Genomic DNA, 55,058 nt, shown 5'->3' with positions numbered 1-55,058 from the left:
GTGACGCCGCGATGGCCAGGCGAACCGTCCCGGATCCTCACCGATCACATCGTCGGCGGCCTGCTCACCCTGGAAGACGACATCCGCTCGCTCCGGCACCTCAACGACCGCCGCACCGGAGTCACGGAAGGCGCTGCGGCCACCGCTGCCGTCCGCTTCATCGGCACTCACCTGGACTGGGCCCTGACCGAGCACCCTGCCGCCAGCGAGGCCCACGACCGTCTATCGGCCAACCCCGCGGCACAGATCCAGGCGTGGCACCGGGCAGCCGTACGCTTCACGGCACGGGATGCCCTGACTGAGCGGTACGCGGCACCGTGCCCTCGGTGCGATCTACTCGGCCTGTACCGCGCAGACGGCGACAACTACATCGAATGCCGCAACATCACCTGCGGCATGCTGCTGACCCGCGCCGAGTACGACGCGCACGCCGCGCAACTCGTCGCGGGCCAAGCTGCTTGACCGTTCAATTGCGTCACGCGTAACGTGAGCCGCAGGCACACGTGTGCCCACTCGACCACCAGCCCCAGACCGCGTCTGGGCTTTCGCGTTCGGGAGGATCCCCGTGGCGGAGCTGACCGGCGACCTGCAGACCACGCTGTGGACAACCGCCCAAGCCGCGGAAGCCGCCGGCGTGAAACCGAACGTGATCCGCACCTGGGTCTACCGAGGACACCTCACCCGGGCAAACTCCCCCCGCTGCCGCACCCCGAAGTACAAGGCCATCGACGTCGTCCTTGCCGAAAAGGCCACTCGCGAGCGGGCACGGCGCACCTACTCGGCAGCCTGATCACCCGCCGCCCTCACGTCCAGCGGCAAAGGGGGTGTCGAATGCCCTTTCCGAGCGGCGCCTCCACCATCATCCTCACCATCAACCGGCCTGTACCTGCCGGCGGCGCCGCTGCCCAGGGCCGGATCATCCTCAGCCCGTCGGCCGTCCTCGTGGACGCCGCACGCAAGGCGGTCTACTCCGGCGCCTCCACCATCACCATCAGCTCCTCCGGCACGGCCGCCGTCGTCCTCCTGACAACCGACAGCCCCGGTGTCCTGCCGACCGGGTGGCGATGGCGGGTCGACGAGCAGCTCGCCGGGGCGCGCCGCACCTACTGGATCGAGCTCCCCTCCACGCTGGGCTCTACCGTCGACCTCGCGGAAGTCTCCCCGGTCTCCCAGCCGGATGGCACCGGGCAGAGCCTGCCACCCACCGGACCTGCCGGAGGCGCCCTGGCAGGCTCGTACCCGAACCCGGAACTCGCCGCGAACACGGTGGCACAGTTCGATGCGTCCGGCGCTGCCTCCAGCGCCGTCGCCGTGCACGTAGCCGCGACGGATCCGCACGGCGACCGCGCATACTCCCTCGCGAAGGCCGCGAACCTCGCGGACCTCGCCTCCCCGGGGACAGCCCGGTCGAACCTCGGCCTCGGCGTGGCAGCCACGCTCAACGTCGGCACGACACCGGGCACGGTCGCGGCCGGCGATGACACCCGGCTCAGCGACCCCCGTACACCCACGAGCCATGCCTCCAGCCACGCCAACGGAGGCACGGACCCGCTGACCGCTGCCGCAATCGGAGCCGTCGCGATTACCGGCGACCAGGTGATCAACGGGGAGAAGACGTTCAACACGGCCATCCCCGTACTGCCCGGCTTCGATCCCGCCTTCGGCAACCAGGCCGTCCGTAAAGCATGGGTGGACAGCACCTTTCTCCCACTGGCCGGCGGCACGATCACCGGCGCGCTCTGCCTCGCCAACAGCGCCGCCCCCTCCACGCCCGCCTCGGGAGGGGTTCTGTGGGTCGAAGGCGGCGCGCTGAAGTACAAGGGCTCCAGCGGCACGGTCACCACCCTCGCCCCGGCCTGACGCCGCGGCCTTCGACCACAGGAGCGCCTTGTGACCACCTCCTCGCACGCCGTCCCGGCCTCCGAGCCGCCGCCCCTCAGCGGTCCAGCCTGCCAGCTGTGCGGAGCCCCCGCGGTCGTGCACTGGCAGCGGCGCCTGACGAAGGAGGAGTTCACCGCTCACCTGACCTGGGAGCAAGAACGCCGGGACCGCGCCCGCGAGCTCGCCGACCCGCAGTACCCCGCTCCGGACTTCGGCCCTTTGCCGACTCCTCAGGAATGCACCACCAGCGTCTTCGCGTGCGCTGCCCACGCCATCACCCTGGACGCGGCAGCGCTGGTCCACCGGGACACCTGCACTGCGCCCTCACCGTCCGGCCTGACCGGCTGCGACTGCACCCCCGAGTCGCCCCCGGCACGTGAACCCGAGCCGGGCGCCTCCGGCGGACTGCCGCCTGCCTGGTCCTCCGGGAGGTGAGCTCATGGCCCGGACCATTCCGCCCGAAGGCAAGCGCTGCACCGTCATGTGCCCGCCGCGAGGGGAGAAGCCCGAACGACAGTGCGGCCACTACGCCCGGCCCGGTGAGACCCAGTGCGCCCTGCACGCCGGCCAGCAGCCCATCACCGCCGTCCCCGGTCGGCGCTGCACCGCGCACCGCAGCACCGATGGACAGCCCTGCGCGAACTGGGCCGTGAAGGGCTTGACGGTCTGCCGCTATCACGGTGGCAACAGCAGGCAATCGCAGGCGGCGGCAGAGCGACGACGGGCGGAGGCAGCAGTGGAAGCCCAGGCCCGACGGACCCTGGCCCAGCTCGGGGCCGCCCCCGTCGAGAACCCCCTGACCGCTCTTGCCGAACTCGCCGGGGAGATCCTGGCGTTCAAAACGGCACTGGCAGAGCGTGTCAACGACCTCTCCAGCATCCGTTTCTCTACCGAATACGGTGAACAGGTTCGCGCCGAGGTCAGCCTCTACGAACGGGCGATGGACCGCGCCGTCAACGTCCTGGGAACGATCGCCCGCCTCAACATCGATGAGCGCCTGGCCGCCATCAGCGAGCGGCAGGCACAAGCCGTGATCACGGCCATCGATGCCGCCCTTGCCCAGGCAGGGGTGACCGGCCCCGCGGCCGCCGAGGCCAAGCGGGTCGCCGCCCGTCGGCTGCGCGCCGTCTCCTGATCACAGGGGGGTGCTGTGGACGCCCTCCTCCTCGCCGCAGACTTGCTGGAGGCTCCGCCTCCCGATGTGTTCGCGGAGCTCGGGTACGTGCCGACGCCCAAGCAGCGCGAGTTCCACGACGCCACCGAGTTCGACGTCCTCTACGGCGGGGCGGCCGGCGGCGGCAAGACCAAGTCCCTCTTGCTGGAAGCCATCCTCCAATGCGTGCGCTATCCGGGCCTGCGGGTCGGGGCGTTCCGGCGTACCTACGGGGAGCTGAAGGAATCCCTGATCGCCGAACTGGCCCAGGTGGACTTCGCGCGCCCTGTCGGGGCCCGCTGGAACGGCACCGACTTCGAGCTGCGTTTTACCAACGGTTCGCTGATCATGTTCCGATACGCCGAGTCCATCCAGGACGCCACCCGCCGCCAGGGCGGCCAGTACCAGATGCTCGTCTTCGACGAGCGAACCCTGACACCGCCCGACGTCGTCGCCTTCCTGGAATCGCGTCTTCGTTCCGGACGGCGGGAGATCCCCGTACTGGGCATCCGATCCGGCACCAACCCCGGCGGGCCCGGCCACGGCGCCGTCAAGACCAGGTACATCCAGCCCACCAACTACGGTGCGAACATCGTCACCGACGAGCGCGGCCGCACCGTCCGGTTCATCCCCTCGAAGCTCTCCGACAACCCCCACGTCAACCCGGAGTACTCCGCCGACTTGAAGGCACTGCCCGAGAAACTGCGCGCCGCCTTCCTCGACGGCGACTGGGACGTCTTCGCCGGCCAGATGTTCCCCGAGCTCAAGCGGGAGCGGCACGTCCTCGACCCGGTTGCCCTGCCCGCGACGTGGAAGCGCTTCAGCGGCCTCGACTGGGGGTTCTCCGCCCCTTGGGCCGTGCTGTGGGCGGCGGTCGACGAGGACGAACGCGTGTGGGTCTACCGGGAGATCTACCGTCGCGGTGTCGGCGAGAGGGAGCAGGCTCAGCAGATCCTCGCCGCCGAGAACGAGGGCGAGGAGGTTGCCGTTCGGTACGCCGACGACGCCATGTGGGCAGCCCGGGGCGACGCCAAAGCGATCGCCGCCGTGTACGGCGAGGAGGGCGTGCACCTCACCCCGGCCGGGAAGCGTCCTGGCTCGCGGGTCACCGGCTGGCAGCGCGTGCACTCCTACCTGTCGGAGGCACCGGCTTGCCCGCATCACCGGGCGCTCGGATGGCAGACGTGCCCACGGCTCCATCTGTTCAGCACGGTCACCGACCTGTACCGGGAGCTGACGAGCCTGCCGCACGCCACCAAGGGAGACCCGGAGGACGCCGACACCACAGCCGACGACCACGCCGCCGATGCCCTGCGCTACCTACTCTCCAACCTCGGAGGCGGCCCACAGTTCGTGACCAGCCCTGCCCCCGCCCTAGCGGCGGTGGCCGGGAACGAAGTGCTGGAGCCGCTCGGCCCCGCAATGGCCTACCGCCCATCCGGGCCTGCAGCTGACGAGTGGTGGCTCCATGACGATGACGAGGCGCCGCGCGCGGGGAGGACGGTAGAAGCCCCGTGAGCCTGAAGACGTGGTGGCAGAGCATCACCGGCAGCGCCCCCCAGGTGCTGGAATCAACGCTGGCGAAGCTTCCGGAGAGGGCCGGCTTCGAGTACGGCATCGGCCCCGGCGGCCTGACCGAAACGAACCAGGGCATCGGCCCGGCCACGCAGACCGACCGGCGCTCGACCCTCACCCAGCTCTACGACGCTTACCTCGCCTGCCCGTGGGCCTGGGCCTCGGTCAACGCGATCGCCCGCACGATCACCGCCGGCGGCCTCGTCACCGACTGGGACAACGACGCCCAGGACGGCCGAGAGCAGCCGGACAAGCCGGATCAAGTGCTGCTCCTGGAGCGGATGCTGGCGTACTGCAACCCGCGGGAGAACATTCGTCAGATCCTCCGGGGCGCGGTGACGGACCTGCTGGTCTTCGGTGACGCCTTCATCGAGGTGGTGTGGCTGGGGAGCCAGCCGGTGGCTCTGTACTCGCTGGACTGCCCGAGCATGCTGCCGATCGCCGACGAGCACGGCACGGTGACCGGCTACGTGCAGGTGACCGAGATGGGGCAGCGGGCGGTGTTCGAGCCGCGTGAGGTCATCCACATCAGTCTCGACTCCCCGCGATCGGGGATTTTCGGAGTCTCGCCCACGCAGGCCGCCTTGCTGCCGATCACCGCGTGGCTCTTCTCCGCCGCCACCTCGAAGGAGATCTTCCGCAAGGGCGCGCCTCCCACCATCCACGTGGACCACCCGGCCGGCGCATCACCAGCGGAGATCAACCGGTGGACGGCGCAGTACATGCAGCGCAACGTCGGTCCCCGCAACATCGGCACCCCGATCACGACCAAGGGCGGCGCCGGGGTTCACGAGCTCGCCCAGTCCCGCACGCTGGACTACCTCCAGTTCCTGGACCAGAAGCGCGACGAGATCATCGCCTCCTACGGGGTGCCACCGGCGAAGGTCGGTATCATCGAGTCCGGGAACCTCGGCGGCGGAACCGGAGAGGCCCAGGACCGCACGTTCACAGTCAACACCTGCCAGCCGATCGGTGAACTGGTCCTGGAAGCTCTGAACTTCCGCCTCGTGCGCCTGGGCTTCGGTATCGAGGGCTGGCGGCTGAAGTTCCCGGACGTCGACATGCGCGACTCCAAGACGGTCGAGGAGATCCGTGACCTCCGGCTGCGCAACGGCTCCTGGACCCTAGACCGCTACCGGGCCGACATCGGCGAGCCCCCGGCTGACGGCGGCGGGAAGCCCGTCCTGGTGGACCGGACCAACCTGGTGCGCTGGTCCGACATGGACGCGGCATCCACCGCGTGGGTGGCCAGCAAGCTCCGCGGCACCGCGCTGGAACCGCGCCCAACCCAGGACGGCGGTCCCGTCACGCCCAGGAAGCCCGGCACCGGTACGGACACGCCGGACAGCAGGTCACAGGCCGTGCCCGGACAGGCAGACGCCGAAGTCCGGGGACTGCCCGGACAGGCGGACAAGGTGTCCGGACAGGAGTCGGCCCGGTCGGTGTACCGGGCCCGGCTGCGTGAGGCCCTGGCGTGCCTCCCGGGAGGCACGGATGAGTACGCCGCCTGACCCGCCCGGCACCGTCGTCCTGCCACCGGCCCCACCGAACCACCCCCTGCGGGCCCAAGATCGGCTGAGCCGTCCCGGAGGTGAGCGCATGCCCCCCGACTTCTCCGACGGCTGCATGATCGCCCTCTACCCTCCGCCCGCCGTCGCTAAGGCCCTAGCCGTCGACGGCGGCCTGCCTCCTCAAGATCTCCACGTCACCGTCGCCTACTGCGGAGACGCTTCGGACACCGACGCCGAGGCACTCCGGGAGATCACCGGGGAACTGGCGGCCCGGGGCCCCTTCACGGGCCGCCTCGGCGGACTGGCCCGGTTCACCGGCAACGAGCACGATGTCCTGGTCGCCCTCGTCGACTCCCCGGACCTGGAAGACCTCCGCCGCGACACCCTCGACGCCCTGACCGCCCGCGGCATCAGCGTCCCGCGCAACCACGGCTACACCGCCCACTGCACCCTGATCTACCTAAAGCCCGACGACGCCCACCCGGTCAGCCGTCTCACCCCCATGCCGGTGGAGTTCACGGCGCTGTCCCTGGTCCACGGCACCGACCGCACCGATGCGCCGTTCGAGCACCCCCTCACCACCGTGGCCCGGGAGGCATTCGCCGCCGGGTGGGCAGCCTCCGGCGGCCCCCTCACCCCGCGCGTCCACGCGGCGTGTACCGCAGCCGTCCGGACAGCTATCGAACACGCCGACGACCCCCGCATCCTCGAAGTTACCGTCGACCTCGGACGGCTCGAAGGCATGTGGGCCCGCCTGTTCGCCCGCCGCGAGGAGCAGCAGACCCGCTGCACACGGACGGTCCTCGACGCCTGGCGGACACTGATCGACCGCCAGGCGCTCGCCGCCGCCGTCAACGCCTTCCGTCAGCGCGCCAGCCTGGCAGAGGCACGGCGCCCTCTCGGCGACCTCGCCGCCGAAGCTCTGGCCGCTGCCAAAGCCCTGCTGCGCGCGCTCGCCGACCTGAGCGGGTGGACCGCCCTGCGGGCCGCGCTGCGCGCCGCCCTCGCCGCCGGCCGGGCCGAGGGCTTGGTCAACGCCGTCGCGATCGCTGCTGAACGCCTGGGCACGGCCGGGGTGCGCCTGGACTGGGACATCGCATTCCAGCAGGCCTACCGGTCCCTGGAGCGGCTGGATGAGCTATGGGCTGAGGCGGATACGTGGCTGGCTCGCATGCTCGACGGTGCGGCGAGCGACCTGGGCCGGGTGCTCGCCAGTGCGGCCGAGGAGGGCGCGTCGCGCGAGGAGATGGTCGACGCGGCCATGGACGTCCTTGCCTCCGACGATGTCACCGCCGTTGCCTTCACGGTGGACTGGGCGATGACCACGGCGGCCGACGACGGCGCCCTGGCCCTGTACCGGTCCGAGGGCGTACAGCGGGTGGACGTCATCACGGCCGGCGACGGTCGGGTATGTGAGACCTGCATAGGCTACGAGTCGGCCAGCCCTTGGTCGTCGCTGGACGTGCCACGCCTGCCGACGCACCCGGTGTGCCGTTGCTGCTACGCGGCCGACGTCTCCTTGTCGCATTTCGCCGACTGGTTCGCCCTTACCTGAACCCAGCAACTATCGTGCGGGCGGCAGCTCGCTATGGCAGATCATGCCTGCATGGCATGCCTTGCGGTATGAGTCCTCGTAGGTACGCTCTCCGGCTGGTACCGCAGTGCTCACGATGCTGTAGAGAACGACGGCCATGACAGCCTGTCCGATCGCCACCAGCCATACGCGCCGGATACTGGCGATCACTGCTGCGATCACAGCAGCTACCGGTACTGCCCAAGCTGCTTTCGCGTAAGGCCCCGGCGGTTCGCCGTAGTGCTGCGGGTCCCACGACCAATAGGTCGAAGCCCAGCACACGCCGATGCACACCAGGGCCGCCAGCTCAATGACGGTTAAGAGCACCGCCGCACACCCACCGGTTCGCTTCTCTGTCCTCACCATCCGGGGACTATCGCCCAAGCAGTGCGAGAAGTCGTGAGTACCGGTACTCAATTCCGCGAGCTTCCCCTGAACCACCGACGTAAAGGGAGGAGAGTCGTGGCCACTCGCATCGGCTCGATCACCGGTACCGCGCTCGTCCCGGGCATCTCCCGCAACCGCCGCCTCTACACCGCAGCAGCCATCGGCCGGGCAGTCGCGCGGGCGCAGGCGCGGATCGACGATGGCGAGCAGCCGCTGGCGATGCTGACTCACCACGAGGCGGGGGACGACTCCACGCAGATCGTCGGCCGGATCACGAGCATCTCCCAGGCCGACGACGGCTCGGCGCGCTACACCGCCGACCTCGCCGACACCGCGCCCGCGCGCGCCATCGCCTCGCTCGTCGACGGCGACGGCGGGCCGCCGTTCCTGTCCGGGGTCAGTATCCGCGGCGCCTGGATCGGCCCCGTCCGCCGGCACTCCGGTCCGGACGGCGCTCCGGTGGAGACTGCGGATGACCTGGAGATCGACGGCCTGGACTTCACCCGCAAGCCCGGCGTCCCTGGAGCCCGCGTCGACATCTACACCCCCGCCGCGCCGCTCGGGCCGGCGGAGAGCGCACCCGGCCGGGTGCTCATCACCGAGTCAGTGCTGGAGGCGCTGGTGGACACGACCGTCACGGAAGCCGACACCGCGCCGGCTCGGGCCCCCGTCCCCGGCGGGGGCCCGTTTGCCGATCCGGGCTATCAGGCGGACAAGGAAAAGCGGTACCCCATCGACACCAAGGCTCGCGCCAAGGCCGCGTGGTCGTACATCAACCAGGCCGACAATGCCCGCGCCTACTCGGCCGCGCAGCTCAAGCGCATCAAGCAGCGCATCACCAAGGCGCTGCGTAGCTTCGGGGTCACGGTGGCCGCGCAGGAGGGATGGCTGATCGACCCGATCGGCCAGGTAGGCGAGGCCGTCGCCGAGGGACTTGGGTACGACGTCGATCCCGCGCACGCGGGGTCGATGTGCATCAGCCTCACCAACGGTCCGACCACGGTCACCGTGCTGTCGCACTGCGTCGACCCGCACGACCTCGATGCCGTCGGCCGCGCCGCCATGGCCGGCGCCTGCCAGGCCCTGGCCGCGCTCGACCCGGATGTGGACGCCGACATCGACCTCCCGGGCGCCCCGGCCGAGGACACCGATGGCGACCTTGAGGACGTCGACGACGACGCCATGGAGACCGCCGGCGAAGCCCTCACCCCGCAGACCTCGGCACCGGAGACGCCGGCCGCCGATTCCACCCTGGAGAAGGAGACCGCCATGGCGGAGTCCACCACCCCGGCGGCCGCGACCCCGGGCAGCACCGAGAGCATCGAGGCCCTCGGCGCGAAGATCGACAAGCTGTCTGACGCTCTGGCGGGGTTCGTCACCGCCATGACGCCGCCGGCCGCCGCGCAGGAGTCCGCAGCTGCCGCCCCGGTCGCCGAGGCCGCCCCCGCACCGGAGGTCATCGAGACCGACGATGAGCGCATCGCCCGCCTGGTGGCTGAGGGCATCGCCAAGGCCCTTCCGCATGCCGTCCAGGAACACGTCGAGTCCACCGGCGGCCCGGCACGCAAGGGCCTGGTGGCCCCGATCAGCGAGTCCGCAGCCGTCGCGGCGCCGGGGCTGCCGGAGGGCGCACCGGCCAAGCCGCTGCACGAGTACACCGACGAGGAGTGGCGGCAGTACATGGCCCCCGTCACGGTTGCCGCCGTCCTCGGCGGCCGTGGCACGGTCCAGCCCGAGTAGCTCCTCTCGGCCGCACCGCGGCCACCTATGTCTTCTCTGACCGCCAGCGTTGATCGCTGGTGCCGCTCGGCAGTGATGGTCACCCGCCCCGCCCGGCCTCGCCGGTACGGGGCTTCGTCATGTCTACCTGCCGAGAGAGGCACCCTCATGAGCACCCGCGATCTGCGTGAGGCGCTGGACGCCGCTGGAGCGTCCGCACTCGTCCCCAAGATCATCGACCCGATGCTGCTGGAGTACCAGCGGCGCTACTCCCCGCTCGTCCGTGCGATCCCGTCGCGCAAGTGGGACTCGACGGTCTACTACTTCAACCAGAGGACGGCGAGGGCGCAAGGCGGGTTCGTCACCGACGGCGGCGCCCGGCCCGTCTCCAACAGCACCTACGTGCAGAACAGCTTCCCGATCCGCAACCTCCAGTCCGTCGGCGCGGTCACCGGCTACTCCCAGGCCGTCACCCGGCAGCTCATCGGCGACCTGAAGGCGCAGGAGATCGAAGGCTCCATCCAGGGCCTCTACTGGGACATCGAGAACGCGATCCTGTGGGGCAACTCCGGCTCCACTGCCCTCGGCGGCTACCCGCAGTTCGACGGCCTCGACACCCAGGTCAACACGTTCTCCGGCAGCAACCAGAACGCGATCGACTTCAACGCGGCCCTCTCCCTCGGCGCCCTCGACAAGGTCATCGACATGGTGGAGCAGCAGGCCGCCATGGCCGTGCAGGACGCGGGTTGGATGTTCGTGATGTCGCCGACGGCGGCCTCCAAGGTCGCGCAGCTGCTCACCGCGCAGCAGCGGTTCGTCGACCGCGTCGAGGTCGCCAGCGGCCTCAACGTGCTGACCTACCGCGACGTGCCGATCGTGAAGTCGAGCTTCCTGTCGGCGCGCAGCTTCGGCATGGGCACCGTCACCACCGCGACCGCCACCACGGGCGGCACCCTGGCCGCCGCCACGTACTACTACCAGGTCGTGCCCGTCATCGCCCGTCAGGGCGAGGTCCTGCCTTCGGCCGAGGTCTCGCAGACGACCACCGGCTCCACCTCGACCGTCACCCTCTCCTTCTCCACCCCCACCGGGCTCGACGGCTCCCAGCCCAACCTTTTCAAGGTCTTCCGCTCCACCGCGACGGGGACCGAAACGCTCCTCGGCTACGTGGACGCCACAGTCGGCATCGCCGCGGACGGCGTCACCCCGGTACTCACGACGAGCATCGTGGACGACGGCACCAAGCTCACCCCCAAGAACGGCTCCACCTTCCCGGCATCGGGCCCGGCCACCTACGTGGGTACGAACAGCTCGATGAAGCCACAGGCCACCGGACAGGAGAACATCTACCTGATGTCCCGCAACCAGGACTTCGTCGTGCGGCCGTACGTACGCGAGCTGACCCCGCTGGACGTCTACCCGACCACGGCCGGGCCGGACCAGCTTCCGTACGCGATCGTCTCCGACACCACCCTCGCGGTACGGGCGCCGAAGTACCTCGGCCGGCTGGCCCGGGTCACCACCACCCTCTCCAGCTGACCCGACTCCGGGTGCTGCGGCACACCCCCTCTCCTCGTGCCGCAGCACCCGCTTTTCCCGAAAGGAGCACGCTCGTGCCGCTCATCCGCAAGGAACTCGCCGGCAGCGATTCGCACGGCCATACCTGGGCCGAGGACGGTGCCGTGGTCGAGATCGAGGACCCCGAGCAGGTGGCCGCGCTGGTCGCCATCCCCGACGGAGGGTTCAGCGAGGTCACACCCCACAGCACCGACACGGACACCGCGGGGGCGCTGCCGGACGACAGCGGCACGGGCCCGGAGTTCTCCGAGGTCGACCCGACGGATGAGACCGTGGAGGCGCCCAAGACGCCCGGCCGCCGGGGCCGCAGGCTCGCAGCGCAGGAGTAGGCCGTGGCCGCGGACTCCCCGGTACCCCTCGCGAGCGCGGCGGACCTGGCCGCCGGGCAGTTCGCCGACCTGGTCCGCGACTACGCCCCCGACGCCCTCGACCAGCTGATGATCGAGGCAACACGTCAGTGCGAGGGCATCTGCGGCCGCCGCCTCGCTCCGTTCACCAACGTGCCCGAATCACACCGGGCGCAAGGTATCGACCCGGACGAGTACAGCGACGCCGGCGGGCTGCCCATGGACATCCAGGGCACCCTGGGCCGCTCCTACGCCGACGCACTCGGCTCCGGCGACCAGGTCAGGCACGTCTGGCTGAACGAATTCGCCCCGCGCTACCCGGAGATGTGGTCCTACACCGCCCTGGCCGTTACCCTGCTGCGCTCCTACGGCGGCTCCCAGAACGTGACCGCGGCGTCGCTGATCGGGGCCGAAGCCGACAGCGGGCACATCTGGTTCAGCTTGGGAACTTTCCTCCCGGTCGGCTCCTTGATCCGTGTCACGTACGGCGGCGGGTACGCCACCGTGCCCGCGGACTTGGGCCGCGCCTGCAAGCTCCTCGCCGCCAGCCTCGTCCTCGGCGAGATCGACCCGGCCGGCACCCAGTTCGGGCACGACCGCGGCGTCCTGACCACTCAGGCCGAGGCGATCCTCAGCACCTACCAGCGCACCTAGGAGGGCTGATGAGCAGTGCTGATGCAGTCGCCCGGGAGGCTGCGTGGCTGGCTGACTTCAACCCCGCCGACGGTCTGCCCGCTCTGTCCGCCACGCTCGGCGGCCCCTTCGACACCATCCAGGCGTACCTGCCGCGTACCCCCGCCCAGCGCCGGACTCAGCTCTATGTGCTGCGCCGACAGCTGCGCGAAGAGCGCACCGCGCACGTCCGCCGCATGGCCCGGCATCTCTTCGAGCTGCGGATCTTCTGGCCAGCCTCGTCCCCCTCCGGGAGTAGCGAGGACCCGCAGCAAACCTTGGACGCCGCGGTCGAGCTCGTGCTCCAGCGCATCGGCGGGCTCATGCTCGACAAGACACACGGCGGCCGCTTCTTCAGTGTCGCCGAGAACCCCGGCGAGGTCACCGTTGACTTCGCCGACCCCGAACCCGGCTTGCGCGATCGCGCGGATCTGCGCTGTACGGTCACCTACTGGGCGGATGACACCGAGGTCAACGGATAACCTATTCAATCCAGTTGCGCTGCCTGTATTTCTTTCTATCTCTCTTACTCGCCAAGATGGGGGCCACCAAGGAGGACACGGTGAGAGATATTGCAGCGAACGCAACAGCACCCAATTGCCCGGCATAGCACTCGACCGCTCCACAGGCTATCCCGGAGGCGATTACCGCGGTAAACAAAGAGAGATATACACGCCTCACCAGTACGTCGCTCACGAAGTGCGAGTGCTTGACTGAGGCGCCGTATAGCCCCATCGTGAAGGCCACCCAAGGGATCACGGCCCACCCACTGGGCTGGAATCCGACTACTACTGCCAGCGCCACCGAGGTGTAAGCACACTGCTGAATACTTTTGTCATCCCTCTTTGCCACTACCGACCGGCGGTTATAGCGAATGGGCTGCGTAAGCCGGACCCAAAAATAGCACCCTGCTAGGGTGCCAACAACCGTGCTGTAGGGCCAGCTTATATGAACATGGATCACCTGATCGACTGGAGTATTCACTCCGGAGTAGGCGGCCTCGGTAACAAAAACAACGCTTGCGGCAAAACAAAGAAGCGTGAAAGTCAGTACAGATACAGCTTCACTGATGCAGGTGTGCTTAAAGGCCGTACGCGAGGCCAATCTACGTGTCTCCTTCACGAGATCCTTTTCACATTCCCTTTGGAGTGTCCTCGGGTCAGCGCCCCATTGCCGCTCCCACTCCCCTGGGCTCAACTTAGCTATCTCGGCGAAGTAAAATTGCGTGACTCGCCATCGCCGACCGGTACTAAATATTGGCGAGTCCGGCTCCTGGCTCGCGCTTCCAGGAATGCCTAGCGGAAGAGTCACGGCCGCCAATAGAAGCATCACTGAAACGAATGTACTAAGAAGGAAGGCCGTCACGGCCACGTTGCCCAGCCTCAACGAACAAGGTGTCACTGCGAATTCGGCACTGAGATACTGCCCATTATGCAAGCCTGCTAGGGCGAGGGAAGCCGCCGTCAAGAACGCTGTGCTCGTGAGCAAGCGCCCCACTTTGTCGTCCAAGTGTTTCGTGGCGTCCAAGACTTCCCGATAGCTTTCCCGAAGTAGGTCCAGCCTCTTAGCCGCCATGCCCTCTCCCGCTTAAGCGTGCTTGGTTGATCTCCGTCGAATGGCCTCTTAGATCAGGTTGCGCCCGTTCCTGGTACTCCGCATCTGCGGTCCCGCAGCTACGCGCTCGGCCCGGCACTTCCGCAACCCCATACCCACGACCCCTGATGCCTACTGGCCAGGGGTGTACCTGATGTCCCCGATCCCAGGAGAGCACAGTGCGCCAGCGCAATGACACCACCGCGGCGTGGCACTTCGCCGCGTCCGACAACGCCGAGGTACGCACTGTGGCGCCTGGTGAAACCATCGAACATCCGGTCCTCCTCGACGGCTGGAGTCCCGCGGGCGACCCGAAGCCAGCGGCGGGCCAGGCCGAGGAGCAACCCAGGGCCCGGGCGAAGAAGAGCATCGCGGACGACGACATCAAGGGGGGTGAGCCGCGGTGACGCTTCTTTCCCGGCTCGGATGGGTCGGCATCGCCAAGGAATCAACGCAGGGAACGTTCCTCGCGCCGACCTTCTATTTGCCCGTGACGAAATCCGACTTCAACATCGAGTACACCCAGCTCAAGGACGAGTCATACCGGGCCAACGACACCAACCTCCAAGGTCTTTACCAGGGCGTTGGGCAGGCCAGCGGCTCCCTGGAGCTGTCCGCCTACCCCGATACGCTCGGCTACTTCCTCCGGATCATCGGCCCCGACACCGTCACCGCCGGCGTCTCGACGACCCTGTCCTCGTCGACCATCATCGGGGCGACCTCCATCTCGACTGCCGCCTCGATCGCCGCCGGTTCCACCATCGCGATCGACACCTCCACCAACTTGGAGTACGCGATCACCGGCACCCCCAGCGGCTCGGGCCCCTACACCATCCCGATCGCCACCCCGGTCGGCGGCCTGACGAAAGCGCACTCCTCGGCCGTGACGGTGCTCAGCCAGACGACGCACACGTTCAAGCAGTCCACGAGCGGGGCCAAGCCGACGTACTCGCTGGTGGATCACAACGTTTTCGAGGCCTGGGGTTACCCGGGCTGCATGCTCTCCGAGGTCGGCTTCAAGATCGACCCGAAGGGCATGGCCACCCTCGACGCCAAGATGACCGGCTGGATCGGCGCGGTTCAGACGGGGCTGTCCGCGCCGGCCTTCACGGCTGTGCAGCCGATGCTCGGCTGGCAGTGGGCCATGACCAACGCCGGCGGTTCTTCCACGCGCGGCCTGTCCTACGACCTGACGCTCAAGCGTGACGTGGACGCGATCCACGCCAGCAACGGCACTCAGCAGCCGCGTGAGGTCTTCTCCGGGGTCTTGGACGCGGACATCAAGTACAAGGCGATCTACGAGTCGGATACCGACTACAACCAGTACCTCCAAGCGCTCCAGACCAGCCCCGCCTCCGCCGTGCTCACCCAGCCCGTGACCGCCGGCGGGGCCTCGCTCACGCTGACCACGACCCAGCCCGGCTGGTCGAAGGGCGGCTACGACAAGGGCGGCGACTACGTCACCGCGGACTTCGAAATCTCCGGCATCTACAACTCCACGGACGCCGGCGCGGTCCAGGCCGTGCTGAAGAACTGGGTCACCGCCGCCTACTGATCTCCTCGGCCGTGCCACGCATGAGGGCGTCGCGGCACGGCCGAGGGCTCACGCCCTCAAACGCCCTCACCCGCGAAGGAGACGCCCGTGTCCGGGTACACCCACCCCTACGTCCTGCTGCAATTCCCCGAACTCGGCGACGACGTATCGGTTCTCATGCGCAATCCCCAGCTGCTGCCGCCCCGGGAGATCACCCCTGAGGACGTCGCCATGGATGCCTCGGGACAACCGGTCGACCCGCAGGCCGCCAACGAGGCGATGTACAAGGTCTTCGCGCGCGTCATCGTGGCGTGGAAGGTCTACGACTCCGCCGGCACCGCCCCGCCGGAGATCGGCCCGGACAGCGACCCGGTGGCGCTCTACGAGCAGCTGCGCGAGGGAGGCGGTCAGCCGCGGATCGGCGACATCACGGCCGAGAACGTCGCCCGCCTGCCCATGAAGATCATCAATCGGGTCATGGAGGAGATCAGCCGCGTCGCGGACCCTCAGTAGGCCCCGGCTCCCCGTACTACGAAGGCGTCCTGATTCCCGTCGAGTCCATCATCGAAGGGACCTGGGCGTCGGAGGAGACGCCGGCCGAGTGGGCCGATTTCATCCTGATGCGCCGCATGCACTGGTCATGGGATCAGCTCCAGGCCACCCCGGCCTACGTGCGCCGCTACTGCCTCGACTTCCTCGGCATGCTCGCCGAGCACGAGCAGCGCGAAACCGACCGGGAGCGGCGCCGCGCGGACCGCGACGCGAGAGCGGGGTGATGAGCAGGTGGAGCTGCGAACAGGTCTCTTCACCCGCCTGTGCGCCGAGATCACCCGTGAAGGCCAGCTCAAGACGAGACTGGTCCTGACCCGGCTCGCTCTGACGATCGAACGGCAAGCCAAGATCAACGCCTCCGTGGGGGGTCACCCACGCGGCACTCCCACACCGGCCCGTCCCGGCACCGGGCCGGCGGTCATCTCCGGCACCCTGCGCCGGTCGATCACCCACACTCCCGTCATGCCGTCCGGGACGGGCTGGGAGACGCGCGTCGGCACCGGAGCGGGCTTCACCCCGCCCTACGGCCGGACGCCTTCCAGCCGTTACGGGCTCTATCTGGAGACCGGCCTGAGAAACGGCGCCACATACCCGTTCCTGCGCCCGGCCTACCGGTTCGGGATCACCACCGTCGCGCCGCAGCTGTTCGCCACCGTCTTCCGCACGGGATGGCCCCGGGCCTGACCCAGCAACTCCGCGCCGCCCCGCGCTCCGCCCCAGCAGGAAAGGCGGTGCGCCGTGGCCGAAGTCGCCGACCTCTTCGTCCGCCTGCGCGCAGAGACCGGCGCCTTCGTCTCGGGGATGACCCGAGCCGGGCAGACCGGCGAGAGCTTCGCCGCCCGTATGGGCGGCCTCAACGGAATGCTCAGCAAGGTCGGCAAAGCCACCACCCTCCTCGGAGTCGGCTTCGTCGCCTACGGCGTCAAGGCGGCCGGCGACTTCCAGCAGCAGATGAACCTGCTGGTCACCGCCTGCGGCGAATCCCAGCGCAACCTCAAGCTCGTCTCCGACGGCGTCATGTCGCTGGCCCGGTCGACAGGCACTTCCACGAGCCAGCTCGCGGAGGGCATGTACCAGGTCGAGAAGGCTGGCTACCGCGGAGCAGACGGCCTGAAGGTACTCAAGGCCGCGGCGCAGGGCGCGCGCGAGGAGGGCGCGGACCTCAAGGACGTCACCAACGCCATGACGTCCGTGATGGCGTCGTACCACCTCAAGGCCACCGACTCGGTGCGCGTGATGAACGCCATCAAGACCGCGGCGGGCGAAGGCAAGATGACGATGCAGGAGTTCTCTGCATCTCTCGCCACGGTTATTCCAATTGCCTCCGCCAACAAGGTTTCCTTCGCGGAGGTCGGCGGCGCTATCGCCACGCTGACCCAGCACGGTACGAGTGCACGCGAGGCAACGCAGGAGCTGGCGTCCACGATCCGGAACCTGGCGGCGCCGAACAACGTGGCGATCCAGGAGATGCAGCGCCTGGGCCTGTCATCGACGGACGTATCAACCAAGCTCGGCAAACGGGGTCTGACGGGCACCCTTGACCTGCTGTCGCAGACGGTTCTGTCAAAGATGGGCCCGTCCGGCACCGTGCTGCTGTCGGCGTTCAACAAGACCAAGCAAGCCGCGGCAGACGCGGACGAGATGGTCAAGAACATGCCGCCGAGCCTGCAGAAGCTCGCGCAGGCGTACTCCAAGGGCACGATCTCGCTTGGCGACTGGCGGAAGGAACTGAAAGGCCTGCCGCCGGAGCAGGCGAACCTGCTGGCGCAGTACGCGACTCTTCAGAACAAGACCAATGGCTTCGCGGCGGAACTGAAGAAGGGCGGGCCGGCGGCCCAGACCTACACCGACGCGATCAAGAAGATGACCGGCGGTGCCATTGGTCTCAACACAACTCTGCAGCTCACGGGTGAGAACACCGAGGGCTTCAAAGAGCGTGTGAAGAAGGTCGGCCACAGCTTCGCCGACGCATCGAAGGACGTCGAGGGGTGGGATCTCACTCAAAGGTCCTTCAACGTCCAGATGGGGCGTCTGAAGGAAACCGTCACTACTGCCGCAATCGTGATCGGCACCAAGCTGATCCCGGTCATTCTGAAGGTGATCGGCTTCTTCGAGCGGCACAAGACCGTCACGACGGCCCTGGCAGCGGTCATCGGCACCGTGTTGACCGCTGCTGTTGTCTCGTTTGCCACCGGCGCGGTCGTCGGTGCCGTCCGGGGCGTGACGGACATCGCCCGCGGCGCAAAAAAAGCGGGCACCGCGATCAAGAAGCTCGCTACCTCTCAGCGGCTCGCCGCGGCAGCAGCCCGCGCCTGGGCCATTGCCCAGGCGGCCTTGAACATCGTCATGGACGCCAACCCCGTCGTGTTGATCGTCCTTGCGGTGATCGCACTGGTCGCGGCGATCGTGTGGGTGGCGACGAAGACGACGTGGTTCCAGACAGCATGGAAGGTCACGTGGTCCGCCGTCAAGGCCTCGGCGCTGGCCGTGTGGGGCTGGCTGAAAAGCGCCTATCACGCCACGGTCAACTTCTTGGTCGGCGCCTGGCGCTCGGCCTCGGCCGCGTTGTCGTCGGCGTGGCACTCGTTCTGGAGTGACGTAGCCTCGTATGCCCGTTCGATATGGCAGAACGGGATCGTCGGCCCCATCCGCTCGGCGATCACCGCCGTGCGCTCGGTGATCACCTCGACGCTTTCGTCGATCAGCTCGTACTGGCGTTCGGTGCTTTCGAGCCTGCGGAGCGCTGCATCGTCCGCCTGGTCGTCGATCACGTCCACCATCTCGTCGGCGATCAGCCGGGCGCGCAGCGCCGTGAGCTCTGCCGTCTCGGCCATCGGCGGAGCACTGGCCTCGATCAAAGCGCGGGCGATGAGCGCCCTCTCGGGTGCTGGATCATGGCTCTACGGTGCCGGCCGCGCCCTGATTCAGGGCCTGCTCGGCGGGATCTCCTCCATGGCTGGCGCCGTGGTGGACCGCGTGCGCGGCCTGGCTTCCAGTGCCGTCTCCGGGTTCAAGTCGATGCTCGGGATCAGCTCTCCGTCCAGGGTCTTCAAGCAGCTCGGCGCCTGGGTGATGCATGGTCTGCTCGACGGGCTGACCGGGTCCACGGCCCGGGTCCGTACCGCCACGCAGCGTCTGGCCCGCGACCTGTACGTGGACTTCGGCTCGTCCCACAAGGCGCTGCAGCGTACGGTCGCTCACGACAACGCGCTGCTGATGTCGCTGGCCCGTCACCGTGACAGCGTCACGTCGCGGCTGAAGGATGCGCAGAAGCGAGTCTCCGACCTGTGGAAGGACTGGACGAAGGCGCGGGACGAGGCCGCCAAGTCGATCATGCAGAACGCGACGATCGTCGCCTCAGCCCCGACCGACGGCACTGCGCTCAGCTCCTTCGACGTCGTCCAGCGCATGCGCGACCAGGTCCAGCGGACCCTGGAGTTCGCCGGGAACTTGCAGCAACTGCGGGCCAAGGGGCTCCGGTCTGATCTCGTGCAGCAGATCGCCAACGCCGGCGTGGAGCAGGGCAGTGCCACCGCGCAGGCCCTGGCCGCGGCCAGCCGGGGTCAGATTGCCGAGATGAACCGGCTGCAGGACGGCATGAGGAACGCGGCCGATGCCACCGGTGCGGCCGTTGCGGACAGCATGTACGGGGCGGGCATCAAGAGCGCCGAGGGGCTGGTCAAGGGCCTGCAGTCGCAGCAGAAGAAGATCGAGGACCAGATGCTCAAGATCGCAAAGTCCATGCAGTCGGCGATCAAGAAGGCGCTCGGCATCCGCTCGCCGAGCCGGGTCTTCGCCGCCCTCGGCGAGTACGTTCCCCAGGGGCTGGCGCACGGCATCACTACGGCTGCCCACCACGCCACGACGGCCGCACGAGGTCTCGCCGACGCGGTAGCCGACCACGGAGCGCCGCGGGCGGCCCTGGCGGGGGCGGGTGGTTTCGGTGGCGGAGGGGTGCACTACCACTTCACCTTCCAGGTCGCCGGAAACGTCGCGACGGTTGAGACGCTCGCCCAGGACGTGGAGAAGGCGTTCTTACGGCGTGGCATGCGCAACCCGCTGACCTACCCGCCCTACCAGCGCTGAGAAACTGCGTCACGTCTTCTCTGCGCGAGTCAGGGTGACGGGGCTGGACAGGGGCACAGACAGCACCGTTCGGGAGAGCATCGCGACGACGTCTGCGGGAACACGATGCCCGATCCGGATTGACGGCTGCCTAGAACGGTGCTGAATGCGCCCCTGAACTCCCTGCTGCTTCGGGCGCCGAGAGTCGTCCAGCCAGTACATCTCACCATTCCGCGAGGTTGCGGATGGTGGTGGTACCGGAGCGGACGACCCAGGTTCCGCTGCCGGGCGGGGTTTCGTCCGAGCGGGCCTTGAGGTCTTCGATGTCGTTCGTCGACGGCCACTGTGTGGTGTGTTCGGACCAGCGGATACCACTGAGGTCGATGCCGGTCAGGTTGGCGTTACTCAGGTCGGCGGTGGTGAAGTCGTCCAGGAGTGCGTCTAGCGAGTCCTTATCGAGCGCGGGAGGCTCCTGGTGGAGTGCCATACCGATGGCCCGGCCGACCTCGGCGGTTCGGATGTCGAAGATGAGTCCAAAATCGAGGTCGCCGTCGCGTGCTAGTTCCAGGGCGAGGGCGAGGGCGAGGTCAAGGTCGCGGGCGCGGGCGAGGGCAAGGGCGAGGAACCGGGCGCGGGCGCGGGAGCGAGCACGGTCGATTTCAAGGTAGCGGGCGTGGTCACGGACGAAGTTGCGGGCGCGGGCGATCTCGCGGGCGAGGGCGCTCTCGAGCTCGCAGGCGCGGTCACGGGCGAGAGCGCGGGCGCAGGCGCGGGCGCGGGTGAGGGCGCGGTCGAGGTCGTGGTCGAGGGCACGGCTGGGGTCGAGGGCACGGGCAAGGTCGTGAGCTAGATCGAGGGCGAGGCCGACGGCGCGACCATAGAGGGAGGCGAGGTCGAGGACCTGATCAAGGTCACGTGCACTGGTGAGGGCGCGGACAAGGGCTTGGCCTGCTGCTTTGACGTTGGGATGGTTGCGCAGGGCGAGGCGCTCTGCGGGGGTAAGTGTGCGGAGGAGCTCCGCCGTGTCGATGTGGTGGTGCGGTGGGCCGTGTGTGGGTGCCAGTGGGGTTTGTGGGGTGGCGGGGAGGATGGCGGCGAGTCCTGCTTCGGTATCGAGGACGGTGTCGAGGTTGGCTGTGGCGGTGTCGTGGTGGGAGTGGAGGAGGACTTCGCGCAAGCCTGCTTCGACGTCGAGGAGGTCGTCGAGGGCGTGCGTCAGGGTGTGCTGGTGCTGGGTAAGCCAGTGGTGCATGGCCTGGTCGTGGGGGTTGGGTTCGGGGTGGCGAGTCACTGTTCCTCCTCCCGTGCTTTGAGGTAGGCGGTTGCGGTGCGGCGAGCCTTTTTCAGGTTGGCGCGTACGTTCTCGGCCGGCATGCCCAGGTGGTTGGCGACGTCGGTGGGGGTAAAACCCGCCAGCGTCCAGGCCATGACCTGGCGCTGTTTCATTGGCAGGCTACGGAGCAGGTGTAGCGCGTCGTGCTGGGCCTCCCATTCCGCGATGGCGTCGGGACGGGGCACCAGGGAAGTGGGTTCGGGTACGTCGTCGACGAGGTCTTCGACGGAGGCAACCTTGCGCACTAGCGCGCGGGAGGCGGCTTTATACACCCAGGCCTTCGAGTGGGTGATGCGGCCCCAGTTCCGGTAGGCGTCGATCATGGTCTCCTGAGCGACGTCCGCCGCCACGTGAACGCCAGCTCCGTGGTTGATCAGGAAACCGGTCAGGGAGCGGATGTTCTCGCGGTAGAAGGCGGAGAACTCCTCGTCCGCCCGCGGCCGGGCACGGTAGCTGTGGCCTGGAGGTCCGGAGGGTGTGGGTGCGGTCGTCGACCAGTCGGTGCCATCCGCCGGGTCGTGGTTGCTCACGCGGCCCGGCCCTCCTCTGGAACCGGAGTATGGGTGATCTTCACCTGCAAGCGCTGGCCGTCACTGTCCCGGTCGTCGAGTTCCACTTGGCCGTCCAAGGCCACCGTCTTGGTGACCTGGAGGAGGTAACGCTGCCGTTGCTGTTCATGACATGCCCGCCAGCGCAGGCGCAGCCAGAGTGCCAGCAGCGTGAAGGCCTTGGCGATGATGGTTGAGATGATGACGGCCGTGGCCAGGTCCATCAGGAATCCCCCTTTACTCGTGCTGCGGGCCGGCCTTGAGGCCTGGCATTAGTTAAGGGGGCTAGGGGACCGTGATCGTGAACTCGGGGCGGGCAAATTTTTGCGGCAGGTCTCCGGACGCTTCCTGAGGGGGCGGTTCCCCGTGCGCGACTCAGAAGAGTTCTGGGCGTAGCCCGCCATATCGGACACCGTCCCGTGGCCGGAGATGACGTCACGACGCTTTCCCGGACGGTGCTGTCTGTGCCCCTGCCCAGCCCCTCTCTAGCACGTGCGTAAAGAAGATGTGACACGGCTTCTGACCCACACCCCGCTGTGCGTCGCCTGGCGCCCGCTCCTGCGAGGAGGTGCCCGGTGGCCAAGCTCTCCACCCTCATCGAGGCCTTCACCGGCCCCGCGATCGACACCAGCATCTGGTCGAACATCACAGGCGGCGGCGTGGCCGCCCTCGACACCGCCAACGACCTCATCACCCTGGCCCAGCCGACCGTATCCGGCACAACGAACACCTTCGGCTCCAGCACCCTCTACGACGCGACCTCCAGCAGCATCTCCGCGCAGATCGGCATCGTGCCGAACGGCTCCGGCAACACCAAGACCATCTTCAAGCTGACCGTCGACTCCAGCAACAGCGTGGCCCTGAGGGTGGAGTCCGGCGTTTTCAAGTTCACCCTCCAGAGCGCCGGGACAACGGCGACCACGACCCTGCCCGCCTACGACGGGCACGCCCACCGCTGGTGGCGCCTTCGGGAAGCGGCCGGGACCTGGTACGCCGAGGCGTCCGCCGACGGCATCACCTGGACGACCCTGACCTCCAGCCCCTACTCCTGGTCTTCTTCGGCCACCGCGATGACCTTCGCGCTGCAGACCTCGGCCGGCGCCACCGAGACCGCAGGGCTCCTTGCCACCCTCGGGCACGTCAACACGCGCCTGGGCGGAACGCTCAACCCGAACTGGCCGCTGACGGAACACGGGTGGGGCGCACGGTGGAACTGCAACGGAGGCGACAGCCCCCTCGACCGGTACACGGACGTGGCCCCCCGTACCCGCGGACGGGTCTCGGTACAGCGCGGCCGCCAGTACGAGCTCGACCAGGTCCGCGCCGCAGAAGCGGCGGTGACGCTCGCCAACACCGACGGCAACCTCGACCCCACCAACACCACAGGCCCCTACTACGGGCACATCAAGCCCTACCAGCCCTACCGGATCCGCGCCCAGTGGCCGCCCACCCGCAACCTCCTCACCCAGTTCCAGGCGACCGGCGGAGACCTCGGCGGCTGGCCCCTAGGTGCCATCAACCAGGGCAACAACGGCCCCAGCACCTTCTCCACCACCGACCCCGCTGCCAGCACGGTCACCTCAGCGACCGCCTGGCAGGGCAGCACCGTCATCCAGTGCTCCGTCCCCTCCGGCACCCCCGCGGCCACCGGGACCACCACCCCGGGCCTGATCTGCTGGACCCCTCAGCCCAACGCCGAGGCCGGCGCCACCTACACCATGCAGATCCAGGTACGGAACATCACCGCCAGCACGTCACTGCAGGTGGCACCCTTCATCTACAGCATCACAGCCGGCCTGGTCGGCACCGCGAACGCCGGCTCCCCCGTCACCCTCACCGGGTCGGCGACCGCCGCCTGGACCACGCTGACCATTACCGCCACCCTCGGCTCGGACGCCGCCTACTCGGTCTACGGCGTCCGGGTCGCGGCCACCGCCGCCGCCACCTGCACCCTCCAGTTCGACGGCTGGCAGGCCGAACGCGGAGCCACGGCTTCCCCGTTGACCGTGCCGGGCACCTGGCACCCGATGTACGGCGGGTTCGTCGAACGCTGGTCGCCTCAGTGGGACATGTCCGGTACCTACGGCACCGTCAGCCCGACCTGCGTGGACGCCTTCTCCCTGCTCTCACAGGTCCAGCTCGACGATCCGCTCACCATGGAGATCAACAGCCACGCGCCGCGGTTCCTGTTCAAGCTCGACGACCCTCAGGGCTCGACCAGCTTCGCCGACGCCACCGGCACCCACCAACCTGCCCCTGTCGGCGCCTCGAAGTACGGCGTCGGATCGCTGATCGCCGGAGTCGCCATCACGGCCGCCTCCAGCTCCGGCACCTACACCGGCAGCAGCGGCACGGTAGTGGCCATCAGCAATCCCAATCCCGGCACCAACATCATCTCGGCCGCATCCTTCATCAACCTCGCCGGCGTCGGCATCAAAGGACCGGCCAACCCCAGCGGCCCGTGGAGCCGCATGCTGGCCTTCCGCTACACCGGCCCCACGCCCACGCAGTACGCGACGATCTGGGCCAGCTTCGACCAGACCGCCGGCGGCGGCTCGGTGCTCTACTGGAAGATCAACTCCAGCGGGATCCTGCAGCTGGTCATGGGCGGCCCCGGGAGCGTCTTCGCTTACCAGCCCAGCGCCACCCCGGTCGCCGACTCCAACTGGCACCTCGCCGTAGCCTCCTACAACCCGGCCACATCCCAGATCATGGTCAGCCTCGACGGCGGCGCCACCTTCTTCGGCACCAGCCCCTCGGACGTGCCGACCGGTCTCGTCAGCGACAGCGTCGGCGGCTGGATCGACCCCACCACCGGCGGCGGCAGCGCCTGGCAGTACAAGGGCGATCTCTCCTTCATCGCAGAGTTCCCCGCCACGCTGAGCGGCACCGACTGCGCCAACCTCTACACGGCCTGGAAGGCGGCCTGCTCGGGGGAATCCACCAACGCCCGCTATGCGCGGATCCTGCGCTACTCGGGCTACATCGGCCCCTTCTCCATCGAGGCCGGCATGACCACCAGCATGGGCTCCGCCTCATCTATCGCAGGCCAGGATGCCGTCACCGCCCTGCAGAGCGTGGTCGAAACCGAAGGCGGCGCGCACTTCGTCAGCCGCGACGGCACCGTCAGCTTCAAAGCCCGCAGCACCCGCTACAACGCCACCTCCCCCCTCTACGTCTTCGGAGAACGCGCCGACCTCGGCGAGTGGCCGTACGAGGACTGCACCCTCGACTACGACTCGACCCACCTCTCCAACCAGGTGACAGTCACCCAATCCGCCACAGGCCAGCAGCTTTACGCCCAAGATGCGCAGTCGATCACCGAATACTTTCCCCGGGCCCTCAGCCGGTCCATCAACTCCTCCTCAACCCTGGAATGCCAGGACGCGGCCAGCTACCTACTCTCCCGCTACAAGCAACCCACCACCCGCGTCGGCGCGCTGAAGCTCCACCCCTCAGCAAATCCCGCCCTGTGGCCAGTGTGCCTATCCCTGGAGCTCGGCATGCGAGTCCGCGTCATGCGCCGGCCGCCCACACCCGCTCCTGCCATCACGGTGGACTGCTTCATCGAGCACATCCAGTGGGAGATGGACGACAAGGGCGACGCCTGGGTCACCCTCCAGTGCAGCCCCGCCGACACCACCCCCTACGCAGCCTTCGCGAGCTGGCACACCACCATCAAAACCACCGTGGGCTCCGGCGTCACCTCGATCACGGTCAACGCATCCGCGGACACCACCAACCCCCTCAGCGCCCAGCTCGCTCCTGGACAGCAGATCGTCCTCGGGCAGAACAGCGCCAACCAGGAAACCGTGACCGTCTCCTCCGTCGGCACCACCAGCCCCGGATGGACACAGGCCACCATCACCCTCACAACTGCCACCACCAAGGCGCACACCGCCGGTGATGTGATCTGCGAACCGCTACCCGCCGGAACCACCGACCCGGCCACCTGGGATCCGATCGCCCAGTTCGACGCGTGCGCCTTCGCCTACTGAGCACCTCGCTGCCCTCGAACCTCCTAGAGGTGACCCATGCCCCGCACACCTCCGACCGCCGCCACCGTCGTCCCGGGCCAGTTCATCACCGGCGCCCTGTGGAACGCCCAGGTCAAAGGCCTCAACGACTACCTGACCGCCCCTCCGGTCTTCTCGGCCTACCAGACCACCGCCCAGTCGATCAGCAACGCCACCTTCACCTCGTTCACCCTCGACACCGAGGTCGTCGACTCCGACGGCGGGCACTCCACCGTCACCAACACCAGCCGGTACACCGCGACCGTGGCCGGCACGTACCTGGTGGTCGGCACGGCCGGCTGGAGCGGCAACGCGACCGGATACCGGCGCTGCCGTATCACCCTCAACGGCTCCGCGGTCCCCGGGGCTGCGGTCGGCGCGGACGCCACCAACTCCGTCCTGTGCGGTCAGTGCGTCTCGACGATCGTCGTGATGAACGGCACCACCGACTACGTCGAGGTCCAGGGCCAGCAGAGCAGCGGCGGCGCCCTGGCCGCCTACAACGCCGACTTCGCCCCCAGCCTGCGCGTCTACTGGCTCAGCCGCTGACACCAACCAGCCCCCGGGGTCCCGCCTGAACGGGGCCCCTCTTCCATGTCCCGGAGCCCCCGATGAAGCTCGTCACGCGCGCCCAACTGGGCTGGCCAGCCTCCGCTGCACCGGACCAGGCCACCACGCTCGGCGTCAAGATCCACTACGAAGGCTCTCCCGTTTCCACACAACTCCTCACCGATCACGACGAGTGCGTCCAGGAATGGAAGGACATCCGCGCCTCCCACCTGGCCAACCGCGAGGAGAACTACAGCGACATCGCCTACACCTACGGCGCCTGCCCCCACGGCTATCTCCTCGAAGGCCGCGGCCTGGGCAAGCGCACCGGCGCCAACGGCAACCAGGCCCTCAACCGCGCGCACTACGCGATCTGCGGCCTCGTCGGCAGCGAGGGGCTCACCCAGCCCACCGACGCCATGCTCCACGCCATCCGCGATGGCATCGAGCTCCTGCGCAAGCACGGCGCCGGCAGCGAGATCCGTGGCCACCGCGACGGCTACCCCACCGAATGCCCCGGCGGGCCCCTCTACGCCTGGGTGCAGAAAGGCGCTCCCCGCCCCGGCGGAACCCCGCCGCCCTCCTACGAACCGTTCCCCGGCGCCGGATTCTTCCGCGTCGGCCAGCGCAGCCGGATCATCACGGAGATGGGCAAGCGCCTCGTCGCCGAGGGCTGCAGCCGCTACCGCATCGGCCCCGGCCCCGAATGGTCGGAGGCCGACCGGCAGTCGTACGCCGCCTGGCAGCACAGGCTGGGGTACTCCGGCGACGACGCCGACGGCATCCCTGGCCCCACCTCCTGGGCCAAGCTCCGCGTTCCCCACGTCTGAGAGAGGAAACCCGATCATGACAACCGCAGCCTTCTGGAAGGCCACCTTCGAACGCATGGTGCGCACCTTCGCCCAAGCGCTCCTCGGCATCCTGGGTGCAGATGCAACCGGCGTCCTCGACGCTGACTGGCCCGGGGCCTTCTCGGCCGCGGGCCTCGCCACCCTCCTGGCTCTCCTGACCGCCATAGCTTCCTCCGGCGGCAGTCCCGGGCCGGGCATCTCAGAGACGGTGGCCCGCCGGTGACCCTGCCCGACCAAACTGGTGTCGTCGTCGAGCTGGAGCGTCTCCGTGGGGCCGTCGATACCGGCTTCGCTACCCTCAACGGACGCTTGGACGTGGCGCTCGAACGGACCAGGACGGCCGAGTCCGACATCGAGGAACTCCATCGCCGCATCGCCACTCTCGAACGAGGACGCTGGCCACTGCCGTCCCTAGCCGCCCTCGTCGGCCTGGCCGCTCTGCTCGTCAGCCTGTACGAGGTGCTGACCCGCTGATTTCCTGCGCTCCCGGTACTTGCCCCCGTGGCAGGTACCGGGAGCCTTTCGCTTTGCGGGCCTTCATTCAAGAGCCGCCGAAGCCGCGCCCCTCCGGTTGGCGTGATCACGCCCACGGGGGGCAGTGCAAGGTGTCAGCATCTGCGGATGCATCGCAAACCTGCTGTCGTGCTCTCGGCTGTCGCCGCCGCGTACGGCCTGTCCTCCCTAGGCGACCAACTGGCTATCGTTGCCCTGACTTTGCGCCTCCACGACCAAGGCCAGTCCGGGATGGCCATCTCAGCTCTCGTGATCGCGAGTGTGCTGCCTGTCGTGGTCGTCGGCCCTCTGGTCGGCCCCCTGGTGGACCGGGTCGAGTCCGGGCGGCTCATCGTGGCCGTTACCTCTTGCCAAGCAGTGGTCACTCTCGGCCTGGCCTTCGTCAGCGACGTCGCAGCCACCATCGCTCTGCTGGTCGTACTGGGTGCCGGACTGGCGCTCGTGACACCAGCCCTGCAACTCGTGGTGCCGTCAATCATTGGCGAGGATGCGGCTGCGCGCGGGTATGCACAGCTGGAGACCTTCCGTTCGGCGGGTAACGTCGCTGGCCCTGCGCTCGCCGGGCTTCTCGTCGCCGCATTCGGGGACCGCACGGCCTTGGTCTGTGACGCGGCTTCCTTCGCCGTCATGGCCGCAGTGCTCCTGGCCTTGAAGGTGCGGCGTGAACCGGTGCACGGGACCCCAGGGGCCAGCTGGCTGGCGCAGGTGCGCGAAGGGGTGGGGGTCCTCGGTTCAGACCGCCTGCTGCGTACGGCGATCCTGGCTCTTGCCTCGGCAATCGTCTTCACTGCCGTGCTTAGCGTGGCTCGCGTGTTCTTCATTCGTGACGACCTCGCTGCCTCGGACACCGGGTACGGGGTGCTGGTGACAGCCCACACCGTCGGAATGCTGCTCTCTTCAGCCTTCCTCGCCCCCAGAGTGCCGCTGGCCTGGCAGCCTCGCGTACTGGCCGGCTCTGGGATCCTCATGGGGGCGGCGTTGATCGCCAGTGCCAGTGTCCGGCTATTCGCGGTGACGTTCGTCGCGTTTGTGGTGACGGGTGTGGCTAATTCGTTGCAGGGACTGGCGATTCGAAACCTTATCCACGCGCGTGTTCCCGCGGCGGTGCGTGGGCGAGCCTTCGCTTCCTCCGGGGCGGCCCTCAACGGGGCGAACGTGGTGGGTACGGCGCTGGGCGGCCCGACGGCAACGGCGCTGGGAGGGGCTGCAGCACTCCAGGTCGCTGGGGCGGGGACCCTGCTTGCCACCGTTGCAGCATGCCCGGCGCTCTTTCGCCGTTCGGGCGCGCCGAGGGAGGCGCTGGAGGCGCCGCGAGATCCAGTGGGCGAAGGGCTGGATTAAGTCAACTTCCGTGCACCCGCCACTCATTGACGCGGTTGCGTAGTGAACTTAGATTGATACACCCAGTGCGAACGCACGTTCTATTACGTCTGTAGCGCACGTGCGATCGGCAGTCATCGAGCAGAGGGGAACCTGCATGTCGAGCACGATCCTTCCCGACCAGCCCGTGACCAGGGAACTGGTGCTTCTCGGCGAAGAGACCCCCGGCCGACGGGGCGACAAGTCCATCGTGGCGGAATCCCGCTGCGAGATCACCCTCACCACCAACGAGGCCCTGGAACGATGCGTCGAAGCGCTCCGCGCTTCCGACGAACGCCTCGCCCAGCAGCCCACCAGCCGCTACGACTGGCGCCGAACCTGGGTCGAGCGCTCCAGTGCCGGCGGCGGCAAGGTTCTCTTCAACGTCGCCTGGTACGACACCGAGTTCTTCGACGAGAAGAAGGACACCTTCCTCAAGCCTGACCACCTGGCTATGTACGCCCACATCGGCGCCGACGAGGGCTCCGTGTCCGTGAGCCACTGGCGTCTCGTCAGCTAGCCAACCGACACCCCGCCCGGGGTGTGCAGGTGAGTGCACCCCGGGCGTGGCCCGTCCAGATCACAACCACTCACGCATTCTCGGTCGGCACACGCATGGCCCGTAGGTCCCACCAGTAGAGCTCGTTCACCGGTCCGTTGGCCGGGCAGCTTGATGTCGTCCTGGTACACCGTACGGCCGTCGGCGTAGTCGTTGCGGGCGAGGACCCAGCAGTGCCACCAGCGTCAGTCGACGCGGATGTACAGGCAGGGGAGCTCGGCAGGCGGCCAGGTGTGCATGCGCGGCCGCGGGCCCGTCTCTGGGTTCCAAGGCGGGGCTTCCCAGGCGTCGATGGGCTCGTCCCCAGTCACCGAGGTTCCCAGTCGTCCGGTCCGCCGCCTCGCCAGTCGATCATTCGTGCGTCGTCGATCGCGAAGAGGTGTTCGTCCCAGCCTGCGCGGCGGAGGAATTCGATCACGTCGGCTGGCCTGTAGGCCATTCCGAGGATCTCGCCGTCGGCCCGCACTCGCCGGCCGCCGGAGGAGTCCGGCGGGTAGACGACGACGCGCGGGCTGGCCATGGCACCACCTCACCGGGAACGGGGTCCTGTAGCACCTCGGGATACGCCAAGTGAGTGGTTCCCCAGGGCGGGCAGGGAGCCCTACGATGCCAGCATGATCAAAGCTGTCGTGTTCGACGTCGGGGAATGTCTGGTCGACGAGACCCGAGAGTACGGCACCTGGGCCGACTGGCTGGGGGTGCCGCGGCACACCTTCGCCGCGATGTTCGGCGCCGTGATCGCCCAAGGCCGGGACTATCGCGAGACGTTCCAGGAGTTCCGCCCCGGCTTCGACCTCTACGAGCAGCGTGAGGCCCGTGCCGCTGCTGGCAAGCCCGAGCACTTCGATGAAGGGGACCTGTACCCCGACGTCCGTCCGGCCTTTGCTCAGCTCCGGGCCGACGGGCTGTGGCTCGGCATCGCCGGGAACCAGACTGTTCGCGCAGGTGGCATCCTGCGCGAGCTCTTCACGGAGGATGTCGACCTCATCGGGACTTCAGATGACTGGGGCGCTTCGAAGCCCGACCCGGCGTTCTTCCACCGCGTCGCCGAGGCCGTGCCCTTCGACAACGCGGAAATCCTCTACGTCGGCGACCGTGTCGACAACGACCTGCGTCCTGCCACCGCGGCTGGCATGGCTACCGCCCTCGTGCACCGCGGGCCGTGGGCCACGATCCAGTGGAACAGCGAAGAGGCCCGGGAGCTCCCGACGTTCCGCATCAAGTCGCTGTCCGAGCTGCCGGAGATGATCGCGAAGTTCAACGCTGGAGAGCGCTGACGGTCGTCTCCCACCCGTACAAGCGATCATCCAGCTCGCGGACGCACCGCTCGTGCTGCCACGGCGACAGGGTGCGCCGTGCCTCGCGGATGCGATCCATCCCGGTGGCGTACCAGGTGCCGCCGAGCTGATCGAGGGCCTGGAGGGCGTAGCGGCACGCGTCCTCCGGGCGTCCGGCTGCTGCCTCTACGGCGGCCAGGTCTCCGAGGACCACGGTTCGCTGCTTGGCTGACTCGGGGGGCAGGTCGGCCAGCACCAGTTTCAGGGTCTCCCGGGCCTGGGGCAGGTGGCCGGCCTTCAGCTGGGTGTTGCCCTTGAACGCGGCCAGGCGGGTCTCACTGAACCAGTCCATCCAGGCCGGCGTTTGGTGGGGCGAGCCGGCGCGGAGGGTGTCCTCCGCGTGCCCGATGAGGTGCAGGGCTGTGCGGGGGTTGCCGCACAGCGTCTCGCATTCGGCCTCCACGGCATCGAGCCAGGCGAGGAATTCCGCCGAGGCCGGGCTGCGCCGGGCGTAGGCGCGGGCGGCCGTCATGCGTTCCACGGCGTCGTCTCGTCGGCGTTCCCACCCCGGGATGAAGGCAGCGTGCCCCAGTACGGCGCTGCCCATGAGCGGATCGTTGGCCTCGCCGGCTGCTTGGAGAGCGCGGAGGAGAGTCTCCCGTGCCCGTTCCGGCTGGCGCAGGTCGAAGAACTCGATGCGTCCGGCGAGCAGGAAGGACTCGGCGAGGGCAGAGGCTAAGGTCTTGCGGCTGCCCCCGTCCGTCTCGGGCAGCAGCGCGCAGCCCAGGCGGGCGTGGGCGAGGACCGCGGGGTGCAAGGTGGCTGGAGCCACGCTCCAGTACAGGCGGCGGTGGGCCTGCGTGACCGCCCTGTAATCGGCGCCGGCAGTGACGGGTTGTCGCGCGGCAGAGCCTTCGGCGGGGACCTCCGCTAGGCCGAAGACGGGAGTTCCTCCAGCGAGGAGGCTCTGACGCTGAGCTCCGCGCGAAGGACTACCGCTGCCCCAGGGCGGCTCAAAACCGAGCTCCTCAAGGCGCTGCCCGAGGAGTGACACAAGGACCCGCCCGGCCTCCGGCTGCGGCCAGGGAGGAGATGCGGACTCCCAACGCCGTACTTGGCGCGTGCTCACTGCCAGGCCGTGCAAACCCATCTCAGCCGCCGCGGACTCGATAGCGTCACACAGGGCTTGCTGCGAACGGAAGCCCGCCGCAACGCGCGCCGCCTTCAGCCGGACGTTTCCCGCGGGTCTCGACACAAGTACCTCCAGGATCAGGGTTCCTTCAGGATGGCAGCCCTGTCCTCTGCAGGTCCCATCGTCACCCGCGCGGACGCACGAGCGTCCGGGTCGCGTCCTCTTGACGACCCCTCAAAGTCCTCGAATCTCCGATTGCGGCACGGGACTCTTAGCCCCATCAGCCCCTGCCTAGAAGGTGGACAAAGGAGCTATGTCTGAGCCCCCGGACCTGCCCGTACCGATCGCGAACGTGGATGTTGTCCGCGTCCCCCACACCGTTGGGTTGCCCACCCTCAACATCCTCGGCGCCCGGAGCGGGGCCGTAATCGACGCCGAGGGCTTCCTCCACTGGTTCATCCCGGCCAGGACAGCCCCCGATTGGGATGTCCCCGACACCTCCGTCATGGCCGGGGAAGAGTTCAAGAGCCCTGTCCCCGCCAGCGGCGTCACGAGCGGGCCCGGGACGTGCTGGCGCATCTGCCCCGGCGCCGGCCGATGGCTCACGTCCGCAGAAGCCCTACAGGCAGCGCTCCGCGACGCCCAGGCGGCCTTGTGCCGGTGATCCGACCATCGCCGCCCCACGCCACCAAGGAGTGCAGGACGGGACAGCACGCCCCCTTGTGCCCCGGCTCCACCACGCTCAGATGCATCGGCGCCGCCTCCAGACCCGCTCAGACCGAGACCTTGCCGTGCACCTGCACCTGTCACCAACCACCGGAGACACGATGATCTCCACCCCGCAGGACACCCTCAGCAACTTCGATCGAACACTGATCGAATCGGACATCGAGCAAGGGCTCCAGATCGTCGAAACCCACGACCCCGACGACTCGCTGCTCGACCTCGCGACACGCCTGCGCATGCATATCAACCGCCTCAGCCTCCTCGTCCAGGCCGAGGTCCTGCGCATGAAGCGAGGGACGGGCGGAGGGCGATGGGCTAGGGCTCAGGCCCACGCGCAGACCGCCCGCCGACTGCTGGAGACGAACATCGAAATCGCTGCCTCCGCCGAGGAGGCGGAGCAGTACGTGCACGAGCTCGCAAGGAATGCCACCGCCCTCCTCACCAGCCTCGGAGGCAGCGATGCACGCACGTGAGTGGACCACGGCTGATGCCGGTGCAGCAGCTACCGAATGGCTCTCCGGGGCGCTGATTCCACACGGTCGGCAGGCCTGGATCCGTGACTCCGCGGCCTTCTGCATGACCGGAGTTCTCTTCGACGCGATCCAGATTCCCCAGGAACTGCTGACGGGGCCGTCTGCTGCAGACCGGGACGCAGTGGAGGAGCGCTACAGGGAGGCGAGGGTCACCAGCGCCGTCATCGCCGACCCCGCCCACCGCTACCACTACGCGCTCGTGCGCCCAGGCTCTGGACAACTCTGGGGCCACGATGCCTGTTCGTACTTCGGCCCGGCGCACAGCATCGCCGTGCCAGCGCCTCACCGAGGAGATCCGCCCGGCGTCCACTGGCTCCTGAGCCCGCCGGACGGGCCGGGCGCGCTGTGCGACGTGGCGCGCCTCTCGAAGCTCGTCGCGCGCGTGGGCGGCTAGTGAGGGCATCGCCCCTATCCGGGGGTGGCGTCGAATATGCGGAAGGCGTATGCATCTGTGCAGTGTCTGGTTGCCGCCCCCCAACGTCAGCTACACGACTGAAGGAGGGCGAAGGATGAGCGACGACGAGCCGGGGAGCCGTCTGTCCCCTGAGCAGGTCACGCGCATCATGTTCGCAACCCGGGACCTGGATGAGGCCCGGGAGACGGACTTGGGGGAGTTGGATGTCCCTGACCTGATTCTCCTGGTGGAGCGCCTCCGCGGCGCTCTCGACGACGTGTTGCGTCTGGTGAAGGACGTCTCAAGCTAGCTGCGGGCACCCTGACCTGGGCAGACTCCGGACTGTAACTTGTATCCTGTAACGCATTTGTTACCGTCCGCGAGCAGGGTCCAGGTCATGGCCTTGCCGTTGGCGTCCGCGGAGGGCGTCGCGGCTGCAGCCGGGGTCACGATGCTCCCCGCCGCGGCCAGCGCCGCGACGCCGAGGGCGAGGGTCGTCTTCACCGAGCGCATGGCTTCTCCTCACTGATGTGACTTGAGATGCGATGGCGTAACGGTGGGGATTCTCCACGCCCTTCACAGAACCTCCAAGGGTGGAACCGGACACCGCCCGGGAGGAAACCGCGCCCGGTCCGGCCTCTGCTGTCCCACCCTTCCCGGAGCTATCTCGCGGTGTACGTCAGGCAGTCCGGCGAGGGGCCCATGGACGCCACGGTGATGCCGGGAGCCTGGCATTCGAGGCCGACGTTGTGCAGGCAACCGGACATCTTGCAGGCACCCACCCGGCCGACGGCGGCGGCGTCGCCGCCCTTGGACGGGAACACGAAGAAGGTGTCGCAGTGGGCGTGCGTCGAGTCGCCCACCGTAATGGCCAGTGCGTGGCAGGCGCTGTCCTGGTTGTACGCGCACTCGTCCACCTGGCACACGCTCACCTGCGGCATTTCCACGGCGTTCTCCTCGGCATGACGTTCGGCGCGGCGGTACGGCCGGGCCGCCCGCGCCCGGCGCGGCGCCCCGGTCCGTTTCCCACGACGCCTTCCTCGGGCACCGGAGGGCAACACCGTAGTCCCGGCCCGTTCACCCGGAAGCGGGAGCCCTACCGCCGGCGCCCCCGCACAAAGGCATCGCCGATCACACCGGTCATCCCTCGGCCCGGCCTGCTCCCGGGCCCTTGACCCGGCCGCTCGCTCCGGGGTCAGCTGACGGTGGGTCACGGCCGCAGCGCCGGCCCGGGCCGTGCAGGACGGAGGCGGAGCGACATGACCACACGGGCGCACGACCGGGTGCAGAGCACAGACCCTCTTCCCCTGCACCGCCTGGAGGTCGCGCCCCCTCAAGTGCCGCCGTTCTCCATGGGCTCCTTCGACGCCCTCGGCCCCGACTCCCGCGCGGGCTACCCGCACCGGCACACCTTCTACGAGATCGTCTACGTGACCGGCGGTTCGGGCGCCCATGTCCTGGATCTCGTCCGCGGACCCCTGCGGCCTCCGCATCTGTGCGTCATCCTCCCCGGCCAGGTGCACTACTGGGAGCAGGTGACGGACCTGCGCGGCGTCCTGATGCTGTTCACCGAGGACTTCCTGCTGGCGCGCCCCGGTGACCGGCAGCTGCTGCGCGCGCTCGCGGAGCGGCACTGGCTCCGGCTGCCCGCCGCGCCCTCCGCGCTTTCCGTGCCTTCCGCGCCCTCCGCGCCCTCCGGTGGGGAGGGCGACGCCGCGGGCATCGGTGCGCTCATCCGGGCCATGACGGCCGAGTTCACCACGAAGGCGGACGGCTACGCCTCCGTCCTGGAGGCGTACCTGCACATCCTGCTCGTACGCGCCCTGCGCCTGCCCGGCGCGCGAAGACCCGGTGCCGCAGCGGGCCGGGCCGCGGCCGTCTCGCGGGAATTCGGCCTGCTGCTCGCCGAAACCGCGGGCGGTGAGGCGTCGGTCGGGGCGTACGCGGCGCGCCTCGGCGTCTCCGTCGGCTATCTCAACGAGACGGTCAAACAGGCCACCGGCCGTACGCCCGGCGAGCTGATCCGCGCGGCCCGGACGCTGGAAGCGAAGCGGCTGCTGGCCGGCTCGTCCCTCGGCGTCGGCCAGGTCGCCCGGCGCGTGGGCTTCACCGACCCCGCGTACTTCTGCCGTTTCTTCCGGCGCGAGACCGGGCTCAGCCCCGGGGACTTCCGCCGCAGGGCGGCGACGGAGGGGCCGGGTGGCCGGGGAAGCGGAGGAGCCTCGTGGGCCTAGGGAATCACCATGTTTGCCCAGCGGAGTCCATCGATCCGCAGAGCCCGCCTGCCTAGGTTCGTCGGAGAGCCACTCACCCCAGGAGGCGGACCATGACGGACGATCACGCCCGCACCGCGGGCACCGGCGGCACAGCGGACACCGGCAGTACGACGGACACCGGCAGTGCAGCGGACACCGGCAGTGCAGGGTTCGCCGGTACAGGGGACGCCGGGGCGACCGGCCGACGGGCCGTCAGCCGCAAGACCCTGCTCAAGGCGGCACTCGTGGCGGTGCCCCTGCCCGCACTGCTCGGCGGCGGCGTGGCCCTCGCCCGGGACCACCGGCCCTCGGACGCGCCCCTCGCGCCGACGCCCTTCTGCGACGACGGGGACGACCCGACGCCGCCGCAGATCGAAGGCCCCTACTTCAAGCCCTACTCTCCCGAGCGCGCCTCGCTGCTGGAGCCCGGCATGCGGGGCACCCGGCTCACGGTCGCGGGCTACGTCTTCGGGCGGACCTGCCGCCCGGTCGCGCACGCCCTGATGGACTTCTGGCAGGCGGACAACTCGGGCGCGTACGACAACACCGGCTTCCGGCTGAGGGGGCACCAGTACACCGACGCCGGGGGCGCCTTCACGCTGACGACCATCGTGCCGGGCCTCTACCCGGGCCGTACCCGCCATCTCCACGTCAAGGTGCAGGCCCCGGGCGGCCCCGTGCTCACCACGCAGCTCTACTTCCCCGGAGAGCCCCGCAACAACACCGATCCGCTCTTCGACGCGGCCCTGCTCATGAACGTCCGCCAGGCCGGTCCGGCGAAGCAGGCGACCTTCGACTTCGTGGTGACCACGGGCGGCCCCGGGAAGTAGCGCGGCCGGCCCGACGCCCGCCCCGCGGCCGGGCCGTCAGACCGACAGCCGGAAGCCGAGGTCGCCGAACGCGACGTGGTCGCCGGGGCCGACCCGGACGGCCCCGGCGATGCGCAGGCCGTTGACGTAGGTGCCGTTGCGGGAGCCGAGGTCCGTCAGACGCCAGCCGTGGTCGAGCCAGCGCAGCTCCGCGTGGCGGCGGGAGACCGTGTCGTCCTCCAGGCGCAGATCGGAGACCGGGGCCCGGCCGATGGTCAGCGGCTTCGTGCCGGGCTCCGGGAGCCGCAGCCCCGGGAGCCGCGCGCCCCGCCACGCTCCGCGCACGCGCGCCCCGAAGGCGGACAGACGGCTCACCGTACGCAGGAAGAAGTCCGAGAACCGGCCGCGCGCGGGGAGATCGGCCATGGCCAGCTCGATCTCGGCACTGGTGCGGGCGGTCAGGACGAGGTCCATGCGGCGCATGAACGTGTCGTGGGACAGCCTGCCGTCGCCGGTGCCGTCGCGCAGGACCGCCAGGGCCCGCTCCCGGTCGGCCTCGGAGGGCCGTGTCACGCGCGTACGGAAATCAGGAGACGTCATGCAGGTGATTCTCGGGTTTCCGGCCCCACCTGTCCATAAAATCAAACAGACGCACGGCGCTGATGGGAGATCAGCGGGTGCGGCTCGACGGAAGGGGCACCACGGCATGGCCGTCATCCACAGCACCACCCTCAAGCCGACCAAGGCGGAGCTGCTCACGGCCTGGCTCCCCTCCCGCCCGTGGTACCAGGGCGGCGCGGCCGAGCCGCGGTTGGCCGCATCCGGCGGCTTCCGGCTCGACGACCCGCGAGGAGAGGTCGGGATCGAGTTCATCGTCGTCACCGACACCTCCGGCACCCGCCCGGTCAGCTACCTGACGCCCCTCACCTACCGCGGTGCCCCGCTGGAGGGGGCGGACGACGCCCTCGTCGGCACCCTGGAGCACGGCGTGCTGGGGCAGCGCTGGGTCTACGACGGCTGTCACGACCCGGTGCTGGTCGCGCAGTTGCTCGCCCTGATCGAGGGCCGGGCCCGGGCCCAGGACCAGCACGTCAGCGACACCCCCGCCCCGCAGATCACCCGCTCCTGCGCCGGAGGCGTCCCGGCCCCCGCGGGCTTCACCGCCGCCACCGACGGCGCAGCAGCCACCGAACTGACCGCCCCGGGCCGCGCGACGCTGCGCCTGCACCGTGTTCTGCAGCCCGGCTCCGAAGCCCCGGGCGCCCCGGGCGCCCCGGCCGAGGAGGCGGCAGGTTTCGTCAGCGGCCCCTGGCACCTCCCGGACGGCAGCCGGGCCCGGGGCCTGTTCGCCACGTTGCACGGCATCCGGCACGTCTGAGTACGCATACCTGCGCGTCCTGAGTACCCGGCCCGAGGCGCGCCGCCCGGCGCGCGGGATTCACTGGTCCCATGAACGACCAGGGAACGCGAGAAGACGCCGAGCTGCGGCGGGCATGGGCCGCGGCGAATGCTGCGGATGCCGCCGAGCGGGGGCGGCAGGCCCGGCCGCAGGCGCCCGCCGACCGTGACGAGAACGCCTCGGCGGCTCCTTTCTGGGCCGCGGTGCTCGCCGTCCTGCTGGTTCCCGTGGCCGTCCTGTTCGGTTCGCTCGCCCCGATGGCCGCCGACAGCTGCGGGCCCGACCACTGCTCCCGGGGGCTCGACAACACCCTCGCCATGGTCCAGTACTGCCTGTTCGGCACCATGATCGGTACGCCCGTCCTCCTTCTGGCGTCCTGGCTCCTGCCGCGGCGCGTGCGCTTCGCCACGCTGCGCAAGTGCCTCGCGTGGTCTGCGCTGTTCCCGCCGGCAGTCGTCATCCTCCTGACGTTCGGCCTGTAGGAGTGCCCTCCCGGACCGGACCCATCGCCGAATTACGTTGCCGACCACGTATTTGCTCGTTAACGTGGTCGGCAACATAATTTCGGCACCTCGATGGAGGAGACACCGGCATGACGAGCGCCCCGCCCAGCGGCGACGAGCCCCTGGCCACCGCCCGCGAGCGCTTCCCGGTCAGTTTCGCGGTCTTCGGCGTCGCCCGGACGCACCGGGCTCTGGCCGCCGCGCTCCTGCGCGACCTCGGGCTCTACCCCGGGCAGGAGATCATGCTGCTGCAGCTGTGGGAGCGCGACGGCCAGTCCCAGCAGGCCCTCGGCCGGACGCTGGGGCTCGATCACTCCACGGTCGCGAAGTCGGTGCGCCGGCTCGCCGCCGCCGGGCTGGTCACCCGTGAGCGCAGTGGCACGGACCGGCGCGTGACCCTGGTGTCACTGACCCCGGAAGGCCGTGCGCTCGAATCGCGTGTCGCGGAGGTGTGGGCCGAGCTGGAAGCGCGTGCCACCGCCGGACTGAGCGAAGAACAGTGCGCACGGTTCGTGGCCGCAGCCGCCGCCATCGAGGCCGCCATCGAGCCCGACGCGGGCGTCAACGGCTGACATCCGGCCGAGCCGCTCACCGACCGCCCCGGACCGAGCCCTGGACGGGGCCGCAGCCCGAAAGGAAACACCGTCATGTCAGCACGTCCCGCACAGCCCTCCGCACCCGCGCTTCCCGAGCACAAGTCCGCCCTGATCACCGGCGGTTCCCGCGGGATCGGTGCCGCGATCGCCACCCGCCTGGCAGCGGACGGCATCCGCGTCGCGATCACCTACAACTCCTCCGGGGCCGCCGCCGACCAGGTGGTCGACACCATCACCGCGGCGGGCGGCCACGCACTGGCGCTCCGCGCGGACAGCGCCGACGCGGACCAGGTCCGCGCCGCCGCCGACGCGACGGCCCGGGAGTACGGCAGGATCGACATCCTGGTCAACAACGCGGGCATCGGCGCGGGCGGGCCGTTCGAGGACATGCCCCTGGAGCACTTCGACCGGACGATGGCGGTCAACGTGCGCGGCCCGTTCGCAGCCTCCCAGGCCGTACTCCCCCACATGCCCGATCACGGGCGGATCATCAACATCGGCAGCGTGTTCGCCGACCGGACCCCTTTCGGTGCGCTGTCCGCCTACGTCACGAGCAAGGCCGCCGTCGCCGGCCTCACCCGCGCCCTCGCCCGCGACCTGGGCAGCCGCGGCATCACGGTCAACAACATCCAGCCCGGCCCCATCAGCACCGACCTGACGTCCACCGACACCCACGTGCGCGAGATCATGACCGAGGGGACCGCCCTGCGCCGCTTCGGCACGCCGGAGGAGATCGCAGGCCTCGTCTCCTACCTGGCGGGCCCCGATGCCTCGTACATCACCGGCGCCACCATCACCGCCGACGGCGGGTACGCGGTCTAGGCAGCCGCACGACCCGGGTGCATACGGGGTCCGTGCGGGTACACGGTTCGGGAGCCCGCGTCCCCGCAACTGGCGCTCAGGCCGACCGGGGAAGATAGTAGAAAGCGGGGGATATCCGTCAATCGGAGGACACCATGATCGTCCTCGGAGTCATTCTCCTCATCATCGGGTTCCTGACCGGACTCTCGATCCTGTGGACCATCGGCATCATCCTGCTGGTCATCGGCCTGATCCTGTGGGTCCTCGGCGCAGTGGGGCACGCAGTCGGCGGGCGCAAACACTACTGGTAGCAGCCGGCACAACTGACGGGCGCCGCCGGTCATCCGTGCAGCGGCCGGCCTTCGACGGCCGCCTGTGCAAGAGCAGGCGGCGCGGTCGCGGCCGCGCCTGCTGACGGGCAGCCGACGACGCCGACGGCCGCCGGCGGAAGGGAGCGGGGTGGCGAGCCTGCCCGGCGCACGTGGAGAAGTGTCCGAAGCGGTGATCGGTGCGCTGGGCAGGGAGCCCGGAGGGCTCGCCCGCCTTGCTCCCCTCGGCGCGCTGCGCTGCGCCGACCCGTACGGAGACGATCTCCACCTCGGACTGTACCTCTGCTACGAGCTGCACTACAGAGGCTTCGACGGCGTCGACGACGCCTGGGAATGGGACCCGGAGCTCCTCCGGCTGCGCGCAGCGCTGGAGCGGACGTTCCTCACGGCCCTGCGCAGCGATGTCCCGGTCCACCCGGACGTCGCTTCCGCCTTGCGTGACCTGCTGGTGGAGCCCGCCGACGGCAAGGGAGTCTCGCACTTCCTGCGGGACGACGGCGATATGCGGCACCTGCGGGAGTACGTGGCCCTGCGCTCCCTGTACCAGCTCAAGGAAGCGGACCCGCACGCCTGGGCCATCCCCCGGCTGACCGGGCGGGCCAAGGCGGGGCTGGTGGCCGTCGAGTACGACGAGTTCGGCGCGGGGCGGGCCGACCGCATCCATTCGGGCCTCTTCGCCGACGCGATGAGCGAGCTCGGCCTCGACCCGGCGTACGGCCGCTATGTCGACGCGGCCTCGGCCCCCACGCTGGCCGTGGTGAACCTGATGTCGCTGCTGGGGCTGCACCGGTCTCTGCGGGGCGCCCTCGCCGGGCACTTCGCGACGGTGGAGATCACCTCGTCCCCCTCCTCCCGGCGCCTGGTGCAGGCGATCGACCGGCTCGGTGCGGGGCCCGCGGCCCGTCACTTCTACGCCGAGCACGTCGAGGCGGACGCCGTCCACGAGCAGTTGGTGCGGCACGAGGTCATCGGCGGCCTGCAAGCGGACGATCCCGGGCTCGCGGGCGACATCGTCTTCGGGATCGACGCCACCGTGTGGCTCGAGGACCGTCTCGGCGATCACGTTCTCGGGGCGTGGAACGCAGGTGGTTCCGCAGTGCGCCGGCCCCTCTGACGGCTGCTGCCCTGACCCCGAGCCGTGCCGGGGCCGGCAGGCAGCCGTGACGGGCCCGGCTTCCTGTCGGGCCCGTCACGGCTTCCGGGACGATGCGTCCGGCCGTGGGCGGCGGCGATGGCTGGTGTCGCAGAAGGGGTAGAGGAGGCTGCGGCGGCAGGTGCACACGGCGACGACCGGACGGTCCGAACGCACGACGCGGCCGTCCTCCATGACGAATTCCACCGGGCCCTCGATCAGCATCGGCCCGCCGGGTTCCTGCCACACCCTCCGCGCCTCGTCGTGCCCCGTCGCCGCCTTCGGTTCACGGCTGCGCCCGGGGCCGGGGCCGGCCGCGGCCGGCTGCTCAGGTGAGGCGTTCACCGCGGACCACCACCAGTTCGTCCCCGGCGGCCTCGCCCCCGATCAGCCCTTGCCTCCTCATCCAAGGGGCCTGCCGGCGCATGACGGGCCCGTACGCCACGGTGCGCCGGGCGGTCACCTCGGCGGTGAGCCCGCCCTTCTCCAGCGCCTTCACCGTGCGTTCGGGGCCGCACACGGATGAGTGCACCACCAGCACCACGCCGCCGGGCCGAAGCATCTCGGGCACGCCCCGGCACAGCCGGTCCAGGAGGGCACGGCCGTCCGCGCCCCCGGCCCAGTTCCGCACCGCGCCGCGCAGCGGCCTGCGGCCGTCCGGCGCCGGCACGTACGGAGGGTTGGCCAGGATGAGGTCGAAGTGCCCGCCGGACACGGGAGTCAAGAGGTCACCCCGGAGGGCCCGCACCCGCACGCCTGCCCTCAGTGCGTTCAAGCGGGTCGCGAGCACGGCGCGCCGTGAGGTGTCGACGGCGACGGCCCGGGCGCGGCGCCGCGCCGCGGCCACCGCCAGCACGCCGCAGCCGGTCCCCACGTCGAGCACGGCCGCGCCGCAGGCCACCCGCTCCCGGACGAAGGCTTCCAGGAGCAGCGCAGTGTCCTCTTGAGGCACGTAGACCCCGGGCAGTCGGAAGAACCGCATCTCCCTCGGGTACCCCGGCGCAGTGGCCCCCATGCGAACAGTGAGCCTTTCGGGTCACCGGGTGAGCACGGGTCACGGGAGGCCTCCGTGCGGGCCACCGCGTGTCCCGGGGGGCGTACCGGTCGTTACAAGTCACGACATGCCCACTCGTCTCTCTGCAGGAGAATCGATGCGCCGAGTCCTCACCACAGTCGCCATGGCCGCAGCCGCCCTGTCGTTCGGATCGGCCGCAGCCGCCCAGGCCGCCGGCCCGGCGGCCTCCGCGGACCTCGGCGGGCTCACCGCGACCGATCCCGGCAGCCTGGGCGAGACGGTGGACAGTGTGGCGCGGAAGGCAACGGCCGTCGCCGGGGACGTCGGGAGCAAGGCGGTGAAGCGGGCGGTTCCTGCGGCGGGCAAGACTGCCGGTGGGACCGTGAAGCACATGACGGCCTCGACCGAGCGGACTGTCGGCGGGCTCGCGGGGGCGGCGGGGGTCCTGGTGGGCGATACGGCGAAGTCGGCCGCCCGGGGCGGGCAGCCGGGCGGCGCACTGCCGACCGGTTCACTCCCCCTGAAGGGAGTGCCGCTGCGCTGACCGCTGCCCGCGCCCGAGCAGCACGAGGCGGCGCACCAGAGCGTTGTGAATGATCATTTCCTACAAATCCCGGACGCCGAAATCAGTTGGCTGCGGCATCTAATTGCCCGTCACCCCCTTGGCAGAGTGGCCATTGAGCCGAGCTCTCCCCGCGACCAGCCCTGCGGGGAGTTGTATCTCTACTACAAAGGGGGTTCGCTCAGTGAGCGCTTACACCGATGATGTGGTCGTCACGGGCCTGGGAGCCACGACACCCCTCGGCGGGGACGTGGCCTCGACCTGGTCGGGGATGCTGGCCGGGGAGTCGGGGATCAGTGCGATCGAGGAGGAGTGGGCGGCCGGGCTGCCCGTGAAGATCGCCGGCAGGCTGAAGACCGAGCCCACCGAGGTCCTGGACCGCGTGCAGGCCCGCCGCATGGACCGCTGCGAGCAGATAGCGCTCGTCGCCGCCCGCGAGGCGTGGGCCGACGCGGGCCGGCCCGGCGTCGATCCGCACCGGCTGGCCGTCGTCATCGGCACGGCCACGGGCGGCGCCCTGACCATGCTCGGCCAGGACGACGTCCTCGAAGCCTCGGGGGTGCGGCGCGTGTCGCCCCACACCGTCCCGATGCTGATGGCGAACGGCCCCGCCGCATGGGTCAGCATCGACATCGGGGCCCGCGGCGGCACTCACACCCCCGTCAGCGCCTGCGCGTCCGGGGCCGAGGCCATCGCCATGGGCCTGGACCTGATCCGGCTCGGCCGCGCGGACGTCGTCGTGGCGGGCGGTACGGAAGCCTGCATCCACCCGCTGCCGCTGGCCGGATTCGCCCAGGCCAAGGCGCACTCGACGCGCAACGACGCGCCCCTGCGGGCGTCCCGCCCCTTCGACACCGACCGTGACGGATTCGTCATCGGCGAGGGCGCGGTCGTGGTCGTCCTGGAGCGCGCCGGATCCGCGGCCTCGCGAGGGGCCCGGGCACACGCGACGCTCGCCGGCGCCGGCGTCACCTCGGACGCCCACCACATCACGGCCGCGCACCCCGACGGCCAGGTCCGCGCGATGCGCCTGGCCCTGGCCTCCGCCGGCCTGGACCCCCTGGCCGTCGAGCACGTCCACGCCCACGCCACCTCCACGCCCCAGGGCGACCTCGTCGAGGCGCAGTCGATCAGCGAGGCCATCGGCACGCACCCGGCCGTCACCGCGACCAAGTCGATGACCGGCCACCTCTTCGGCGCCGCCGGCGCGATCGGCGCCCTCGCCACGATCCTCGCCGTGCGCGACGGCGTCATCCCCGCGACGCAGAACCTCGAGAACCTCGACCCCCAGGTGAAGCTCGACGTCGTCGCAGGACAGCCCCGGCACGGCAGCCTGACGGCCGCGCTCACGAACTCCTTCGGCTTCGGCGGGCACAACGCCTCCCTCGTGTTCACACCCGCTCCCTGAGCCGCCGCGGACCGCTGCCCGGGCTCCGGCTCACGCCGGGGCCGGTGCCGGTAACGGTGGCGGTGGCGGTGGCGGAGCCCGTGCCGGTGTGCGTACCCGTACGGCCGCACGGCCGCACCATGACTGGCACCCGCAATCGCGCCCGAGGATGCTTGATCGTGTCGTACGGTCCGACGGCACCAACGAGCGGGAGCAAGCACGTGAGGGCACCGAACGCAGGGCGCGCCGCGGAGCGGAGCCGGTCCCCGCGCCGCCTCCAGCTGCTGCCGGTCGCCCTGCTCGTCGGTGGCACGGTCCTCGACTACAACACCCCACCGCGCTTCAGCGCCGAAGCCTTCTACACCGCGGCGCCGATGGCGGCCGCCGCACTGCTGTCGCTGCGCGCGACGATCCTGGCGGGCATCGCCGCCTGCGCCGCCGACTTCGCACTGCTCACCCACTTCGGCCTCATGGGAGGTCCCGGGGGCCGCAGCGAACTGGCGGCGGTCGCGACGATCTCGGCCATCGCCGTCGTCGTCAACCGCCTCATGTACTACAGCGACGTGCGGCTGCAGTCCGCGCGCAGGATCGCCCTCGCCGTACAGGACGCCGTACTGCCGCGGCCACCGGCCGCGCTCGGGCCCGTGCGGATCGCCGTGCGCTACGAGTCCGCCGTGAAGGACGCGCAGATCGGCGGTGACCTCTACGGCGTGCAGGACACTCCGTACGGCGTGCGCTGCCTGGTCGGCGACGTGCGGGGCAAGGGCATGGAAGCCGTCAAGGCGGTGGACGTGGCGCTCGGGGTTTTCCGGGAGGCCGCCGACGACGAACCGACGCTCGTACGGATCGCGGCCAGGCTGGACCGGGCGCTGCTGAGGGAAGCGAAGCGGCGCCCGGGACCCGAGCGCACCGAGGGCTTCGTCACGTGCGTCCTGGCCGAGATCCCGCCCTCGGGAGACGAACTGCGGCTGGTCAACCGCGGTCATCCGCCGCCGTTGCTGCTGCGCGGCGGCGCGGTCCGGAGCATGGAACCGTCCGAGCCCGCCCTGCCCCTCGGCCTTACGGAGCTGGGGGCCGTCGAGGAGCGGACCGATGCCGTGCCGTTCCCGCCGGGCACCACGCTGCTCCTGTACACCGACGGCCTCAGCGAGGCGCGCGACCGTTCCGACACCTTCTACGACCCGGTGGCCCGGTTGACCGGGCGTGACCTTCCTTCGCCGGACGCACTGCTCGACGCCGTCCTCGCCGACGTGCGCCGTCACACCGGTGGCCGCATCACGGATGACCTGGTCCTGCTGGCCCTCGCCCGGAGCACCGGGGACGCGGCGGAGGGAGGAGGCGCCGACAGCGGCTGAGGACGAGACCGAGACGGGGGTACGGCACCACCGGCGGCTACGGCTTGTGCTCGCTCCCCTGCAGTGCTTCAGGGCCTCGTGTCAGGGCATTCGTATCAGGGCACTCGTGTCACGGCACTCGTGTCAGGGCACTCGTGTCAGGGCACTCGTGTCAGGGTCTCAGGACGCCTGCCGGGCCGCCCGCCACTCCGGCGCGAGCACCGACCAGATCTCCTCGTCGTGACGCTTCCCCCGGTACAGGAAGCTCTCCCGCAGCACGCCGTCCTTCGTCATCCCGAGCCGCCGGGCCACGGCGATGCTGGCGGTGTTCTCCGTCGACACCCACCACTCCACGCGGTGGATGCCGCGCTCCTCCACGGCCCAGTCGATCACCGCGCGCGCCGCCCGGGTCACCAGCCCCTTGCCCACCGCGGCCGGCTCCAGCCAGCAGCCCGCCTCGGCGACGCCCTGCTCGACGTCCAGCCTCCGCAGCAGGAACCCGCCGACCAGCGTGCCGCCCCACCGGATGCCGTAGAGGCGCCCGGTGTCGGCCGCGGCCCTGTCCGCGTACGTCCGGAGGAACGCCCGGCTCGAGTCCAGGTCCGTGACGACGTCGGGCAGTCCGTTGTGCTGCCCGATGAATTCCCGCCCGCGGTCCATGTGGGCCAGGAACTCCCCGGCCTGCCACGGCTCGAGCGGGCGCAGCTCCGCGCTGCCGTCACGGCCGCCGTGGCCGCCGTCGCCATCGCCCAGGGGTATTGCGTACATCGTCACCTTCCGCGGTCCGGAACCAGCGCGCCTTCGGAAGGATCTTCGCACGGACGCTGTCATGGGGTGCGCGACGCGGACAGCCCCGTTCGGTGAGGAGCGCGCCGCCCCCGGCAGCGCCACCCGCGCCGAAGAGAGCAAGGAACGGCCTTCAGGGGCCGGCGATCAGTTCGTTGAGGCGCACGGCGAGCCACGGCCTGCGGCCGCCGGCCCGTATCCGGCCGCGGGCGATGGCCCTCCAGAGCGGGGTGCGCCGGAAACTGATCAGCAAGAACGCCGCCGGTTCCGCGGTGATCCTGCAGTCATAGGTCCGGGGCGCCGCGTCGCGGGTCACCGTCGCCGTCCCGTCGTCGACGACCACCGCCAGGCGCGGGCCGCCCTTGATGACGACCTCGAACGCGATGTCGACCCCTCGTGCCTTCGTCTCGTTCAGGGCGAGCGGCATCACCGCCGGCATCGACTGGCCGATCACCAAGCGCGCTTCGTCCGCTCCGACCGTCCACGGGAGACGGGCGCCGCGCGCGACGTCGAGTCCGTGGAGGAGGCTTTCGCTGAGCATCAGCCCGGTCGCCGCCGCCAGCGTCAGGACGACCTGCTGTCCGTACCAGGGGGTTCGTACGGGTGTGCCGGGGGCGAGGTCCCGGGTGACGTGAAGGAACCTCTCTCCCCGCTCGGTGACGAGGTCACCGAGATGCCGGCGCTCCTCGGCGTCCAGGAGCCCGATCGACCGGGCGTTGACCGCAGTGATCCGCTCGGTGAACGGACCGTCGTCCGGCGGCAGGACGCTGTCCCAGTCTGCGAACTCCCCTGTGAAGGCTGAGCAGTACGCCAGGTAGACGGCGCAGAGGTGCGCGCCGGCATCGCCCACCGTCCACGGCGGCACGCCGGAGAGGGCGTCCACGTCGGGGGCGGCGCGCAGCAGACCGGCCAGGCGCGGGATGACGGCGCGCAAGGCGGCGCGGGTCCGGTCGTGCTCGGCAACGGGGTCGACACTGCCGGCAGCGCCCACGGGACACCCCCTGACGGTGGACGGGCGCCCGCAGGCTACTCCCGGCGCACCGCACGCAACAGGGGCTTCCCCGAATCAGCCGTCCGGGATGAGCTGGAGCAGCAACTGCCCGCAGGCCGCCTTTCGATGCGGTAGAGGCGGCCGGGACTCCGGCCGCGCGCAGGGCCGCGAGTGCCCTACGCCGCTCGGCGGGCTCGGCGGGCTCCGTCACGTCCGCTTGAGATAACCGTTGTCGACCAGCCACTTCACGTTGAGCTTGGGCTTGGGGGCGCCGGGGACGAGTGCCGCGTCGAGCTGGATCTGCTGTCCGCCGTCGGCCTGCTCGAACCAGGGGGCGATGCTGCCCTGCCAGACGGTGAAGGACTTCGCCACCGTGTAGACGTGGTAGCCGCTCAGCAGCGGGCCGACGGGCTTCTGCGACGGCCCCGGCAGGGTGTTGACGGCGGGCCCGAGCTGGGGGTTCTTCGGATCCAGCGCCCCCGTACGGGGACTCGGGGCGCTCACGTGCTCGTATCAGCTGCCGTGATTGTGCACCAGCCTCTGCGGCCCCGCCCCAGGCGAATTGTGCGATTCATTTATCCGATCGCTCAGCAGGCAGGGCCGCATTAGGTTGACGCGGTGACCGAACTGCGAACCGACCGGCTTGTGCTCCGCGCGTGGCGGGAGTCCGATCTCGCCCCCTGGGCGGCCATGAACGCCGATCCCGAAGTGCGCCGGTACTTCCCGGAGGTGCTCACCCGGGAGCAGAGTGAGGCGTCTGCCGCCTCGTTCCAGGGCGACCTCGACAGGCGCGGCTGGGGATGGTGGGCCGTGGAAGTCGTGGCGACCGGTGAATTCATCGGGTTCGCCGGACTGGACCCGGTGGAGGAGGACATGCCGTTCACCGGAGTGGAGGCCGGCTGGCGTCTGGCCCGTACGGCATGGGGGCACGGTTACGCCACCGAGGCCGCACTCGCCGTGGTGGACTTCGGCTTCGGCAGCCTCGGCCTGACGGAGATCCTCGCGGTGACGACGGCCACCAACGTCCGGTCGCGGGCGGTGATGCGCCGCATCGGCATGACGTACGACCCCGCCGACGACTTCGACGACCTGAGCGTGCCCGAGGGCCCGCTGCGCAAGAACGTGGTGTACCGGCTCCGGGCCGGAGGTTCCATGCGGAATTGAACAACTTGTTCACAACGTCTAGTTGACAACGTCTTACGCGCATCGCCATCATGATCACATGTCGTCGATCCCCGAGCAGTCCACCGAGCAGCCCGCGCAGCAGTCCGCCGACCCGTTCGCGCCCCCGCACGCGGACCAAGCGCGGGCGCAGCGCGTCTACGCGTCCCTGTTCCGCATCGCCGAGCGGCACGCGGCCACCGATGAGCAGCGCCGCCGCCAGATCCACCCCTCCGTCCTCGGCCCTCACGAGGCCGTCCGGCTCGTGTCGTTCCTGCTCAGCGGTGCCGCTCAGCCCGTCGAAGGCGAGCCGGAGGTGGACCGCACCGACATCACCGCCGCCCTGAGCCTCGTTCCGACGGCCCGGGGCGAGATGGACGAACTGGAAGCCGGTCTCCTGCAGATGGCACGGGGACGCGGCATGACCTGGCAGGAGATCGCCTTCGGTCTGGGGCTCAGCACCCCGCAGGCCGCCCGCCAGCGGTACGAGCGCCTGGCCGGCCGCATCACGCCGGAGGGGGAACAGGGGCCGGAGTAGGGGGACTCGGTCCGTCGGGCTCTCGCGCCGCGTGTGGCCTCTCGCACCACGTGGGCTCTCGCACCACGTGGGCTCCCGCACACGTGACGATGTGACGATCATCCCCTCGGCCGGGCCTTCTCGGTGCGGATGCGGACGTCGCATACTCCGATCTCCGGTCCTTCCGGACCCTTGATCGAGAGGAACGAGCATGCTCCCGAAGACGCACGGCGCCGCGGCCGCGGGCACCTGGAAGCTGGGCGACCTCGTGGTCAACCGCCTCGGCTACGGGGCGATGCGTCTGACGGCGAACGCGGACGGGAGTCCCGGCGACCGCGAGCGGGCCGTCGGGATCCTCCGCCGGACGGTGGAGCTCGGCGTGAACCACATCGACACGGCGGCGTTCTACTTCTCGCCGCTGCGCTCCGCCAACGAGCTCATCGGCAAGGCCCTCGCCCCGTACCCGCAGGACCTGGTCATCGCGACCAAGGTGTGGCCGGGCCGGAACCCGTCCGGCGAGTGGTGGTGGGCCGAGCCGGGTCAGCTGCGTGGCCAGGTGGAGGAGAACCTGCGCCAGCTCGGCCGCGACCACCTCGACGTGGTGAACCTCCGCGTACCGAGGAGCCGCAAGACCGGCTCGGTCGCCGAGCACTTCGGTGTCCTCGCCGAATTGCGTGCGGCAGGGCTCATCCGGCACCTGGGGCTGTCCAACGTCACTGCCGCTCAGCTCGCGGAGGCCCAGGACATCGCACCGGTGGTCTGCGTCCAGAACGCGTACACCGTCGGCGCACCCGAGGAGGAGAACGCGCTGCTGCGCTCCTGCGGCGAGCAGGGCATCGCGTTCGTTCCCTTCTTCGCGATCGCCGGCGCCGGGCGCGAGGCCGGGGCGACGGCCGGCATGGAGGACGAGCGGGTGTCGGCGGTCGCCGGTGCGCACGGCGTGTCGACGGCACAGGTCAAGCTGGCGTGGACGCTGCAGCAAGGGCCGCATGTACTGGCCATCCCGGGCACCGGCGATCCGGCCCACCTCGCCGCCAACGTGGCAGCGGCCGCCCTGAGGCTGACGGACGAGGAAATGACGCTCCTGGGCCGCTCCCTCGCCGACGGACGGTGAAGGAAGGAATCCCGAGAGCCGACGCCGGCCGGGTGGTAAAGTTCAGGTGTTCGTATCCGATTGCGGGAGATTCCGGGAGGTGAAGTCGATGACCGTACTCAAGGCCACTGCCGTGCGCAGCGCCCGGATCATCCTCACGTCCCGGGCGACGGTCTGACCGCATCCTGTCGTGCCCTGCCGGGAGCGTGAGCTCGCGGGGCGACACCTACACGAACCTCACCATGGAACGGATCTCCGTACCGTCATGACCACTCGCATTGACTGGATCACTCGCGCCGAGACCAGTGCCGACCTCCCTGTCGTCCGCGACATCGTCCTCGCCGCGTTCGACACCCCGCTGGAAGCCGACCTCGTCGACGCACTGCGCACCGACTCCTCGTGGATCGAGGGCCTGTCGATCGTCGCCGCCGGCGCCGACGGCAAGGTGGTCGCTCACGCGCTTCTCACCCGCTGCCACATCGGTGACGTCCCGGCGCTGTGCCTGGCCCCCGTCTCGGTGCTCCCCGAGTACCAGCGGACCGGTGCCGGCTCCGCGGCGATCCGCGCTGCCCTGGAAGCCGCGAAGGGCATGGGCGAGCGCTTCGTCACCGTCCTCGGCCACCCGGAGTACTACCCGCGGTTCGGCTTCGGGCGGGCCTCGGCCCACGGCATCGGGCTGACCATCGACGTCCCGGACGAGGCCATGATGGCTCTCGCCCTCGACGCCGCCCACCCGCTGCCGGCCGGCACCGTCCGCTACGCCGCGCCGTTCGGCATCTGATGCGGGGCCGCCGGGCGGGACGTGCCGACGTCCCGCCCGGCGGCTGCCGCGCTCTCCCGCGGCGAGGGCAGCGGGCACCCCCTCACGAGGGCAGGTGCGCGTGCCCGGCGTTCAGGACGTACAGGTGCCCAGCATCGTCGTGAGCATCTTCTTCTCGTCCTCGGTGACGGTCAGGCCGTAGGTGGACTTCACGGAGGTCCAGGCCCGCCCGTACACGCACCAGGCGGTCTTGGCAGGGGGCTGCCACTGGTCGGGGCTCTGGTCGCCTTTGCTGCGGTTCGTCGCCGCCGAGACGGTGAGCAGTTGCGGGTGCGTGAGGTCATTGGCGAGGGCCTTGCGCCGGTCGGTGTCCCACTGGTCGGCACCCGAGCGCCAAGCGTTGGCCAGCGGCACGATGTGGTCGATGTCGACCTGTGAGGCCGCGGTGAAGGCCTTGCCGTCGTAGAGGCTCTGCCAGGTGCCGGAGACCGCCCGGCACTCCGCGTCGCGCTTTACGTCCTTGCCGTCGCGCCCGAGGATCGTCTCGCGCGTGTCGCACTTGTTCCCCTGCTGGGCCCAGTGCGGGAACTTGTCGCGGCTGTAGCCGGTCATCGGGCGGGGCTTTGCCACCGTCAGGCCGTTCAGCTGCTTCTTCGCTTCGCCCGCCGACGGCAGGGCGGGAAGCCCGGCGTCGCCGGCGCCGCCGGGCTTCGCGTCTCCGGACCCCGGCCCGGGGGCCGAGGCCGAAGCCGAAGCCGAAGCTGCGGGAGGCGTACTCCGGGGGGACTTCGCCCCGTCCGCACCGTCCTTACTGTCCTTGCCGCAGGCCGCGAACACCATCCCGGCCGCACACACCAGCGCCACACCCGCGCCGACCCGCACCTGATGCCTCGTCACTGCCGCGTCCCCCATCCCTCGTCCCCGGTCCTTGCCCGTCGCCGCAACGTTCCGCTGCCAAGCTGCCCGCCGCATAGATCCACAAACAGAACGAAAATGCCACTCAAGTCCCTATACGGCAAATCCGGCACCGAGAAGCACAGGTCGCGCTCGATGTCACGCGCCGCCCGCGGGCTGACGAGGGGTTTGCGGCGTTCACGGCCTGCCGATCTCCACCCCTGAGTGGAGAAGCTCCACCCCGGGCTGGACACAAGGGTGCAACCGGAGTTCCACCCGGTGGCCGATGCCGGATGATGCCCCGCGGCGCGACAGTGAAGGCATGAAGAGAGCACTGACCAGGCGGGCACCCGTGGCGGGCGTGCTGGCCTGCGCGGCCGTCGTCGCCACGCTGATCTCCCCCGCCGGCGCCCAGGCCTCGGTCCTGCCGGCGCCCGAGCTGCGCACGCCCGAGGGCACCACCGTCCTGCCGAACCTCGACGACGACGCCCGGCGCTGCACCCTGCGCCCCGGCGACTTGGACCGGCTGGACGTGGCCGTCGACGAGCGGCTCGCCGCCTGCAATGACGCCGCGGACGAGGTGGTCAACGGCCCTGCCGACGCCAAAGACCTCACCCCGCTGAAGGTGGCGCCCATAGCCGTGAGCGGCCGCGCGGACGGCAGGGTCTTTGTGCCTGCCGCCCAAAGCCCCTATGCCCGCGTCTTCGTGGTGCGTGACGGGAAGTTCGTCTCGCTGGGCACCGACGGCCGGTTGAGCGCCGGGGAACTCCGGCGCGGGGTTCAGCTGGCCGTCGAAGCCCGCGATGTCGTGCGGGACCGCAAGCGGTGGGACGGCCGGATCGAGGTGATGCTGTCCGTAACGCAGCGCGGGACCACCAGGACGGCTCGGGCGGACCTGCACGTGGCACCCGTCCTCCTGCAGCACGACCTGCAGCGCGCGCAGCACGTCTTCGCCGCCGCTCCGGGGCCGGGCGAGGGGCAGCCCGTCGAGGTGCCCGCCGCCACCCGGCCTCCCGGCCAGTGGCAGGAGTTCGCAGGCTCCCTGCGCAAAGCCGCCGAAGAGTCCGGCCTGCCCGAGAGCAGCGTGCGGTTCCAGCCCGGCACCGCGCAGTGGTGGAAGGACATCTGGCGCCAGGACATCGCCGAGCCGGGTTACGTCACCAGGACGACGCCCCGCGGCCGGCAGACGCTGCGCATCCTGCTGCGCTCCCCCAACTACTGGACGTCCGCCGACGGCCGCTCCGCGAGCCTCCGCCGCGCAGGGCGGCTCCTCTACCGCGACCTGCGCGGGCCCGACGTGGGCGTGGTCCAGCAGTACACGCCCACGTCCGGGCGCGAGAAGAACGTCGACGAACTGCTGAACTTCACGGGCAACTTCGAGTCGCTGCCGCCCTACGCCGGCCATCCGCAGGGCCGGGTGCTCTACGGCAGCAGCGCCGATCGCCGTCCCGACCCGGCGTTCGTCGGCATGCTGAAAGCCCAAGGGCAGCAGCCCTCGGTGGTGCTGGACACCTCCTGGCTGCTGGTCGGCCACGTCGACGAGACCGTCCACGTCGTCCGGGCGAACAACGCACGCGGCTGGACGCTGGCCGTCTCCGACCCCCGCAAGGCTGTGGCCCTGCTCGAACAGGCGCGGCGAGCGGGCGAGGGCGGTCAGCGCCTCTTCGCCGACACGGTCGCGGAGGCCAAGCCGACCGTCGACGAACTCCTGCGCTACGAGCGGCACGCCGGCGACAACGAGGACGCCGCCCGGCACATCGACGGTCAACTCGCGGTCCTGCTGCGGGAAACCGGCCTCAAGCCGCAGGAGATCGTGCGGCTCCCGGTCCTCTACTACAGGGTCGAATCCGGCGAGGGCCTGCCGCGCCGCCACATAGCGCTCTCCCCCGCCCTGGCCAACGGACTGTCGCTGACCGCCCGGGACTTCGCCGCCCCCAGCCCGCACGGTCCGCGGGTCGCAGGCCGTGACCTCTTCCGCGCCGAGACCGAACGCGCGCTGGCCGGAGGCGGCGTACGGGTGCACTGGGTGGAGAACTTCTCCTGGGCCCACCTCGGCGGCGGTGAAGTGCACTGCGCCACGAACGCCCTTCGCGAGGTCCCGTAAGCCGTAAGGACCGACGGCAGCGTCAGGCCACGGTGATGCTGCGGGCGAACGCCGTTACGGAGAGCTGGCCGTTGGTCACCATCTGCTCGAAGGGGATCGTCAGGTGGTCGCGGGATGCCGGAGGCGTGATGCGCAGGTAGCCGGCCTGCACCATCCGCGGGGCGTCGGCGTGGGCCCACGCCAGAGCGGCCTCGGCGGAACCGCCGGGCTGCAGAAGGAGGGTGCTCTTGCCGGGATCGGGGATGAAATAGGTACTCCCCCACGAGGTGGTCGTATCGACCGCCTTGTGGTGGGCGTCCTCGAGCTGCAGGCCGGGGTAGCCGCGCAGTGCGCAGGCGCGGCCGGAGGTGTTGGTCAGCACCAGCACGGTTCCCACGTGGGACATGCCGTTCTGGTGGCCCCCCTTGTCATCCAGCGAGGCGCGCAGGCCCGATACGTCGCAGGTCGGGGTCCGCGCGGCGGCCGGGGCGGCCGAGGCGGTCGCCGCGCCGCCGGCGACGGTGACGGCCGCCGCCGTCGCCGCTATGGCCACGGCCGTGGCCGCTGACCTGCGCAGGGTGTTCCGTAACATCGCGTCCCTCCAGCATTCGAACGTCTTTACTTTCCGGCTACCTCATCCTGGCCCGTCCATGCCTCCCCGGTCACCGGAAACCCCCGGGTATGCGGCGAGGGGGGTGGCGCCCCTGGTGAGGGGTGCCAC

61 protein-coding genes and 1 pseudogene (1 of these 62 running past the window's edge) are annotated in these 55,058 nt (G+C 69.9%); 47 read left to right on the top strand and 15 right to left on the bottom strand.

Annotated features, from left to right (window positions below; genetic code table 11):
* The 8 genes from ACSNOG_RS05235 to ACSNOG_RS05200 form a co-directional block, all read left to right on the top strand.
* Positions 1 to 462, top strand: partial view of a hypothetical protein gene (locus ACSNOG_RS05235; protein ID WP_436751332.1) — the 3' portion only. It extends 246 nt beyond the left edge of the window; only the last 462 of its 708 coding nucleotides appear in the window; the start codon falls outside the window, past its left edge; its stop codon occupies positions 460 to 462.
* Between the two features lie 103 nt (positions 463 to 565).
* Positions 566 to 790 (top strand): hypothetical protein, encoded by a 225-nt coding sequence (locus tag ACSNOG_RS05230; RefSeq protein ID WP_436751331.1) that lies wholly within the window; start codon positions 566 to 568, stop codon positions 788 to 790.
* Positions 791 to 831: 41 nt separating this feature from the next.
* Positions 832 to 1,860: a hypothetical protein gene (locus ACSNOG_RS05225; protein WP_436751330.1), complete on the top strand. Its 1,029-nt coding sequence runs from the start codon at positions 832 to 834 to the stop codon at positions 1,858 to 1,860.
* Between the two features lie 30 nt (positions 1,861 to 1,890).
* A complete protein-coding gene (locus tag ACSNOG_RS05220) occupies positions 1,891 to 2,316 on the top strand; it encodes a hypothetical protein (RefSeq protein WP_436751329.1) in 426 nt (141 codons plus the stop codon).
* Between the two features lie 4 nt (positions 2,317 to 2,320).
* The gene (locus tag ACSNOG_RS05215) at positions 2,321 to 3,016 is read left to right on the top strand and encodes a hypothetical protein (RefSeq protein WP_436751328.1); all 696 of its coding nucleotides are present in this window, start codon (positions 2,321 to 2,323) and stop codon (positions 3,014 to 3,016) included.
* A 15-nt stretch (positions 3,017 to 3,031) separates the two neighbouring features.
* On the top strand, positions 3,032 to 4,552 hold the full coding sequence (locus ACSNOG_RS05210) for a hypothetical protein (RefSeq protein WP_436751327.1): 1,521 nt from the start codon (positions 3,032 to 3,034) through the stop codon (positions 4,550 to 4,552).
* On the top strand, positions 4,549 to 6,120 hold the full coding sequence (locus ACSNOG_RS05205) for a phage portal protein (RefSeq protein ID WP_436751326.1): 1,572 nt from the start codon (positions 4,549 to 4,551) through the stop codon (positions 6,118 to 6,120). Before ACSNOG_RS05210 ends, ACSNOG_RS05205 begins: the two co-directional genes overlap by 4 nt.
* An 88-nt stretch (positions 6,121 to 6,208) precedes the next feature.
* A complete protein-coding gene (locus ACSNOG_RS05200; RefSeq protein ID WP_436751325.1) occupies positions 6,209 to 7,675 on the top strand; it encodes a 2'-5' RNA ligase family protein in 1,467 nt (488 codons plus the stop codon).
* Between the two features lie 9 nt (positions 7,676 to 7,684).
* On the opposite strand, the gene ACSNOG_RS05195 is transcribed toward ACSNOG_RS05200, so the two are convergent.
* Positions 7,685 to 8,059 (bottom strand): DUF6234 family protein, encoded by a 375-nt coding sequence (locus tag ACSNOG_RS05195; RefSeq protein WP_436751324.1) that lies wholly within the window; start codon positions 8,057 to 8,059, stop codon positions 7,685 to 7,687.
* Between the two features lie 96 nt (positions 8,060 to 8,155).
* Here ACSNOG_RS05195 and ACSNOG_RS05190 point away from each other — a divergent pair, with 96 nt between their 5' ends.
* The 11 genes from ACSNOG_RS05190 (at position 8,156) to ACSNOG_RS05140 (ending at position 20,161) form a co-directional block, all read left to right on the top strand.
* Positions 8,156 to 9,820 carry a DUF6582 domain-containing protein gene (locus ACSNOG_RS05190; protein ID WP_436751323.1) on the top strand — a complete coding sequence of 555 codons (1,665 nt, stop codon included), beginning with the start codon at positions 8,156 to 8,158 and terminating at the stop codon, positions 9,818 to 9,820.
* A 147-nt stretch (positions 9,821 to 9,967) separates the two neighbouring features.
* Positions 9,968 to 11,338 (top strand): SU10 major capsid protein, encoded by a 1,371-nt coding sequence (locus tag ACSNOG_RS05185; RefSeq protein ID WP_436751322.1) that lies wholly within the window; start codon positions 9,968 to 9,970, stop codon positions 11,336 to 11,338.
* 74 nt (positions 11,339 to 11,412) lie between these two features.
* On the top strand, positions 11,413 to 11,706 hold the full coding sequence (locus ACSNOG_RS05180) for a hypothetical protein (RefSeq protein ID WP_436751321.1): 294 nt from the start codon (positions 11,413 to 11,415) through the stop codon (positions 11,704 to 11,706).
* 3 nt (positions 11,707 to 11,709) lie between these two features.
* Entirely contained in the window at positions 11,710 to 12,378 is a 669-nt protein-coding gene (locus tag ACSNOG_RS05175) for a hypothetical protein (RefSeq protein WP_436751320.1), read from the top strand.
* Between the two features lie 8 nt (positions 12,379 to 12,386).
* Positions 12,387 to 12,878: a hypothetical protein gene (locus ACSNOG_RS05170; RefSeq protein WP_436751319.1), complete on the top strand. Its 492-nt coding sequence runs from the start codon at positions 12,387 to 12,389 to the stop codon at positions 12,876 to 12,878.
* Between the two features lie 1,290 nt (positions 12,879 to 14,168).
* Positions 14,169 to 14,396, top strand: coding sequence for a hypothetical protein (locus ACSNOG_RS05165; RefSeq protein ID WP_436751318.1), 228 nt, complete (start codon positions 14,169 to 14,171; stop codon positions 14,394 to 14,396).
* A complete protein-coding gene (locus tag ACSNOG_RS05160) occupies positions 14,393 to 15,544 on the top strand; it encodes a phage tail tube protein (RefSeq protein WP_436751317.1) in 1,152 nt (383 codons plus the stop codon). Before ACSNOG_RS05165 ends, ACSNOG_RS05160 begins: the two co-directional genes overlap by 4 nt.
* 87 nt (positions 15,545 to 15,631) lie before the next feature.
* Entirely contained in the window at positions 15,632 to 16,036 is a 405-nt protein-coding gene (locus ACSNOG_RS05155) for a hypothetical protein (protein WP_436751316.1), read from the top strand.
* Between the two features lie 116 nt (positions 16,037 to 16,152).
* Positions 16,153 to 16,299, top strand: a complete 147-nt coding sequence (locus ACSNOG_RS05150) for a hypothetical protein (protein ID WP_436751315.1) — start codon at positions 16,153 to 16,155, stop codon at positions 16,297 to 16,299.
* A 7-nt stretch (positions 16,300 to 16,306) separates the two neighbouring features.
* Positions 16,307 to 16,759 (top strand): hypothetical protein, encoded by a 453-nt coding sequence (locus tag ACSNOG_RS05145; protein ID WP_436751314.1) that lies wholly within the window; start codon positions 16,307 to 16,309, stop codon positions 16,757 to 16,759.
* Between the two features lie 54 nt (positions 16,760 to 16,813).
* The gene (locus ACSNOG_RS05140; protein ID WP_436751313.1) at positions 16,814 to 20,161 is read left to right on the top strand and encodes a phage tail tape measure protein; all 3,348 of its coding nucleotides are present in this window, start codon (positions 16,814 to 16,816) and stop codon (positions 20,159 to 20,161) included.
* Positions 20,162 to 20,363: 202 nt separating this feature from the next.
* Here the strand turns inward: ACSNOG_RS05140 and ACSNOG_RS05135 are convergent, their stop codons facing one another.
* From ACSNOG_RS05135 to ACSNOG_RS05125, 3 genes are read right to left on the bottom strand one after another with little or no spacing between them, the layout of a single operon-like run.
* A complete protein-coding gene (locus ACSNOG_RS05135) occupies positions 20,364 to 21,431 on the bottom strand; it encodes a hypothetical protein (RefSeq protein ID WP_436751312.1) in 1,068 nt (355 codons plus the stop codon).
* Positions 21,428 to 22,003, bottom strand: coding sequence for a sigma-70 family RNA polymerase sigma factor (locus ACSNOG_RS05130; protein WP_436751311.1), 576 nt, complete (start codon positions 22,001 to 22,003; stop codon positions 21,428 to 21,430). The genes ACSNOG_RS05135 and ACSNOG_RS05130 overlap by 4 nt, the downstream gene beginning before the upstream one ends.
* Positions 22,000 to 22,245 carry a hypothetical protein gene (locus ACSNOG_RS05125; RefSeq protein ID WP_436751310.1) on the bottom strand — a complete coding sequence of 82 codons (246 nt, stop codon included), beginning with the start codon at positions 22,243 to 22,245 and terminating at the stop codon, positions 22,000 to 22,002. Before ACSNOG_RS05125 ends, ACSNOG_RS05130 begins: the two co-directional genes overlap by 4 nt.
* Positions 22,246 to 22,596: 351 nt before the next feature.
* Here ACSNOG_RS05125 and ACSNOG_RS05120 point away from each other — a divergent pair, with 351 nt between their 5' ends.
* The 7 genes from ACSNOG_RS05120 (at position 22,597) to ACSNOG_RS05090 (ending at position 29,829) form a co-directional block, all read left to right on the top strand.
* Positions 22,597 to 26,019, top strand: coding sequence for a hypothetical protein (locus tag ACSNOG_RS05120; protein WP_436751309.1), 3,423 nt, complete (start codon positions 22,597 to 22,599; stop codon positions 26,017 to 26,019).
* Between the two features lie 36 nt (positions 26,020 to 26,055).
* A complete protein-coding gene (locus ACSNOG_RS05115) occupies positions 26,056 to 26,586 on the top strand; it encodes a hypothetical protein (protein ID WP_436751308.1) in 531 nt (176 codons plus the stop codon).
* A gap of 62 nt (positions 26,587 to 26,648) precedes the next feature.
* Positions 26,649 to 27,416, top strand: a complete 768-nt coding sequence (locus tag ACSNOG_RS05110; RefSeq protein WP_436751307.1) for a peptidoglycan-binding protein — start codon at positions 26,649 to 26,651, stop codon at positions 27,414 to 27,416.
* 16 nt (positions 27,417 to 27,432) lie between these two features.
* On the top strand, positions 27,433 to 27,660 hold the full coding sequence (locus ACSNOG_RS05105; RefSeq protein ID WP_436751306.1) for a holin: 228 nt from the start codon (positions 27,433 to 27,435) through the stop codon (positions 27,658 to 27,660).
* Positions 27,661 to 27,746: 86 nt separating this feature from the next.
* Positions 27,747 to 27,911 (top strand): hypothetical protein, encoded by a 165-nt coding sequence (locus ACSNOG_RS05100; protein ID WP_436751305.1) that lies wholly within the window; start codon positions 27,747 to 27,749, stop codon positions 27,909 to 27,911.
* 147 nt (positions 27,912 to 28,058) lie between these two features.
* Positions 28,059 to 29,291: an MFS transporter gene (locus tag ACSNOG_RS05095; protein WP_436751304.1), complete on the top strand. Its 1,233-nt coding sequence runs from the start codon at positions 28,059 to 28,061 to the stop codon at positions 29,289 to 29,291.
* A gap of 136 nt (positions 29,292 to 29,427) precedes the next feature.
* Positions 29,428 to 29,829, top strand: a complete 402-nt coding sequence (locus ACSNOG_RS05090) for a hypothetical protein (RefSeq protein WP_436751303.1) — start codon at positions 29,428 to 29,430, stop codon at positions 29,827 to 29,829.
* 346 nt (positions 29,830 to 30,175) lie between these two features.
* Here ACSNOG_RS05090 and ACSNOG_RS05085 read toward each other — a convergent pair whose 3' ends face one another.
* Complete coding sequence (locus ACSNOG_RS05085) at positions 30,176 to 30,388, bottom strand: hypothetical protein (RefSeq protein ID WP_436751302.1); 213 nt, start codon at positions 30,386 to 30,388, stop codon at positions 30,176 to 30,178.
* Positions 30,389 to 30,482: 94 nt separating this feature from the next.
* Here ACSNOG_RS05085 and ACSNOG_RS05080 point away from each other — a divergent pair, with 94 nt between their 5' ends.
* Complete coding sequence (locus tag ACSNOG_RS05080) at positions 30,483 to 31,145, top strand: HAD family hydrolase (RefSeq protein WP_436751301.1); 663 nt, start codon at positions 30,483 to 30,485, stop codon at positions 31,143 to 31,145.
* On the opposite strand, the gene ACSNOG_RS05075 is transcribed toward ACSNOG_RS05080, so the two are convergent.
* Positions 31,126 to 32,400 carry a transcriptional regulator gene (locus tag ACSNOG_RS05075; protein WP_436751300.1) on the bottom strand — a complete coding sequence of 425 codons (1,275 nt, stop codon included), beginning with the start codon at positions 32,398 to 32,400 and terminating at the stop codon, positions 31,126 to 31,128. The two genes, ACSNOG_RS05080 and ACSNOG_RS05075, sit on opposite strands and share 20 nt — an antisense overlap.
* Positions 32,401 to 33,104: 704 nt before the next feature.
* On the opposite strand from ACSNOG_RS05075, the gene ACSNOG_RS05070 reads away from it, so the two are divergent.
* The 4 genes from ACSNOG_RS05070 (at position 33,105) to ACSNOG_RS05055 (ending at position 34,459) form a co-directional block, all read left to right on the top strand.
* The gene (locus ACSNOG_RS05070) at positions 33,105 to 33,476 is read left to right on the top strand and encodes a DUF6415 family natural product biosynthesis protein (protein WP_436751299.1); all 372 of its coding nucleotides are present in this window, start codon (positions 33,105 to 33,107) and stop codon (positions 33,474 to 33,476) included.
* Between the two features lie 103 nt (positions 33,477 to 33,579).
* Positions 33,580 to 33,930: a hypothetical protein gene (locus ACSNOG_RS05065; RefSeq protein WP_436751298.1), complete on the top strand. Its 351-nt coding sequence runs from the start codon at positions 33,580 to 33,582 to the stop codon at positions 33,928 to 33,930.
* Positions 33,931 to 34,045: 115 nt separating this feature from the next.
* Positions 34,046 to 34,240, top strand: coding sequence for a hypothetical protein (locus tag ACSNOG_RS05060; protein ID WP_436751297.1), 195 nt, complete (start codon positions 34,046 to 34,048; stop codon positions 34,238 to 34,240).
* Positions 34,241 to 34,327: 87 nt separating this feature from the next.
* The gene (locus tag ACSNOG_RS05055; RefSeq protein ID WP_436751296.1) at positions 34,328 to 34,459 is read left to right on the top strand and encodes a hypothetical protein; all 132 of its coding nucleotides are present in this window, start codon (positions 34,328 to 34,330) and stop codon (positions 34,457 to 34,459) included.
* 133 nt (positions 34,460 to 34,592) lie between these two features.
* Here the strand turns inward: ACSNOG_RS05055 and ACSNOG_RS05050 are convergent, their stop codons facing one another.
* Positions 34,593 to 34,871, bottom strand: coding sequence for a DUF1540 domain-containing protein (locus ACSNOG_RS05050; protein ID WP_436751344.1), 279 nt, complete (start codon positions 34,869 to 34,871; stop codon positions 34,593 to 34,595).
* Positions 34,872 to 35,189: 318 nt separating this feature from the next.
* Between ACSNOG_RS05050 and ACSNOG_RS05045 the strand changes: the two genes are divergently transcribed.
* Positions 35,190 to 36,164: an AraC family transcriptional regulator gene (locus tag ACSNOG_RS05045; RefSeq protein ID WP_436751295.1), complete on the top strand. Its 975-nt coding sequence runs from the start codon at positions 35,190 to 35,192 to the stop codon at positions 36,162 to 36,164.
* Between the two features lie 92 nt (positions 36,165 to 36,256).
* Positions 36,257 to 37,145 (top strand): annotated as a pseudogene (locus ACSNOG_RS05040) (dioxygenase).
* Here ACSNOG_RS05040 and ACSNOG_RS05035 read toward each other — a convergent pair.
* Positions 37,052 to 37,594 (bottom strand): FHA domain-containing protein, encoded by a 543-nt coding sequence (locus ACSNOG_RS05035; RefSeq protein WP_436751294.1) that lies wholly within the window; start codon positions 37,592 to 37,594, stop codon positions 37,052 to 37,054. The pseudogene ACSNOG_RS05040 and the gene ACSNOG_RS05035 sit on opposite strands and share 94 nt — an antisense overlap.
* Positions 37,595 to 37,700: 106 nt before the next feature.
* Here ACSNOG_RS05035 and ACSNOG_RS05030 point away from each other — a divergent pair, with 106 nt between their 5' ends.
* The 6 genes from ACSNOG_RS05030 to ACSNOG_RS05005 all read left to right on the top strand — a co-directional run bounded on the left by ACSNOG_RS05030 (position 37,701) and on the right by ACSNOG_RS05005 (position 41,736).
* Positions 37,701 to 38,372 carry a maltokinase N-terminal cap-like domain-containing protein gene (locus ACSNOG_RS05030; protein ID WP_436751293.1) on the top strand — a complete coding sequence of 224 codons (672 nt, stop codon included), beginning with the start codon at positions 37,701 to 37,703 and terminating at the stop codon, positions 38,370 to 38,372.
* A gap of 71 nt (positions 38,373 to 38,443) precedes the next feature.
* On the top strand, positions 38,444 to 38,875 hold the full coding sequence (locus tag ACSNOG_RS05025) for a hypothetical protein (protein WP_436751292.1): 432 nt from the start codon (positions 38,444 to 38,446) through the stop codon (positions 38,873 to 38,875).
* Positions 38,876 to 38,985: 110 nt separating this feature from the next.
* Entirely contained in the window at positions 38,986 to 39,468 is a 483-nt protein-coding gene (locus ACSNOG_RS05020) for a MarR family winged helix-turn-helix transcriptional regulator (RefSeq protein ID WP_436751291.1), read from the top strand.
* 75 nt (positions 39,469 to 39,543) lie between these two features.
* A complete protein-coding gene (locus tag ACSNOG_RS05015) occupies positions 39,544 to 40,314 on the top strand; it encodes a 3-oxoacyl-ACP reductase family protein (protein WP_436751290.1) in 771 nt (256 codons plus the stop codon).
* Positions 40,315 to 40,448: 134 nt separating this feature from the next.
* A complete protein-coding gene (locus ACSNOG_RS05010) occupies positions 40,449 to 40,604 on the top strand; it encodes a DUF6131 family protein (protein ID WP_436751289.1) in 156 nt (51 codons plus the stop codon).
* 178 nt (positions 40,605 to 40,782) lie between these two features.
* Complete coding sequence (locus tag ACSNOG_RS05005; RefSeq protein WP_436751288.1) at positions 40,783 to 41,736, top strand: iron-containing redox enzyme family protein; 954 nt, start codon at positions 40,783 to 40,785, stop codon at positions 41,734 to 41,736.
* Positions 41,737 to 41,811: 75 nt separating this feature from the next.
* Here ACSNOG_RS05005 and ACSNOG_RS05000 read toward each other — a convergent pair whose 3' ends face one another.
* Positions 41,812 to 42,099 carry a CDGSH iron-sulfur domain-containing protein gene (locus tag ACSNOG_RS05000; RefSeq protein ID WP_436751287.1) on the bottom strand — a complete coding sequence of 96 codons (288 nt, stop codon included), beginning with the start codon at positions 42,097 to 42,099 and terminating at the stop codon, positions 41,812 to 41,814.
* Positions 42,083 to 42,736 carry a HemK2/MTQ2 family protein methyltransferase gene (locus tag ACSNOG_RS04995; protein WP_436751286.1) on the bottom strand — a complete coding sequence of 218 codons (654 nt, stop codon included), beginning with the start codon at positions 42,734 to 42,736 and terminating at the stop codon, positions 42,083 to 42,085. The genes ACSNOG_RS05000 and ACSNOG_RS04995 overlap by 17 nt, the downstream gene beginning before the upstream one ends.
* Positions 42,737 to 42,905: 169 nt before the next feature.
* Here ACSNOG_RS04995 and ACSNOG_RS04990 point away from each other — a divergent pair, with 169 nt between their 5' ends.
* The 3 genes from ACSNOG_RS04990 (at position 42,906) to ACSNOG_RS04980 (ending at position 46,073) form a co-directional block, all read left to right on the top strand.
* Entirely contained in the window at positions 42,906 to 43,313 is a 408-nt protein-coding gene (locus ACSNOG_RS04990) for an ATP-binding protein (protein WP_436751285.1), read from the top strand.
* Between the two features lie 202 nt (positions 43,314 to 43,515).
* A complete protein-coding gene (locus ACSNOG_RS04985) occupies positions 43,516 to 44,739 on the top strand; it encodes a beta-ketoacyl-[acyl-carrier-protein] synthase family protein (protein ID WP_436751284.1) in 1,224 nt (407 codons plus the stop codon).
* A gap of 200 nt (positions 44,740 to 44,939) precedes the next feature.
* Entirely contained in the window at positions 44,940 to 46,073 is a 1,134-nt protein-coding gene (locus ACSNOG_RS04980) for a PP2C family protein-serine/threonine phosphatase (protein ID WP_436751283.1), read from the top strand.
* A 159-nt stretch (positions 46,074 to 46,232) separates the two neighbouring features.
* On the opposite strand, the gene ACSNOG_RS04975 is transcribed toward ACSNOG_RS04980, so the two are convergent.
* From ACSNOG_RS04975 to ACSNOG_RS04965, 3 genes are all read right to left on the bottom strand, one after another.
* Positions 46,233 to 46,820, bottom strand: coding sequence for a GNAT family N-acetyltransferase (locus ACSNOG_RS04975; RefSeq protein WP_436751282.1), 588 nt, complete (start codon positions 46,818 to 46,820; stop codon positions 46,233 to 46,235).
* Positions 46,821 to 46,971: 151 nt separating this feature from the next.
* Entirely contained in the window at positions 46,972 to 47,829 is an 858-nt protein-coding gene (locus ACSNOG_RS04970) for a maleylpyruvate isomerase N-terminal domain-containing protein (RefSeq protein WP_436751281.1), read from the bottom strand.
* 207 nt (positions 47,830 to 48,036) lie between these two features.
* Positions 48,037 to 48,261: a TNT domain-containing protein gene (locus ACSNOG_RS04965; protein WP_436751343.1), complete on the bottom strand. Its 225-nt coding sequence runs from the start codon at positions 48,259 to 48,261 to the stop codon at positions 48,037 to 48,039.
* Positions 48,262 to 48,447: 186 nt separating this feature from the next.
* On the opposite strand from ACSNOG_RS04965, the gene ACSNOG_RS04960 reads away from it, so the two are divergent.
* From ACSNOG_RS04960 to ACSNOG_RS04945, 4 genes are all read left to right on the top strand, one after another.
* Positions 48,448 to 48,993 carry a GNAT family N-acetyltransferase gene (locus tag ACSNOG_RS04960; protein ID WP_436751280.1) on the top strand — a complete coding sequence of 182 codons (546 nt, stop codon included), beginning with the start codon at positions 48,448 to 48,450 and terminating at the stop codon, positions 48,991 to 48,993.
* Positions 48,994 to 49,051: 58 nt separating this feature from the next.
* Entirely contained in the window at positions 49,052 to 49,528 is a 477-nt protein-coding gene (locus ACSNOG_RS04955; protein WP_436751279.1) for a DNA-binding protein, read from the top strand.
* Positions 49,529 to 49,718: 190 nt separating this feature from the next.
* Complete coding sequence (locus ACSNOG_RS04950) at positions 49,719 to 50,621, top strand: aldo/keto reductase (RefSeq protein ID WP_436751278.1); 903 nt, start codon at positions 49,719 to 49,721, stop codon at positions 50,619 to 50,621.
* 244 nt (positions 50,622 to 50,865) lie between these two features.
* Complete coding sequence (locus tag ACSNOG_RS04945; protein ID WP_436751277.1) at positions 50,866 to 51,381, top strand: GNAT family N-acetyltransferase; 516 nt, start codon at positions 50,866 to 50,868, stop codon at positions 51,379 to 51,381.
* Between the two features lie 111 nt (positions 51,382 to 51,492).
* On the opposite strand, the gene ACSNOG_RS04940 is transcribed toward ACSNOG_RS04945, so the two are convergent.
* On the bottom strand, positions 51,493 to 52,257 hold the full coding sequence (locus ACSNOG_RS04940) for an HNH endonuclease family protein (protein WP_436751276.1): 765 nt from the start codon (positions 52,255 to 52,257) through the stop codon (positions 51,493 to 51,495).
* A gap of 319 nt (positions 52,258 to 52,576) precedes the next feature.
* On the opposite strand from ACSNOG_RS04940, the gene ACSNOG_RS04935 reads away from it, so the two are divergent.
* Complete coding sequence (locus ACSNOG_RS04935) at positions 52,577 to 54,358, top strand: protein-arginine deiminase family protein (protein WP_436751275.1); 1,782 nt, start codon at positions 52,577 to 52,579, stop codon at positions 54,356 to 54,358.
* 22 nt (positions 54,359 to 54,380) lie between these two features.
* Here the strand turns inward: ACSNOG_RS04935 and ACSNOG_RS04930 are convergent, their stop codons facing one another.
* Positions 54,381 to 54,929 carry a DUF4232 domain-containing protein gene (locus tag ACSNOG_RS04930; protein ID WP_436751274.1) on the bottom strand — a complete coding sequence of 183 codons (549 nt, stop codon included), beginning with the start codon at positions 54,927 to 54,929 and terminating at the stop codon, positions 54,381 to 54,383.
* Positions 54,930 to 55,058: the final 129 nt, after the last annotated feature.

Source organism: Streptomyces sp. URMC 124 (genome assembly GCF_051386455.1).
Classification (GTDB): domain Bacteria; phylum Actinomycetota; class Actinomycetes; order Streptomycetales; family Streptomycetaceae; genus Streptomyces.
The sequence above is the reverse complement of the archived record's forward strand: the minus strand, read 5'-3'. Positions and strand labels throughout refer to the sequence as shown.

What these genes read in the sequence shown, in the direction of transcription:
- ACSNOG_RS05225 (WP_436751330.1), top strand. Translation starts at nt 832, where the DNA reads ATGCCCTTTCCGAGCGGCGCCTCCACCATCATCCTCACCATCAACCGG.
- ACSNOG_RS05215 (WP_436751328.1), top strand. Translation starts at nt 2,321, where the DNA reads ATGGCCCGGACCATTCCGCCCGAAGGCAAGCGCTGCACCGTCATGTGC.
- ACSNOG_RS05200 (WP_436751325.1), top strand. Translation starts at nt 6,209, where the DNA reads ATGCCCCCCGACTTCTCCGACGGCTGCATGATCGCCCTCTACCCTCCG.
- ACSNOG_RS05195 (WP_436751324.1), bottom strand. Translation starts at nt 8,059, where the DNA reads ATGGTGAGGACAGAGAAGCGAACCGGTGGGTGTGCGGCGGTGCTCTTA.
- ACSNOG_RS05185 (WP_436751322.1), top strand. Translation starts at nt 9,968, where the DNA reads ATGAGCACCCGCGATCTGCGTGAGGCGCTGGACGCCGCTGGAGCGTCC.
- ACSNOG_RS05170 (WP_436751319.1), top strand. Translation starts at nt 12,387, where the DNA reads ATGAGCAGTGCTGATGCAGTCGCCCGGGAGGCTGCGTGGCTGGCTGAC.
- ACSNOG_RS05150 (WP_436751315.1), top strand. Translation starts at nt 16,153, where the DNA reads ATGCACTGGTCATGGGATCAGCTCCAGGCCACCCCGGCCTACGTGCGC.
- ACSNOG_RS05125 (WP_436751310.1), bottom strand. Translation starts at nt 22,245, where the DNA reads ATGGACCTGGCCACGGCCGTCATCATCTCAACCATCATCGCCAAGGCC.
- ACSNOG_RS05115 (WP_436751308.1), top strand. Translation starts at nt 26,056, where the DNA reads ATGCCCCGCACACCTCCGACCGCCGCCACCGTCGTCCCGGGCCAGTTC.
- ACSNOG_RS05110 (WP_436751307.1), top strand. Translation starts at nt 26,649, where the DNA reads ATGAAGCTCGTCACGCGCGCCCAACTGGGCTGGCCAGCCTCCGCTGCA.
- ACSNOG_RS05105 (WP_436751306.1), top strand. Translation starts at nt 27,433, where the DNA reads ATGACAACCGCAGCCTTCTGGAAGGCCACCTTCGAACGCATGGTGCGC.
- ACSNOG_RS05095 (WP_436751304.1), top strand. Translation starts at nt 28,059, where the DNA reads ATGCATCGCAAACCTGCTGTCGTGCTCTCGGCTGTCGCCGCCGCGTAC.
- ACSNOG_RS05090 (WP_436751303.1), top strand. Translation starts at nt 29,428, where the DNA reads ATGTCGAGCACGATCCTTCCCGACCAGCCCGTGACCAGGGAACTGGTG.
- ACSNOG_RS05085 (WP_436751302.1), bottom strand. Translation starts at nt 30,388, where the DNA reads ATGGCCAGCCCGCGCGTCGTCGTCTACCCGCCGGACTCCTCCGGCGGC.
- ACSNOG_RS05080 (WP_436751301.1), top strand. Translation starts at nt 30,483, where the DNA reads ATGATCAAAGCTGTCGTGTTCGACGTCGGGGAATGTCTGGTCGACGAG.
- ACSNOG_RS05070 (WP_436751299.1), top strand. Translation starts at nt 33,105, where the DNA reads ATGATCTCCACCCCGCAGGACACCCTCAGCAACTTCGATCGAACACTG.
- ACSNOG_RS05065 (WP_436751298.1), top strand. Translation starts at nt 33,580, where the DNA reads ATGACCGGAGTTCTCTTCGACGCGATCCAGATTCCCCAGGAACTGCTG.
- ACSNOG_RS05060 (WP_436751297.1), top strand. Translation starts at nt 34,046, where the DNA reads ATGAGCGACGACGAGCCGGGGAGCCGTCTGTCCCCTGAGCAGGTCACG.
- ACSNOG_RS05055 (WP_436751296.1), top strand. Translation starts at nt 34,328, where the DNA reads ATGGCCTTGCCGTTGGCGTCCGCGGAGGGCGTCGCGGCTGCAGCCGGG.
- ACSNOG_RS05050 (WP_436751344.1), bottom strand. Translation starts at nt 34,871, where the DNA reads ATGCCGCAGGTGAGCGTGTGCCAGGTGGACGAGTGCGCGTACAACCAG.
- ACSNOG_RS05045 (WP_436751295.1), top strand. Translation starts at nt 35,190, where the DNA reads ATGACCACACGGGCGCACGACCGGGTGCAGAGCACAGACCCTCTTCCC.
- ACSNOG_RS05035 (WP_436751294.1), bottom strand. Translation starts at nt 37,594, where the DNA reads ATGACGTCTCCTGATTTCCGTACGCGCGTGACACGGCCCTCCGAGGCC.
- ACSNOG_RS05030 (WP_436751293.1), top strand. Translation starts at nt 37,701, where the DNA reads ATGGCCGTCATCCACAGCACCACCCTCAAGCCGACCAAGGCGGAGCTG.
- ACSNOG_RS05025 (WP_436751292.1), top strand. Translation starts at nt 38,444, where the DNA reads ATGAACGACCAGGGAACGCGAGAAGACGCCGAGCTGCGGCGGGCATGG.
- ACSNOG_RS05020 (WP_436751291.1), top strand. Translation starts at nt 38,986, where the DNA reads ATGACGAGCGCCCCGCCCAGCGGCGACGAGCCCCTGGCCACCGCCCGC.
- ACSNOG_RS05015 (WP_436751290.1), top strand. Translation starts at nt 39,544, where the DNA reads ATGTCAGCACGTCCCGCACAGCCCTCCGCACCCGCGCTTCCCGAGCAC.
- ACSNOG_RS05010 (WP_436751289.1), top strand. Translation starts at nt 40,449, where the DNA reads ATGATCGTCCTCGGAGTCATTCTCCTCATCATCGGGTTCCTGACCGGA.
- ACSNOG_RS04995 (WP_436751286.1), bottom strand. Translation starts at nt 42,736, where the DNA reads ATGCGGTTCTTCCGACTGCCCGGGGTCTACGTGCCTCAAGAGGACACT.
- ACSNOG_RS04990 (WP_436751285.1), top strand. Translation starts at nt 42,906, where the DNA reads ATGCGCCGAGTCCTCACCACAGTCGCCATGGCCGCAGCCGCCCTGTCG.
- ACSNOG_RS04975 (WP_436751282.1), bottom strand. Translation starts at nt 46,820, where the DNA reads ATGTACGCAATACCCCTGGGCGATGGCGACGGCGGCCACGGCGGCCGT.
- ACSNOG_RS04955 (WP_436751279.1), top strand. Translation starts at nt 49,052, where the DNA reads ATGTCGTCGATCCCCGAGCAGTCCACCGAGCAGCCCGCGCAGCAGTCC.
- ACSNOG_RS04950 (WP_436751278.1), top strand. Translation starts at nt 49,719, where the DNA reads ATGCTCCCGAAGACGCACGGCGCCGCGGCCGCGGGCACCTGGAAGCTG.
- ACSNOG_RS04945 (WP_436751277.1), top strand. Translation starts at nt 50,866, where the DNA reads ATGACCACTCGCATTGACTGGATCACTCGCGCCGAGACCAGTGCCGAC.
- ACSNOG_RS04935 (WP_436751275.1), top strand. Translation starts at nt 52,577, where the DNA reads ATGAAGAGAGCACTGACCAGGCGGGCACCCGTGGCGGGCGTGCTGGCC.
- ACSNOG_RS04930 (WP_436751274.1), bottom strand. Translation starts at nt 54,929, where the DNA reads ATGTTACGGAACACCCTGCGCAGGTCAGCGGCCACGGCCGTGGCCATA.